Origin of the sequence: Phyllobacterium lublinensis (genome assembly GCF_020164435.1) — a bacterium.
Taxonomy (GTDB): Bacteria; Pseudomonadota; Alphaproteobacteria; order Rhizobiales; family Rhizobiaceae; genus Phyllobacterium; species Phyllobacterium lublinensis.
The window spans coordinates 1-56,431 of record NZ_JAIUDQ010000020.1 but is presented as its reverse complement, the minus strand read 5'-3'; the positions used below and the strand labels follow the sequence as shown (position 1 = coordinate 56,431).

Here is a 56,431-nt window from a genome sequence, read left to right as displayed (position 1 = left end):
ATCGGCTCGGCAAAGGAAGCCGATGTTGTGGGCATCGAGGGCCACCGGGAGTTCCTGCACCGCCTGGGGCTCCTGGATCGCATGACAACGGAGCTGCCGGAAGTGGCTCGTCCGATGGAGCCAAAAGTCTGGAAAAAGGTGCACTCGATCACCATCGCTTTTGGGCACGGAATGGCGACGACGCCGCTTCAGACCGCTGTCGGCGCTGCTGCCCTGATGAATGGCGGCAAGTTGATTGAACCAACCTTCCTGCCGCGTACGATCGAAGAGGCCAACAAGGTGGCAAAGCAGGTTGTGAATGAAAAGACCAGCGAGGACATGCGCTATCTCTATCGCCTGAACGCCGAGAAAGGCTCGGGTGGTTCCGGTAACCGCGCAACCGTTCCCGGCTATCGCGTCGGTGGCAAGACAGGTACCGCGGAAAAGGTCGTCAATGGCCGTTATTCGAGCGATGTGCGGTTCAATGCCTTCGTTGCGTCATTTCCGATCGACAAGCCGGAATATGTTGTCTTGACCATCATCGATGAACCAAAGGCCGAGGAAGGCAAGGTTGGCGCCACGGCCGGGTTCAATGCTGCGCCGATGGTGGCCGATATTATCCGGCGGTCGGCATCTTTCCTCGGCGTGAAGCCTGATTTCGGTGAAGAACAAGAATCTGCTCCAATGATGGTGACCTTTGATGACTAGTTGCCGCAGATTCGACTCAAAACGATGCGCATTGCGAGCTGACTTGATGAGTTCATGAAGAATAATGTTTGAAGAATGGGTTCCAGTCCGGCCATGAAACTGAAAGATCTGAATGGCATTCCTGCCTTGGCGATCTCCGAAATCGGGGAGAATACGATCAATGGTCTGACTTCGGACTCCCGTTTGGTGGAGCGCGGCTTCCTCTTCGCGGCGCTCAAGGGATCCAAGTCCGACGGAGCTGCCTACGCGGCCGATGCAGCGGCACGGGGTGCAACAGTCATCGTCACATCCAAAGGTGCGAAGCTCGGCAAGATCGCAGTTCCCATCATCTATGTGGACGATCCGCGCCGCACATTGGCCCTGGCGGCGGCAAGTTTCTATAAGCTTCAGCCTGATGTCATGGTCGCCATCACCGGGACAAGTGGAAAAACCTCAGTGGCGTCGTTTACACGCCAGATCTGGGCCCAGGCTGGCTTCGCTTCTGCCAGCATTGGCACGACGGGCGTCATTTCGCCCAAACGTGACGACTACGGTTCGCTTACCACGCCGGATCCGGTGGAATTGCACAAATTGCTGCAGGAACTGGTCGAAGAGGGCGTGACCCACGCAGCGATGGAAGCTTCGTCCCATGGGCTTGACCAGCGCCGGTTGGACGGCGTTCGGCTTTCCGCAGGAGCCTTTACCAATCTCGGCCGCGACCACATGGATTATCACGCGACCGTCGAAGAATATCACGCAGCCAAATTGCGCCTCTTCACGGAATTGCTGCCGAAGGGCGCTCCAGCCGTGATCTTTGCTGACGATCCCTTTTCCAAGCCGACAATTGCCGCTGCCAGCGAAGCTGGCTGCCAGGTGCTGACAGTTGGCCGCAAGGGCGATTTCATCACGTTGAAGCGCGTCGAGCATGAACGGTTTCGCCAGCACGTTGAAGTGCAGATCAATGGTGAAATTTTTGAGATCACGCTTCCGCTCGCGGGCGATTTCCAAGTCGCCAACGGCTTGGTTGCGGCCGGCCTCGCGATTGCAACCGGTGTTCCCGCCGCTGCCGCCATGCGCGGCCTGGAGCGACTCAAGGGCGCGCCAGGGCGCCTTGACCTCGTCGGCGCAACCGAGGAGGGGGCTCCGGCTTATGTCGACTATGCCCACAAACCTGATGCGCTGGAAAACGTCCTTGCCTCAGTCCGGCCCTTCACGACCGGCCGCGTCATCGTCGTCTTCGGATGCGGCGGTGATCGCGACAAGGGCAAGCGCCCCATGATGGGTGAGATAGCCACGCGGCTTGCAGACGTCGTCATCGTGACCGACGACAATCCGCGTTCCGAAGTGCCTGCCACGATCCGCTCCGAAATCCTGGCCGCAGCGCCGGGAGCTCGCGAAATCCCCGATCGCCGCGAGGCCATTCGCGAAGCAGTGGCCATGATGAAATCGGGAGATACGCTCATTGTTGCCGGCAAGGGCCATGAGGAGGGCCAGACGGTGGGGGATGTGGTTCTACCCTTCTCGGACCATGCCGAAGTCGGCCAGGCACTGAAAGACCGGCTCGCCAGGGAGAATGGCGCATGAGTCTGCTCTGGACGTCGGAGGCAATGATCGAGGCGATGCATGGGAGACCCGTGGGCAAGCTGCCCGAGGGGATCACCGGCATTTCGATCGATACACGCACCTTGCGCAAGGGTGAGGCTTTCTTCGCCATCAAGGGCGATGCGCTCGACGGTCATGACTATGCGACGGCAGCGGTGGCGGCCGGTGCGGCCCTGCTGGTTGTCGCTGAAGCCAAATTGCCTGCGCTTGGAAAGCTCAAGGCACCAATGATCGTGGTCGATGACGTGCTGGCCGCCATGACACGGCTCGGCATTGCCTCGCGGGAACGTTCTCACGCGCAGATTATTGCGGTCACTGGTTCGGTCGGCAAGACGACCACCAAGGAAGCGCTGCGCCATGTCCTTGCCAACGCCGGCAAGGTGCATGCGTCGGTTGCATCATTCAACAATCATTGGGGCGTCCCGCTTACATTGGCCCGTATGCCGGCGGATGCGGATTACGGCGTATTCGAGATCGGCATGAACCATGCCGATGAAATCCGCCCCCTGGTCAAGATGGTTCGCCCGCATGTCGCCCTGATCACGCTGATCGCTCCTGCCCATCTTGGCCATTTCAGGAACCTCCAGGAGATCGCTGCGGCCAAGGCGGAAATCTTTGAGGGGATAGTGCCGGGTGGGTATGCGCTGCTCAACCGCGATGACAAGCATTTCAAGTTGCTGGACACGCTCGCACGAGCTGCCGGCGTCGAGCACATCAAGAGCTTTGGCGAAAACGCAAAAGCCGACTACCGGCTGGTCAAACTGAAGCTTCATGGTGACTGCTCCTGCATGACAGCACGCCTGGCGGGTGAGGAAGTCGTTGCAAAGATTGGCGCGCCGGGGCGTCATATAGTGCAGAATGTCCTGGCAGTGCTGGGAGCCGCGCACCTGACTGGCACTGACATGACCAAGGTGACGCTGGCGCTGGCATCGCTCCGGCCAGAGAGTGGGCGCGGCGCCCGCCATACGCTCGAAGTCGCCAAGGGCACATTCACGCTGATCGACGAGAGCTACAATGCCAACCCGGCATCGATGCGTGCCGCGATTGAACTGCTGGCGGCTGCTACCCCCACGGGAAAAGGCCGGCGCATCGCTGTCCTCGGTGACATGCTGGAACTGGGCAAACAGGCACCCAAGCTGCATGCTGAACTGTCATCGGTCATCGCGGCCAACAATATCAACATGGTTTTTCTGGGCGGACCGGAGATGGCGGCCCTCAAAGCGGCCATGCCGGTTGAATTTCACGCCGAATACAGGCAGAGCGTAGACGAATTGCAACCGCAATTGCTGAACACGATCAGGGCCGGTGACGTGATCATGATCAAGTCGTCGAAGGGGACCGGATTTTCCCAGATCGTCAAAACGCTTTTGCAGAAATACAACACCGTGGAGCCTGTCGGTCCTGCCGAATGAGCCTGCGGCTATGGGGAATAGCTGATGCTTTATTATCTCGCCGGTCTGGCGGAACATATGCAGTTTCTCAACGTGTTCCGCTACATCACGTTCAGGACCGGCGGTGCGCTGATTACATCGGCGCTGATTGTCTTTCTGTTTGGACCCCGCATCATCGATTCGCTGCGGATACGGCAGGGGCGCGGACAACCGATCCGCGCCGACGGCCCACAGACGCATTTCAAGAAGGCCGGCACACCGACGATGGGCGGCCTCATGATCATGACGGGCATCCTTGTCTCGTCACTGCTCTGGGCCAACTGGTCCAATGTCTATGTCTGGATCGTCCTGCTGGTCGCGCTCTGTTTCGGGGCCATTGGCTTTTATGATGACTACCTGAAAGTCAGCAAGCAGACATTCAAGGGCTTTTCGGCGCGTGCGCGCCTCGGAATAGAGTTTCTCATTGCCGGACTGGCTGGTCTTGCCATCATGTGGGCGGGGCAGGAGCCCTTCTCCTCGTCGCTGACCTTTCCATTCGCCAAGCAACTGATCCTCAATCTCGGCATCTTCTTCATTCCGTTTGCCGCCTTCGTCATGGTCGGCGCCGGCAACGCGGTCAATTTCACCGATGGACTGGATGGTCTTGCCACTGTTCCCGTGATGATAGCGGCGGCGTCATTCGGGGTTATCGCCTATCTTTCCGGTAATGCGATCTTTGCTGACTATCTGCAAATACACTTCACGCCAGGCACTGGTGAGCTTGCCGTGGTGCTTGGTTCCGTCATCGGTGCGGGGCTCGGTTTCCTCTGGTTCAATGCGCCACCCGCCGCAATCTTCATGGGTGACACGGGGTCGCTTGCGCTGGGCGGTCTGATTGGTGCCGTCGCGGTCGCCACCAAACACGAAATTGTCCTCGCCATCATCGGCGGAGTGTTCGTCATGGAAGCCATGTCCGTCATCATCCAGGTTGCCTCGTTCAAGATGACCGGCAAGCGCGTGTTCCTCATGGCGCCGATCCATCATCATTTCGAAAAGAAGGGCTGGACCGAGAGCCAGGTGGTGATCCGGTTCTGGATCATCGCCGTGATCCTGGCGCTGATCGGCCTTTCCACGCTTAAACTCAGGTAAGGCCCATTGCATGATCGCTGCCTACTCCATGAAGGACAAAACTGTCGCCCTGTTCGGGCTCGGCGGTTCGGGCATTGCGACCGCACAGGCGGTTGTGGCTGGGGGAGCGAGGGTCGTTGCCTGGGACGACAATCCCGAGAGCGTCTCGCGGGCCCGAAATGCGGGTATCGAAACCGGCGATCTGCGGCAAACGGACTGGAAACAGTTCTCGTCCTTCATCCTGTCGCCTGGAGTGCCGCTCACCCATCCGCGCCCGCATTGGACGGTGGATCTGGCCAAGGCCGCAGGAGTCGAAGTCATCGGAGACGTCGAGCTGTTCACACGCGAGCGAAATCTCGCGCGTACGAATAGCCCGTTCATTGCAATCACCGGCACCAACGGCAAGTCGACGACGACGGCGCTGATCGCGCACATCATCAAGACATCCGGCCGCGACATGCAGCTCGGGGGAAATATCGGCACTGCCGTCATGACTTTGCAGCCGCCGGCCGACGAGCGCTATTATGTTGTCGAGTGCTCCTCGTACCAGATCGATCTGGCGCCCTCGCTCAACCCCACGGCCGGGATATTGTTGAATCTGACGCCGGACCATCTGGATCGCCACGGAACGATGCAGCATTACGCCGAGATCAAGGAGCGTCTTGTTGCAGGAAGCCAGACTGCGATCATCGCCGTCGACGACAGCTTTTGCGCGGCGATAGCCGATCGGCTGGAGCGTACGGGCAAGCCGGTAATCCGCATATCAAAGCGCATGCCCATCCGCGACGGCTACTTTGCCGAGGGCCCGGACCTCTTCCATGCTGCGAACGGGACAATAACAAAGGTCGCATCGCTGGCGTGCATTGGCTCGCTGCGGGGCGAGCACAATGCGCAAAACGCGCTAGCCGCATTTGCAGCCTGCCGTTCAGTCGGATTGTCCAATGAGGATATCAATACAGGATTGAGAACCTTCCCCGGTCTGGCTCATCGCATGGAGCAGGTTGCCAAGCTGGGCAAAACGCTGTTCGTCAACGATTCCAAGGCCACCAATGCCGATGCCGCTGCGCCGGCGCTCTCGTCATTCCCGCGCATTTACTGGATCGCGGGCGGCCTTGCCAAGGAGGGCGGTATCGCATCGCTCTCGGGTTTCTTCCCGCGCATTGCCAAGGCCTATTTGATTGGCGAGGCTGCGCCACAGTTTGCTGCAACCCTCGGCGAAGCTGCCCGGTATGAGATATCCGGCACGATCGATGCGGCGGTCGAGCATGCTGCACGCGACGCGGCAAGTGACGGCGCGGCGGAGCCGGTCGTCTTGCTGTCGCCGGCCTGCGCCAGTTTTGACCAGTTTCAGAATTTCGAGAAGCGTGGCGAGACTTTTCGCTCCGCCGTCCTGGCGCTTGCAGGCGCATCACCAATTGGAGGGCTCTAGATGGTAAGCCGTGTTGACCGTGGTCCCGTAGCCGACTGGTGGTGGACGATCGATCGTTTTCTCCTGGCGGCCTGTCTGGCACTGATGGGACTCGGCATATTGCTGTCCTTCGCGGCAAGCCCTGCTGTCGCCGAACGCATCGGGCTGGACAGCTTCCACTTCGTCAAGCGTCAGGCGCTGTTCATGGTACCTGCAGTGGTCGTGATGTTCGCCGTGTCCTTCATGGCGCCGCGGACAATCCGGCGGTTTGCCATGATCATGCTCGGAATCTCGCTGGTTGCCATGGTGGGTGCCCTCTTCTTCGGCATCGAAGTCAAGGGCGCGCGACGTTGGGTTTCACTCGCCGGCATATCAATCCAGCCATCGGAATTCATGAAACCAGCCTTCGTGATCGTTTGCGCGTGGCTGTTTGCCGAGAATGAAAGGCGCAAGGATATACCGGGCAACTTTTTCTCAATGGTGTTGTTCTGCGTGGTGGCCGCACTGCTGGTTGCGCAGCCCGACCTCGGGCAGACGATTCTGACTGCGATAACCTGGGGTGCTATGTTCTTCATGGCAGGCGTGCCCTGGCTGTGGATCATCGGTCTCGGTATCCTTGCCGTGGGCGGTTTCTTCGGTGCCTACACCGTGTTTCCGCATGTGGCAGGCCGTATCGATCGGTTCCTGACCGGCGAAGGCGATACGTTCCAGGTCGATACCGGACGCGAAGCGATCATTCGTGGCGGCTGGTTCGGGCAGGGGCCGGGCGAGGGCACGATCAAGCGCATCATCCCCGATAGCCACACCGATTTCATCTTCTCGGTCACTGCGGAGGAGTATGGCATCGCGCTCTGCCTGTTGATCGTCGTCATTTTCGCGTTCATCGTCATTCGTGGCCTGTCGATTGCCCTGAAGGAACGGGATGACTTTACGCGGCTCTCGGTTTCCGGCTTGGTGATCCTGTTCGGGTTCCAGTCGATCATCAACATGTCGGTCAATCTGCATCTGATGCCGGCAAAGGGCATGACACTTCCATTCATCTCCTACGGCGGTTCGTCGCTGATCGCTGTTGCGATCTCCACCGGGCTCTTGCTTGCACTGACGCGGCGCCGGCCCGAGGCACGGCGCTCCGCCACCCTGGTCGACGCGAAGATGCGCACATTCGCAGGTAGCATCTGAACGATGACGAAGGGGGTTATCTTTCTTGCCGCCGGCGGGACCGGCGGCCATCTTTTCCCGGCCGAGGCCTTGGCGCATGAGCTCATTGCGCGCGGCTGGGAGATCCACCTCGCCACCGATGATCGAGCCACGCGCTTTACCGGCGCGTTTCCAGCAAAGATCCATGTTGTACGATCAGCCACCATTGCGGGGCGTAATCCAATATCGCTGGCGAAGACATTCTGGACGCTGTGGCAGGGAAATCTCGATTCCCGCAAACTCTTTCGAGCGGTGAAACCCAGGCTTGTCGCCGGCTTTGGCGGCTACCCAACCTTGCCGCCGCTTTATGCGGCGAGCGGGATGAAAATTCCGACACTCGTCCACGAACAGAATGCGGTGATGGGGCGCGCCAACAGGGCGCTTGGCGCCCGTGTCGATGCTATTGCCGGAGGATTCCTTCCTGACAATGGCGGTGCCTTTGCCAACAAGACAATCGTGACCGGCAATCCTGTTCGCCCGGCGGTCCTGTCAGAAGTCGGCAAGCCGTATGTTGCCTCGCAGGCGGATCAGCCGTTCCACTTGCTCGTATTTGGCGGCAGTCAGGGCGCCCAATACTTTTCAACCGCTGTGCCGGCGGCCATCGGGTTGCTTGCACCGGCTGATCGAGCGCGTCTTGTATTGACGCAGCAGGCACGGCCCGAGGACGAGGGACAGGTGCGCGCTGCGTATCAGGCATTGGGTGTCAAGGCCGACATCGCCTCGTTCTTCAAGGATATGCCCCGCCGCATAGCCGATGCGCAATTGGTTTTTGCCCGGTCCGGCGCGTCGACTGTGTCCGAGATCGCCGCCATCGGTCGCCCCGCCATACTCGTCCCCTTTCCCCATGCACTGGATCACGATCAGGCGGCCAATGCGGCCGCGTTGCAGGCGGCAGGTGGTGCAGATGTCATCAACCAGTCGGAACTCTCGCCTGAGCGCATCGCCGCTATCCTTACGAGTGCGATGAACGAGCCGTCGCGTCTGGCCTTTGTTGCGGAAAAAGCTCGCAGCACCGGCAAGCCGTACGCTGCAAGGTTGCTTGCGGACCTCGCAGAGGCTATTGCGTCCGGCCAGCATATTGAAGAATTCAAAAAAGGAGTGCGTCCATGAAGATGCCGCTCAACATCGGCCTTGTTCATTTCATCGGTATTGGCGGTATCGGCATGAGCGGCATTGCCGAAGTCCTGCACAATCTCGGCTACAAGGTCCAGGGGTCCGATCAGGCAGACAGCGCCAATGTGCAGCGTCTGCGCGAAAAGGGCATCGAGACATTCGTTGGCCATAAGGCCGAGAACATAGGCGATGCTGAAGTCGTGGTGGTCTCGACGGCCATCAAGAAATCCAATCCGGAGCTGATCGCTGCGCGCGAAAGGCTGCTGCCGGTGGTTCGCCGCGCGGAAATGCTGGCCGAGCTGATGCGTTTTCGCAAGGCCGTGGCTATCGGCGGCACGCATGGCAAGACGACAACGACTTCCATGGTCGCGACGCTGCTCGATGCCGGTAATCTTGATCCGACCGTCATCAATGGCGGCATCATCAATGCCTATGGCACCAATGCGCGCATGGGTGAGGGCGACTGGATGGTCGTGGAAGCGGACGAGAGCGACGGCACATTCCTGAAACTTCCGGCTGACGTTGCTGTCGTCACCAACATCGATCCGGAACATCTTGATCATTATGGAACATTCGATCGGGTGCGCGAAGCGTTCCGGCAATTTGTCGAAAATGTTCCGTTCTACGGATTTGGCGTCATGTGCCTCGACCATCCGGAAGTGCAGTCGCTGGTGTCCCGCATCGAGGATCGCCGGGTCATTACCTATGGCGAGAATCCGCAGGCGGATGTGCGTTTTGTCAATTTGGTCGTCGACGGCGCCAGCTCGCGCTTTGATGTCCAGATCGCCAAGCGCAAGACCGGCGAAACAATCGAGATCAATGGTCTTCGTCTCCCCATGCCTGGCCGCCACAACGTCTCCAATGCAACCGCAGCGATCGCAGTGGCGCATGAGCTTGGTATTTCTGCTGACGACATCAAAAAAGGATTATCCTCGTTCGGTGGTGTCAAACGCCGGTTTACCCATACGGGAACATGGAACGGTGTCGAGATATTCGACGATTACGGTCATCATCCGGTCGAGATAAAGGCCGTGCTGAAGGCAGCGCGCGATTCCGCCAAGGGCCGCGTGATCGCCGTGGTCCAGCCGCATCGCTTCACCCGACTCGCCAGCCTGTTTGATGAATTTGCCGCCTGCTTCAATGATGCCGATACTGTGATCGTTGCTCCGGTCTATACGGCCGGCGAGGATCCGATCGAGGGCATTACGTCCGAAGCGCTGGTCTCGCGCATCAGAACTGCAGCACATCGCGACGCGCGGTACATAAGCGGTCCGCAAGACGTCGCGCCGTTGATCGCAGAGATCGCGAAACCCGATGATTTTGTCATCTTTCTCGGTGCCGGCAACATCACGCAATGGGCCTATGCCTTGCCAAAGGAACTTGCGGCGCTCTAGATTTGGCGGTTGCCGTTTGGGGCGGAGGCTGCTGGAAGGAAATTATGTATTCATTGGTTGATGGCGAAGCCCTGTTGAAAAAGCTGGGCGATCGGTTCTCGGGATTGCGCGGGCGTCTGACGCCGAACCTGGGCATGGAAAAAGTAACATGGTTCCGTGCGGGTGGCCCGGCTGAGGTCATGTTCCAGCCGGCCGATGAGGAAGATCTTTCTGAGTTCCTGAAAGCTGTTCCCGAGGAGTATCCGATCCTGACCGTCGGTATCGGCTCCAATCTCCTGGTGCGCGACGGAGGCATACGCGGATTCGTCGTTCGCCTGTCGGCGAAGGGCTTTGGCGAGGTCGAACGCATAGGCGAAACGCAACTGAGGGCGGGTGCGGCCACACCGGACAAGCGTGTTGCGGCAGTGGCTTTGGAGGCAGGCATTGCGGGCTTCCATTTTTATCATGGGATACCGGGCGGTATTGGCGGTGCATTACGCATGAATGCGGGCGCCAATGGCGTCGAGACCCGCGAGCGGGTGGTGGAGGTGCGGGCTCTTGATCGCAAGGGTGAGGTGCATATCCTTTCCAATGCAGACATGGGCTACGCATACCGTCATTCCGGCGCAGCAAACGATCTGATATTCACCTCTGCACTGTTCGAAGGGTCGCCAGGCGACAGGAGTGACATTCAGGCGGCCATGGATGCGGTTCAGCAACATCGCGAAACGGTCCAGCCCATCCGCGAGAAAACCGGGGGGTCGACGTTCAAGAATCCTGAAGGTTCCTCGGCCTGGAAAGAAATCGACAAGGCGGGCGGACGCGGTCTGATGATCGGTGGTGCGCAAATGTCTCCCATGCATTGCAACTTCATGATCAACACCGGCACGGCAACTGGCCATGATCTTGAAACGCTGGGTGAAACAATTCGATCGCGCGTTCTGCAAAGATCTGGAATCCGCCTTCATTGGGAGATCAAGCGCCTCGGGCTTTTCCGGCCGGGCCATGAGGTTGACGAGTTCATGGGGCAGCTGCTTTAGACTGACGCCCGTATCGGACAGATATCCTATTCCAGCCGGAAAACACTTTTTTTTACGCCAAAATTCATTGTTGAATCATTGGGGACTTGTCAGCGAATCAACTCTCTGATTCTTTAGGGACAAGCGTTAACTGATTTGAGTCGGCTGGTTTTTATCAGCCTTGGGTGTCTGCGGTCCCGGCCGCCGGATGTGCCCTGACTCATGTCCTTTTTCCGCCTGCGATGGGGATGAATGAGGGGTTGCCTTGATGGCGAAGACGCATGTTGCAGTGCTGATGGGTGGCTTTTCATCGGAGCGTCCGGTAAGCCTCTCCTCGGGCAATGCCTGTGCCGATGCGCTCGAGGCGGAGGGGTATCAGGTCACGCGGGTCGATGTCGATCGCGATATTGCGACTGTTCTGAATGCTCTTAAACCGGATGTGGCGTTCAATGCGTTGCACGGTCCCTTTGGCGAAGACGGCACCGTTCAGGGCATCCTCGAATATCTCCAAATTCCCTATACCCATTCGGGCGTGCTTGCTTCCGCTCTGGCCATGAACAAGGAGCAGGCGAAGATCGTCGCCAAGGCGGCAGGCGTGCCCGTGGCTGAAGCCAAGGTCATGGATCGTCGCGCTTTTACGTCGACGCACCCGATGAAGCCGCCTTACGTGGTCAAGCCGGTCAGTGAGGGGTCCAGTTTCGGCGTCGTCATCGTCAAGGAAGATCAGTCCCATCCGCCGCAGGTCATCACTTCAAACGACTGGAAATATGGCGATACGGTCATGGTCGAACGTTACATCCATGGGCGGGAATTGACCTGTGCCGTCATGGGCGATGTCGCCATTGGCGTGTGCGAAATCATCCCGGTCGGGCACCAGTTCTATGATTATGATTCAAAATATGTTGCAGGCGGATCAAATCATGTGGTTCCCGCTAAAATTTCACTAAAAATTTACCAAAAAATACAAACACTGGCACTCAAGGCGCATCAGGCAATTGGATGTAAAGGGATCAGCCGGTCGGACTTCCGTTACGACGACCGGTTTTCCGAAGATGGCGAGCTTATCTGGCTGGAAGTTAATACCCAGCCCGGCATGACTCCCACCTCACTCGTGCCTGATATCGCCAAAGCTGCGGGGCATACCTTCGGTGAATTGTTGAGTTGGATGGTGGAGGACGCATCGTGTTTGCGTTGAAGGGCAAAAATGTGCACCCGCGTGGTGTTGCGCCAGTGTCTTCGGGCAGGTTGGCGACTTTTGGCCGTTTCCGCATCGTCCTGCCGAAGTTTCTGCGCAAGCCCGTGCGCGTCTTCGCTCGCATGATCGAAGGTGAAGTCTCCATACCGAATCATGTCGGAACGTTCGGTGCGGTGGCATTCCTGGCATTGACGGGGGCCTATGGTGCCATCCTTGGTGGTCATGCGCCGGAAGTCGTGAAGGTTACGACTTCGACTTTCGGATTTGCCATCGAGGACGTGAAGGTTGTGGGTAACAAGGAGACGTCTGAGATAGACGTGCTTGGCGCTCTTGGCCTCGATGGTGAGACGTCGCTGGTGGGATTGAGCGCCGCAGATGCACAGAAGGCGGTCGCCGGCTTGCCCTGGGTTGAATCCGTCGATGTATTCAAGGTCTATCCGAATACAATTCAGATTTCGATCCATGAGCGGACGGCCCTGGCCGTCTGGCAGAACGGGAGCGAACTCTCTGTCATCGATGCGGACGGGCGCGTGATTGTTCCATTCACCGGAGGACGCAGCGCATCACTGCCGTTGGTCATCGGCGCCGGCGCGGACAAGCAGGCGAAGTTGCTGATGGCGCAAATGGCTGGCTTCCCGCAGATCGCCGGTGAGGTGAAGGCCTATGCGCGGGTCGGCGACCGGCGCTGGGATCTCGTCATGAAGAATGGCGTGACACTGATGCTGCCGGAATACCGGATCGATGAGGCGCTTGCCGGCATCGTTGATATGGATCGCAAATCCGGACTTCTGTCTCGGGATATCGCATCGGTCGACATGCGCCTGACAGACCGGGTCGTCGTCCGGTTGACGCCGGACGCGATGGTACAGCGGGTTGAGTATTTGAAGGCGCGAGACAAAGCGTCCAAGCGTTCGGAGAAGCGTGTATGAGTATTCTGAACGGAAAAACATCCTCGGCTGGAGCGGCATCCGCAAAGCGGACCCGCTCCTTGACGGTTCTTGACATCGGTTCCAGCAAGGTGTGCTGCATCATTGCGCGACTTCGGCCGCGTGAGGAAAGCGCGCATCTGCCCGGCCGTACGCATCGCATCGAGGTGCTTGGTATCGGCCACCAGAAATCGCGCGGTATCAAATCCGGCGTGATCGTCAATCTTGATGCCGCAGAGCAGGCGATCCGCCTTGCCGTGGACGCTGCCGAGCGCATGGCCGGTCTGACCGTCGACTCGATGATCGTCAATATTTCCGCTGGACGCCTCAAGAGCGAGAGCTTTTCTGCGAGCATCAATCTCGGCGGCCATGAAGTTGACCAGGCCGACATCCGCCGTGTCCTTGCGGCGGGCGCAAAACAGGCGCTCGCGACCGAGCGTCATCTTGTTCATTCCCTGCCCATTGCCTACGGGCTTGATGGTGAGCGCGGTATTCGCGATCCGCTCGGAATGATCGGCGATACGCTGGGTGTAGAGATGCACGTGCTCACCGCCGATGCGGCGCCTTTGCGCAACCTTGAGCTATGTGTCAACCGTTGTCATCTGTCCGTAGAGGCGATGATCGCAACGCCCTATGCCAGCGGTCTTTCCGCGCTTGTCGACGACGAAGCCGAGATGGGCGCAGCATGCATCGATATGGGTGGCGGCACGACGACGATATCTGTCTTTTCCGAAGGGAAGTTCATTCACGCCGACGCCATCGCCATCGGTGGCAATCACGTGACCATGGATGTTGCGCGCGGCCTATCGGCTCACATGGACGATGCGGAGCGGCTGAAGGTCATGCACGGCTCGGCATTGCCCAGCGCTGCCGATGACCGCGATCTGATCAGCGTCTCGCCGCTCGGCAATGATGGACGCGATGTTCCCAACCAGTATCCCCGTGCGGTTCTGACGCGCATTATCCGCGCCCGCGTCGAGGAGACGCTGGAACTGGCGCGCGACCGGCTCAACCAATCGGGCTACGGCCAGATTGTCGGCAAGCGCGTGGTCCTGACGGGCGGAGCCAGTCAACTGGCCGGGCTGCCCGAAGTGGCCCGCCGTATCCTGGCTCGCAATGTGCGAATTGGCCGCCCTCTCGGCGTGACGGGGCTTCCCGAAGCAGCCAAGGGGCCGGCCTTCTCTGCGGCGGTTGGGCTTCTGATCTACCCGCAGGTGGCAGGAATTGAAGAGCGTTCTGTAAAGGCCGGATCATCATCGCTGATGACAGGTACGGGTGGGCGTTTTCAGCGTATCGGCCAGTGGCTGAGAGAGAGTTTTTGATCAATCGGGGAAACCCAAAAAAATACCGCAGCGGCGAGGCGGTAAAGACGAAAAGGAACGAGACAAATGAGTATCAATCTGCAAAAGCCGGATATTACCGAGCTTAAGCCCCGCATCACCGTCTTCGGTGTCGGCGGTGGCGGTGGCAATGCGGTCAATAACATGATCAATGCCGGCTTGCGCGGTGTTGAATTCGTTGTGGCCAACACTGATGCGCAGGCACTTTCACAGTCCAAGGCTGAGCGCCTCATTCAGCTCGGCGCTGCCGTGACCGAGGGTCTCGGGGCAGGGTCGCAGCCCGAAGTCGGCCGCGCAGCTGCAGAAGAGTGCATCGATGAGATCAACGACCATCTGTCGGGGACGCACATGTGCTTCGTCACCGCCGGCATGGGTGGCGGCACCGGAACCGGCGCTGCTCCCGTCGTTGCCCGCGCCGCGCGCGAAAAAGGCATTCTGACGGTAGGCGTTGTGACCAAGCCTTTCCATTTCGAGGGTCAGCGCCGCATGCGCACCGCCGACATGGGCATCGAGGACCTGCAGAAGAATGTCGATACGCTTATCGTCATCCCGAACCAGAACCTCTTCCGCATTGCCAATGACAAGACGACGTTTGCCGACGCGTTCGCGATGGCCGACCAGGTTCTGTACTCCGGCGTAGCCTGCATCACCGACCTGATGGTCAAGGAAGGCCTGATCAATCTCGACTTCGCGGACGTACGTTCAGTCATGCGCGAGATGGGCAAGGCGATGATGGGTACCGGCGAAGCCTCAGGCGATGGCCGTGCCATGGCGGCCGCTGAAGCTGCCATCGCAAATCCGCTGCTCGATGAAACCTCCATGCGTGGCGCCAAGGGTCTGCTGATTTCGATCACCGGTGGCCGCGACATGACGCTGTTTGAAGTTGACGAGGCTGCAACACGTATCCGTGAGGAAGTTGACCAGGATGCCAATATCATCCTCGGCGCGACCTTTGACGAAAGCCTCGAAGGCATCATCCGCGTTTCTGTCGTGGCAACGGGCATCGACAAGCAGATTGGAGAGTCGGCGCCTGCGCCGATCGAATTTCGCCAGCCTCTGAAGCCCATTGCCAAGCCTGTGCAGCATGCGGCCGCAAGAGTTGAGACAGTTGCACGTCCGGTTGTTCAGCAGCCGGCCGCCCGCGTCGCAGATCCGGTAGCGGCGGCACCTCGCCCTGCCGAGCACGATCTTCCGCGTGCACCACAGCCAGCCGAGCAGGAATTCCGCCCGCAGAGCCGTATTTTCCAGGCACCCGCTCCGGAAGTCTTCGATGCCCCGGTCGCTGCGGCTCCCCAGCCGCCAGTGCATCAGCCGGCTCCTCAACCTCAGGTGCAGGCTGCTCCAGTACCGCAGCCGGCACCAGCGCCACGCATGCCCAATGTTGCTGATTTCCCGCCGGTCGTTCAGGCGGAACTCAATGCCCGCGACATGGGCGCCCGCGATCAGGGACGGGATCAGACCTCACATGAGGCCCAGGAAGATCGCGGTCCTATGGGGCTGTTGAAGCGGCTCACCGCCGGATTGACCCGTCGCGACGACGATACCGCCCGCTTGGAACCCGCGCAGCCGCGCGAGCCCGCCATGCGTCCGGCCGAACCACGCCGTCCGCTTTCGCAAGACGCATCGATCTATGCGCCGCGCCGCGGACAGCTTGACGAGCAGGGTAGGGTGCAGCCGCAATCGCGTCAGCCCTCCGAGGATGATCAGCTTGAAATTCCGGCATTCCTCCGCCGCCAAGCCAACTGATCTGTTCACGGAATGTTAAAAATCATGAATTCCGCCATTGTCGCAATGGCGGAATTTTTCATTCAACTTATTGAAAAAGCTTCGATCCTGTTAATTGGCGGGCGCGGGAATTGCGTTACAAACGTCGCAAAACCGTGATTTTGCTTCAGGAGGCACCGACTGTATCTTGCGCCGCAACATGGTAGCGGCTGCGCTGATTCCGAACGTGCAGCATACCAAGGTCAGAACGCCGGGCATGTTTGTCTGGCGGCGGGTTCACCGGCACGAGGTTTCTATTGCGCGATTTCCAGACGACGATTGCAGAGCGTGTATCGCTTTCAGGTGCAGGTGTGCACAGCGGTGCGCCGGTTACGATATCGTTTGTCCCCGCCGATCCCGATACCGGCATTGTTTTCCACAGGATCGATGGCAGCGGCGCCAGCCACGAAATAAGGGCACTGGTGTCTGAAGTCGGTACGACCGATCTGTCTACGACGCTTGCGAACCGTGCAGGTGTCACGATCAGCACCGTCGAGCACGTCATGGCGGCGATCGTGGGAGCCGGCATTGACAACATGGTTATTGAGATCGACGGACCGGAGGTGCCTATCCTGGATGGAACGTCAGCTGCGTTCCTCGATGCATTCGAGCAGGCCGGGTTCGTCCGTCAGGCGGCGAAACGACGTTTCATTCGCATCCTCAAGACATCGCGTATCGAGGCCGGCGCCTCGTGGGCGGAGTTCCGCCCCTATGACGGCACGCGATACGAGGTCGAGATCGATTTCGAGACCCCGGTGATCGGCCGCCAGAAATTCGCGGGCGATATGGATGAGGCGCTCTTCCGCAAGGAGATTTCTCGCGCACGCACATTCGGTTTCATGCGTGACGTCGAAAAGCTCTGGGCTGCCGGCCTGGCGCTCGGCTCGTCGCTCGACAACTCCCTGGTCATCGGCGACGACCATTCGGTCATCAATCCGGGTGGTCTGCGCTTCAAGGACGAGTTTGTCCGCCACAAGACGCTGGATGCCATTGGCGATCTCGCATTGGCGGGAGCGCCGTTCATCGGTTGTTTCCGCTCCTATCGCGGTGGCCACCGGCTGAATGCGGCCGTATTGCGCGCACTCCTTTCGGATCATACCGCATTCGAGATTGTCGAGATGGCGGGCAAGCGCGGGCAAACCCGCGGTGCGTCACTCGTCGCGGTGAATGCCCCTGTCTTTGCGCCGTGGGCGATCTGATTGGACCGGGAGGGGTCTAGAATCCAGGTATCGCGTTGTGGACGGCCTGCAGCATGATGGCCGCCAAGCGTGCCGTTGCCGGGTCAGGTTGAGCTTCCGAGCGGTGCAGGGCCAGCCCGAGCCTAGGCAGCTTCGGCAATCCGCTCTTTTCAGGTACCAACGGCTGGACACTGGCAGGAAGTCCGATTGGGGTGCGGATCGTCACACCGAGGCCTGCAGCAGTGGCAGCCCACAATCCGGCCAGGCTCGGACTGATAAATGCCAAGCGCCACGGAATCCCGGCGCGGTCGAGCGCATTGATGGCAGCAGTTCGCAGCAAGCATGGCGCTTCCAGCGATGCCAATGGCAGCGGCTCTTCGGCCGAACCCGTCCAGGTCTTCGGTTCTCCGCCCGGTCCAACCCAGCACATCGGAACATCCATGACGTGCTGGCAATGGGGTGTGACGGCGTCATCGCTCCATGCCAGGGCGAGATCAAGTCTGCCTGACGTTACTCGCTCAATCAGCTCGGCATTGCGTGCCACCCGGGCCTCGATCCTCACCTTCGGGTGGGCACGTGCGAACTGGCCCAGCACTTCCGGGAGGATGGTCTCGCCGAAATCTTCCTGCAATCCAAGTCTTACCCATCCCTGAAGTTCGGTACCATGGATGGCGGTTGCCGCTTCGTCGTTGAGTTCAAGCAAGCGGCGCGCATAGGCAAGCATGGTCTCGCCGGCGTCAGTAAGTGCAAGGCCGCGGCCCGCCTTGACGAAGATCGGCGTCTCGGCCTGCTGTTCCAGCTTCTTCAATTGCGCACTTACGGCGGAAGTGGACCGTCCCAGACGATCAGCCGCCTTCGCAAAGCTGCCCAGCTCCATTCCGGTGGAGAATGCCCGCAAAACATCCAGATCAAACGTAATCCGCCGCATTTTAATTATCCATTTTTTCAGGACTATTTGTTCATATTTTTCTGATTTTCAGGATTAATATGCGCGTCTATAAATTCGAGGTCAAGTTTATTGGCCACCGACCTCAAGGAGAGTTCCGATGCCATTTACCCGTATCTCGCTGCTTGAAGGCAAATCGCCCGAATACCTTAGAGCCGTTTCCGACAGCCTGCATCAAGCAATGGTAGAAGCGTTCAACGTGCCGGCGGACGACCGGTTTCAGGCCATTCATCAGCACCGCCCCAACGAATTGATCTTCGACCGCAATTATTTTGGCGGGCCGCGTTCCGACGATTTCATCCTGTTCGCAATTACGACGGGCAAGCCGCGGGATACAGCGACGAAAAAGGCATTTTACAAGCGGCTGGTAGCATTGCTTGGCAAGGCACCAGGGATAAGGCCGGAAGATATAATGATCATCGTCAGCACCTCGAGCAGGGACGAATGGTCGTTTGGCAACGGGGATACCCAGATGCTGGAATCAGTTTGAAGTCATTGCTTTATGGGAGCACCTGCCATGATTGCCATGCAATACAGTTTTCCATTGCCCGCAGACTACGACATGACGATCATCGACCGCCGCATAGCTGAGAAGGGCCATCTGCTCGACAATTTCCCCAATCTGAAACTCAAGGCTTACCTGACGGCGCGGAGCGGCGATGGAACCCAAAGCCGCGAGAACCTCTATGCTCCATTCTATCTCTGGAACCATGAGGACGGCTTGAATGATTTCCTGACTGGCGAGGGCTTTGCTGCACTCACGCGCTCATTTGGCTGGCCCGTGGTCAGGACCTGGTTCATCTGGAAGGCTCATTTGTCTCCCGACGTTGCGCAGGCAACGTTTGTGACGCGCGAAATGCGGGTCACGGCAGCGCATTCAGCGCTTGGCGAATTGCGACAACGTGAAAGCGAGGAAGTCTTCGACGACGTGCAGAACGGTAGGGCGCTTGCCTCCATTTCGGCCTTTGAGCCGGCGAGTTGGACGCGCGTTCGCTTGCAACTTTGGGGCGAGCCGCGCCCATTGATGCCGGGCCCCGGTGTTCAGGCCTACCGGGTCGGCCACATATCATTACCGAAACAAGATTGAATTCATTTCAGGTTCGCCACAAAATTGGACGATTACACGGCAATAAGATTGCTGATTCTGTCGGCTTGTGGTTTATGAGCGCCCAACCGACGGTAAGATTAGGTATGCCTAGAGCGTGAGCCGCAAACGTGATATCGGGTTTGCGATCAATGCTCTTAAACTATTATGTGGGGCCGGAGACAGCATGGCGAATTGCAGAATGTCGATGAATACGGGGTGGGGCCACAGGGCCCGCATGGCCCTTCTTCTTGTTCCAATTGCCAGCGCTATCGCCATTTCTGGTTGTGCATCCAAAGATGATGATATCGATCTGAACGCCTATGTCGACACAATCGAACCTGCGGACGTCCTGTACAACCAGGCACTTGCCAATCTGAATTCCGGCCGCCTTGCCGAGGCTGCCAAGAAATTCGATGCCGTCGATCGTCAGCATCCCTATTCGGAATTCGCCCGTAAATCTCTGGTCATGGGTGCGTTCGCGAACTATCGCGCCGGCAAGTATGATGATGCGCTTGCCATGACCAAGCGTTATATCGCGCTTTATCCGACGCAGCCGGAGGCGGCCTACGCTTATTACATCACCGGCCTTTGCTACTATCGCCAGATACCGGATGTGACGCGCGAGCAGAGCATGTCGCGCCGTTCGATAGCCGCTTTCAGCGAAGTGGTCGAGCGGTTCCCCGATTCCGAATATGTCGAGGATTCCAAGGCCAAGATCCGTTTTGGCCGTGACCAGCTTGCCGGCAAGGAAATGCAGGTGGGCCGCTACTATCTCGAGCGCAAGGAATATCTGGCAGCGATCAAGCGCTTCCGCGTTGTCGTCGAGCAATACTCCAATACGCGTCACGTCGAAGAAGCACTGGCGCGACTGGTTGAGGCAAACTACGCACTCGGCCTGACGAATGAAGCCCAGGCGGCGGCTGCTGTACTTGGCCAGAACTATCCGGATAGTGAATGGTACAAGGATAGTTACAAGCTCTTGCAAAGTGGTGGCCTTGAGCCACGTGAAAGCACGGGTTCATGGTTGTCAAAGGCCGCGGCGGCAATCACTGGCGGCAAAGACGGCGTCTAATCCGGGCAATCCATGCTTTCGCATCTGTCGATCCGCGATATTGTTCTAATTGAACGGCTCGACATCGAGTTTCGCGAAGGCTTGTCTGTTCTCACTGGTGAGACCGGCGCCGGCAAATCGATCCTCCTTGACGCCCTGTCGCTCGCCCTCGGCGCGCGTGGCGACGCTTCGCTCGTCCGGCACGGGGCGGAGCAGGGGCAGGTGACGGCCGTGTTCGATGTCATGGGCGGCCATCCAGCACGATCGCTGCTGCGCGAAAATGATATCGATGACGATGGCGACATCATCCTGCGCCGGGTGCAAACGGCTGACGGACGCAGCCGCGTCTTCATCAATGATCAGGCCGCAAGTGTCACCTTGCTCAAGGAGCTTGGCCGCAAGCTGGTCGAGATCCATGGCCAACACGATGATCGCGCCCTGATCGACATCGACATTCACCGCACGCTGCTTGATGCGTTCGGAGCGCTTGAAACGAAGGCTGCTCTGGTGCGCACGGCCCACAAGACATGGCGCGATGCCGAGAACACGCTGGTTCGCCACCGGGCCAGGGTGGAAGCTGCGACACGCGAGGCCGATTATCTGCGGGCTTCAGTCGAAGAGCTTGCCAAGCTTGATCCGGAACCCCAGGAAGAAGAGATGCTGGCGATCAAGCGCACCGACATGATGCGCTCGGAAAAGATTGCCGGCGATGTCAATGATGCCAATGAGGTTCTCTCTGGCGGCGCGTCACCCGTTCCATCGCTCGCCAGCCTCGTGCGGCGGCTTGAGCGCAAGGTGCCGGAAGCACCGCAATTGCTCGAACCGGTGGTCAAGGCGATCGATGAAGCGTTGAATGCGCTGGCCGAGGCCCAGAATGGCATCGAGCAAGCCATCCGCGCCATCGACTTCGATCCACGTGTTCTCGAACAAACGGAAGAGCGCCTTTTCGCGCTTCGCGCTGCGGCCCGCAAATATTCGGTTCCGGTGGATGACCTCGCTGCCCTGCGGGACAAGATGGATGCAGACCTCGCCGATATCGACGCCGGTGCCGAACGGCTTGCTGCGTTGGAAAAGGAAGCGATGGCCGCTCGTGAGGCCTATGACCAGGCCGCACTGGCGCTTTCGAAAGACCGGCGCGAGACTTCAGATCATTTGAAACAGGCGGTGATGGCCGAACTTCCGGCACTGAAACTTGAGCGGGCCGAATTCATTGTCGAGATGACGACGGATGCGGAGAACCGGGCAGCCGAAGGCATCGACACGGTCGAATATTGGGTTCGGACCAACCCCGGCACGCGTCCGGGTCCAATGATGAAAGTCGCATCCGGCGGCGAGCTTTCGCGTTTCCTGCTGGCTCTGAAGGTGGCGCTTGCCGACCGTGGCTCGGCACCGACACTGGTGTTTGACGAGATTGATACGGGTGTTGGTGGCGCCGTTGCTGACGCCATTGGCCAACGTCTGCGGCGTCTTGCCGGACAAGTCCAGGTGCTGTCGGTGACCCATGCGCCGCAGGTGGCGGCGCGGGCGCAGACCCATTTCCTCATCGCCAAGGCGGCGAGCGGAAACGATCGCGTGGCCACCTCAATCCGCGCCATGGAAACGGACGACCGGCAGGAAGAAATCGCCCGGATGCTCGCTGGTGCCAGCGTGACAGAGGAAGCACGTGCCGCAGCGGTTCGCCTGCTGAGAGAGAATGCAGCTTGATCGGATGGCTGCAATCCGGCTTGTCGAACCACGCATAACTGTCTTACCAGCCTAACTTTGCACGATGCATTTTCGCATGCCATAGGCTAATCTCCCGTCGAATCCAGTATCGAGCGTATCATGGCAGCAGACATTTCCGTCGAAAAACTCACCGAGGCGGAAGCCGCCGAGGAACTTGGCCGTCTGGCAGCAGAAATTGCAGGCCACGACTACCGGTACAATACCGAAGACGCGCCGACGATTTCGGATGCAGAATATGATGCGCTGCGGCGGCGAAACCTTGCCATCGAGCAGAGGTTTCCGCACCTGAAACGCGAGGATTCGCCGTCCAACAAGGTGGGCGCGAGCGTTTCGGAGAAATTCGGCAAGGTGACGCACGCCATTCCGATGCTGTCGCTGGACAATGCCTTTCACGACAGCGATGTCGAGGATTTTGTCGGCCGCGTGCGACGGTTTCTGAAGCTTGGCGCTGGCGCCCCCATCGGCATTACTGCCGAACCCAAGATCGATGGCCTGTCGCTGTCCTTGCGCTATGAGTCGGGGCGTCTGGTGACTGCGGCCACCCGCGGAGACGGTGCGACCGGCGAAAATGTCACCCTCAATGCGCGCACCGTGGCCAGTATCCCCAACGTATTGAATGGCAAGCCCCCAGCCGTCCTTGAGGTTCGGGGCGAGGTCTATATGAGTCACGCGGATTTCGCGGCGCTCAACGAGCGGCAGGCGAAGGAAGGCAAGCAAATCTTCGCCAATCCCCGCAATGCTGCGGCGGGCTCCCTTCGCCAACTCGATGCAACGATCACGGCCTCGCGGCCTCTGCAGTTTTTTGCCTATGCCTGGGGCGAGGTCAGCGATATGCCGGCGGCGACGCAGATGGGAATGGTCGAAGCGTTCAAGTCCTACGGTTTTCGTGTCAATCCGTTGATGCAGCGGTTCGAGACAGTGGAAGGACTGGTGAAACATTACCACCAGATCGAGGAACAGCGCGCCTTGCTCGGCTATGATATCGACGGTGTCGTCTACAAGGTGGATGACCTTGCCCTGCAGCAAAGGCTGGGTTTTGTCTCCCGCAGTCCGCGCTGGGCGATCGCCCATAAATTCCCGGCTGAACGCGCGATGACGATCCTCAGAGGTATCGACATTCAGGTTGGCCGCACCGGTGCGCTGACACCCGTCGCGCGGCTTGAGCCGGTCACGGTGGGCGGCGTCGTCGTGACGAATGTGACGCTGCACAACGAGGATTATATTAAAGGCATTGGCCAGAATGGTCAGCCGATCCGCGAGGGCAGGGACCTGCGGGTCGGTGATACGGTCGTCGTTCAGCGCGCCGGCGATGTCATACCCCAGATCGTCGACATCGTTGCCGACAAGCCGCGCGGATCATCGCCCTATGTCTTCCCGGATACCTGCCCCGCCTGCGGCTCGCATGCGGTACGTGAAGAGGGCGAGGCGGTACGCCGCTGCACAGGCGGTTTGATCTGCCCGGCCCAGGCGGTGGAGCGCATCCGGCATTTCGTTTCCCGCAACGCCTTCGACATTGAGGGGCTTGGGGAGAAGCAGGTGGAGTTTTTCTTCAAATCGGAGGATCCGGCGCTGCATATCGGCACGCCCGCCGATATTTTCACCCTGAAGAAGCGACAGGCCGGCTCACTGACCAAACTTGAAAATATTGACGGTTTCGGCGTGACATCGGTCAAGAAACTCTATGATGCGATCGATGACCGGCGCCAGGTCACGCTCAGCCGCTTCATTTATGGCCTTGGCATCCGTCATGTCGGCGAGGTCAATGCCAAGCGGCTGGCAAAGGCCTATCGCTCCTATGAAGCATTGGCCAATGCCGCCATCGCCGCCGTGCCGCCCAAGGACAGGGCCGACAAGGGCAATGAGGCATGGCGTGAACTGAACGAGGTGGAAGGCATAGGCAGCATCGTCGCGGAGGCCCTCGTCGATTTCTATGCCGAAGAGCACAACAGGCAAGCCCTTGCGGCACTTCTCGTCGAGGTCACTCCTCTCGATGAAGAAGTCAGGACCGTGGGTGACTCGCCGGTTACAGGGAAGACGATCGTCTTCACCGGATCGTTGGAACGGATGTCGCGCGACGAAGCCAAGGCCATGGCCGAGCGCTATGGCGCAAAGACGGCAGGATCCGTTTCCAAGAAGACCGATCTTGTCGTTGCCGGACCTGGTGCGGGCTCTAAACTGGCTCAGGCACAAAGTCTCGGCATCGAGGTCATTGACGAGGACGCCTGGTTTACCCTGGTGGGCGCATGAGCGAGGTCGTGTTCAAGGGATTTGGCGACAAGGCGTTGCCGTTTCTGAAAGCGCTCGATTTTCATCAGAATCGCGAGTGGTTCCTTGAGAACAAGGATCTGTTTGAAGAACACTTGTACGACCCGCTCGGCGATCTGGTCGAGCATCTCTTGGCGCGTTTTGAAAAGGCCGGACTGCCATTCAGGGGCGACCGCAAGAAGTCGCAATTTCGCATCAAGCGCGACACCCGTTTTTCCAAGGACAAGAGCCCTTACAACCGGCATCTGTCAGCGTTGTTGTCACCCGACGGCAACAAGTGGGCGGAGAGCGGGTGTTTTTATGTGTGCATTGGCCTCGAGGAGTATCGCGGCTGCTATGCTGCCATTGCATGGTGGCAGCCAAAGCCGGAGCTTCTGCTCGCCATGCGCAAGGCCATTGTCGAGAGGCCCGAGAAATATCGGGCGATGGTCAAGGCGCTGGCGAAAAATGGGCTGGTGCTGAATGATACCGACCGCTTGAAACGAACGCCGCGCGGATTTGAAACGGTCACCGAGCCGGATCTGGTCGATGCGCTGCGCAATCGCAATTTCGTCGTGCGGCTTGCGATCGATCCCGCCGGCATCACCTCGCCTAAACTTGCCGATGACCTTTTCGACTTCGCAGTGCGGGCAAAGCCACTCCTCGACTGGGGCAGGGCGATCGAGGGCACGCTCGTCGCCTAGCGTGATTCAAGCCACTCAGTAATGAACACCTCGTTGGCATGGATATCGATTGTCTCCAGGATTCCCGGTCCGAGATTCTCGAATTTGTGCGGTGTATCGGCAGGAGCAACAACGATCTGGCCCTCATGGGCATCAATTATTTCACTACCGACTGTGAAGCGCGCGTGACCTTTGCGGATGATGAACGTCTCGGTGTAGGGATGCTTGTGGAGCCGCGGCCCGCCGCCGATGCGTTGCTGGGAATTGAAGATGATTGACACAGGGGTGCCATAGGGCTTGCCGGTCACTTCCCCGTGCCAGAGGTCCGGACCCTCTGCCCAGACGTCACGATCAATAACATGCGTCATGGCTTTCTCCCTTTCACCAGACCCGGTGGCACCCTAGCCACCAGCAAAGTCCGAGACAAGAAGGAGGGGATGGAGGCTTGCTGCAGCAACATTGATGGTATTGATCAACAAATCTCACGTGACAGCCTGACCATCCTGGCCTAGAGCAGATCGATGGATGAACAAATATATCAACGGGAATCGATTCCGGTGAATGCGGGTACCCGCAGTTCGCAATTCTGGGAAGGCTTTGCCAAAGGTCTGCCTATCATGATTGCGTCGGCACCTTTCGGCCTGCTGTTTGGCGCCCTGGCGGTCGATAACGGCTTCAGCGTTTTTGAAGCTGTCCTTATGAGCGCCGCGATCTTTGGCGGTGCGAGCCAGATGGTTGGCATCGAGCTCTTCGGCCAGCACATCCCGGCTTGGTTGATCGTGTTCTCGATCTTTGCGGTCAATTTTCGCCACGTGCTGTATTCTGCGGCCGTGGGACGGCGTATCGGTCACTTCAAACCGCTGCAGAGCGCTCTGAGCTATTTCCTTTTGACCGACCCGCAATATGCGGAAACCGAAAAGCGTGCCGAATCCGGTAAGGCCGTCACGTTCGTCTGGTATCTCGGCGTTGCCACTCCGATCTATGTCATGTGGGTAACGGAGGCCTGGATTGGCGGGCTCTTCGGCAACCTCATTTCCGATCCGCACGCGCTTGGCATCGACATGTTGCTGCCGATCTATTTCCTTGGTCTCGTCATGGGCTTTCGCAAGCGTGACAACTGGGCAGCCATCGTCATCGCCAGTGCTGTTGTCTCGATCATCGCCTACAAGACGATCGGCTCACCCTGGCATGTCAGCATTGGCGCGCTGGCCGGGATCATCGTGGCGGTGATCGTCGCCAAGCCGGAGCGTGCAAGGGGTAAACGCTGATGTCGTCGATATTCTGGATTATCATAGCCGGGGCAGTGCTGACCTTCCTTACGCGCATCGGTGGCCATCTCGTGTTGTCGCGGTTCGAGCGCATTCATCCCCGTGTCGAAGTGGCGCTCAATGCCGTGCCTGCCGCGGTTCTCACGACACTGGTTGCGCCAGCTGCCGCTACGGCAGACTGGCGTGGCCTCTTGGCATTGGCGTTTGCGGGGCTGGTTGCGCTGCGGTTCAATGCCCTGACCATGTTTATCGCTGGCGCAGCGGCCATCATTCTGATGCGCCAGTTTTCCTAGACCTATCCTTATCTCAACTGTTGTGAGTCAGCGGCTCGGTGGCTTTGACGAGCCATTCGCGAGCTTGTCCATTCGTGTGTGGCAGAAGCGCCTCGCGAACCCGCGCATGATAGGCGTCCAGCCAGACCAGTTCTTCGCGCATGAGTAGGCTCGTATCGATCAGCCGCTTGTCTATCGGGCAGAGCGTGATGGTTTCGAAGCCCATCATGGCGATGTCACCGCCTTGGGGCACCTCAGGCTCGGTTACGATCAGAAGGTTTTCCGTGCGAATGCCATATCCACCGGGACCGGGCTTGTAGTAACCGGGCTCGTTGGAGAGGATCATGCCCGGCAACAGCTCGTGCACACCGCGTTTGGAGATGCTTTGCGGTCCTTCATGCACGGATAGAAACGACCCGACACCGTGGCCGGTCCCATGACCGTAGTCATAGCCGTGCTTCCACAACGCAATGCGCGCAAGAGCATCTATGTCCATGCCGCGCGTGCCTTTGGGGAAGCGCGCGGTGGAAATGGCGATCATGCCCTTCAGTACCAGCGTGAATTTGCGTTTCATGTCCTCGGTCGGCTTGCCGACCGGAAGCGTGCGGGTGATGTCGGTCGTGCCATCGCGGTACTGGCCGCCACTATCAATCAGATAGAGCTCGCGGTCCTGCAATGTGCGGTTTGATGCGGTGCTGACGCGGTAATGCGCAAAAGCGCCATTCGGTCCAGCGCCGGAAATGCTGTCGAATGAGAGATTTTCGAGCGGCATCTGGAAGCCTTCGGCAACAGTGCGGCGGGTTTCCTCGAGCTTCGTCGCTGCAATGATTTCGTCAATCGTGCCGGGAGCCTGTTCGTCAATCCAGGAGAGGAACGACACCATGGCCACGCCGTCGCGTTCATGCGATTTGCGTGCCCCTTCGAGCTCGGTCGAGTTCTTGATGGCGCGAGGCAGCCGTGCCGGATCAAGGCCATCGACGACATTGCCACCGGCCTGTTCGACGATCAGACGCAACTTTTCAGCGGCCAGAGCCGGATCAAGCAGCACCGTCTTCCCCGCAGATGCGAATGTCGCGACGTCGCTATCCAGTGCTGAGGGCGGGCGCAATGTCGAAAGCTGTGTAAGATATGCCTCAGTCTCGATCGGCAGCTTGCGCTTGTCGATGAAGAGCAGAGGCTCCCCCGACGCGGGAAGCAGCGCGAAAGCCAGAGGCAGCGGTGTATTGCTGACGTCATTGCCGCGAATGTTGAATGCCCAGGCAATCGAGGACGGATCTGTCAGGATTGTCGCGTCAGCCTTGGCCTTGCTGACGGCCTCGGCCAGTTCATGCAGCTTTTCGCTGGCAAGCTTGCCTGCAAATTTCTCCGGCTGGATGGTAACAGCCTCAAGCGGTGGTGCCGGCTGATCGTCCCAGATGTTGTCGACCAGGTTGTCCTTGACGGCGACGAGGCTGCCGCCGTTCTTTTCGAGCGCTTCGCGCAGCGACTTGGTTTCGCTGATGGTGTGCAGCCAGGGGTCGAAGCCTATCGTCAGCTGTTTCTCGGTATTGCGCAGCCAGACCGGGGGCGGCGTGTCCACAAGGCTTTCAATGGTGAAGATTTCGGGATCGGTCTGTTCGGCGGCCTGTAGCGTATATCGGCCGTCGACGAACAGGTACGCCTTGGTCTTCATGATCAGCGCAACGCCAGCTGACCCAGTGAAGCCCGTCAGCCAAGCCAGGCGTCGGGCTCTTTCGGGTACGTATTCGCCCTGATGTTCATCGGCGCGCGGAACGAGAAAGCCGTCAAGACCAAGGCTTTCGAGCTCGGCGCGCAGCTTTGCGACCCGGGGGGCCGCGGTTGCCGGATTGCTAACGACCTCAAACGACTGGAACATGATGAATTGGAACCTCTGCTGTTGGAGGCGGAAACCTATCTTCCCGACCTCTCGGGCGCAATGGAGGACGACCAGATTCTGTTGTTGATGTACGAGTCGGTCACTTACCCATTACACAATTATTACATCCGCATATGCGCGATGAACATGGCTGCCATGCCGGATTGGCGCTGGTTCGCGTCCAATCGAATCACCATCTTTGTAACGGGAGGATCAGTTGCCAGCAGTTATCATGGAGATGAGAGATGGCAGACAGGATCCGCGGTTTTTTCAAGACAGCACTCGATAATCTGATTGCCTACCGCGCGGTTCAAATGCGCCGGTATGCGGTCCGGCCCATCGATGGAACGCGCGAGAGAACCAGACACACCAACTATTACGTCTAGAGGCCTTCGTGTAGCCACGAAAGGCTCTAGAGCGCCTTGGGGGCTGCGTTCGCTTTAAGGTGCAGCGTGACCCAGCCCTCACGCCGCAGTGTCTTTTGATGAAACAGTCCCTGCACACGGTAGGCGGCGAGAACCTTGTCGCGCTGGGTTTCCAGTATTCCTGAAAGGATCAGCGAGCCGCCCCAGGCAAGGTGTCTGCGCATTGCGGGCGCTAGCTGCATCAGCGGACGGGCAAGTATGTTGGCGACGATCAAGTCGAACGGTGCGGCGAAGCGCATCGCCGGATGATGAAAGCCTGTCGCAGTCTCCGTCTGTACGCGTGATGCGACGCCGTTCTTCACCACATTCTCCCGTGCTACGGCAACGGCGATCGGGTCAATATCCGTCGCCAGGACAGGAATTGGCGCGAGTTTCGCAATTCCGATGGCGAGCACCGCACTGCCGGTTCCAAGATCCAGTGCGCTGCGCGGGTGTTCGCGCCGGATTACTTCGCCGATCATGTCGAGACAACCGGATGTGGTGCCGTGATGGCCAGTGCCGAATGCCAGCCCCGCGTCGATTTCGATGGCGAGGTCATTGATGCGGCGCTTGTTGCGGTCATGCGAGCCGTGCACAAAGAATCGCCCGGCGCGAACCGGTTTCAACCCTTCGAGAGAATGCGCCACCCAATCGATGTCCGGCACCTGCTCGCGCTTGAGCTCCAGGCCAAACGCATCGCTGCCGAGTATATCCCGGATGCGGCTCTCGATCTCGTCCGGTTCAAACGTATAGACTGAAACCTCGAATATCTCGCGGTCTTCATCGATCTCCGAGGTGGAGATCGGAAGGCCCTCATCCTCGAAGGCTCGTTCAAGCAGAGCGAATACACGCTCGGCTTCGATCTTGCCGGCGGTGAGGAAAAGTCGGGTCTGGGTGGTCATCGGGCAATGGCTTTCGGTATTCGCTAGCTCTCGGAGAGGCGTTTCAATTTCTCGACAGCCGTATCAGGATTTTCGCCGTAGGCAATGGTACCGAAGAAACCGCCCTTGCTGTCCAGCAGAAAAATCGAGGCGGTATGATCCATCGTATAATCCTTGCCCTCGACGGGAACCTTGCGCGCATAGACGCCATAGCCCTTCAGCATCGCTTCCATCTTCCCCGGATCCCCGGTCACACCAATGATGCGGTCGGAGACATTTGAGACGTAAGATTTCATGATGGCAGACGTATCGCGTTCAGGATCCACCGTCACGAAATATGCATTGATGTCCTTGCCGTCCACGCCCAGCTTCTTCAACCAGCCGTCAAGCTCGAACAGCGTCGTCGGGCAAACTTCGGGACAATGGGTAAATCCGAAGAACACCGCTGACGGCTTCTGGCGAAACGCGGCCTCGGTAATCGGCTCGTCATTCATTGTCGTCAACTGGAACGGGGTGCCAAATGGACCCTGGCTGCCGCCATTGGCTGTCTCGCGGGACGACTGAAAAGTGATCCAGCCGGTCCCGGCCGCAAGGAGTGCAATTGCCACAATCAGGAAGGGCAGCAGGCGTTTGTTCATGGATGATGGCCTTGGGTCTGCGCGTCGGCTACATGCACCACGCCAGGCCCGCATTGATAAGTGACAGGAAGATGGAATCGCCGTGGTTGAACCATGCGGCGAACGTCAGCCCGGATGCTGCTGCCGCCCCCAGTGCGAGAGCCGCATACAGCGCCATTCGCGGCGCGCCTATGGACGATGATGTTTTCATGTCCCGAATATAGGTCCTCATTGTTGTTTATGCAAAGCAAAGATCAATACTAATCATATTGGCTGATTCAACAAAAAAGCCTGCTCCTTCCGTATTTTCGGCGTTACCGGCACTGCTAAACATTTCAAGTTCGTCGTGTTATTCTTCAAACAAATAATGTCGTCAAAAACGGGGGAGCAAAATGAGAAACCTTGCCTTGGCGGTTATTACCGCCACAGTTGTCCTTGGCGGTTGCACTTTACCGACGGTCTCGGGGACGCCGATGGTAGCACCGGATTCCATCTTTGAAGCACCGATGGTGAGGCTTACCGAAAAAGGAGTGACTTTGCGGAAGGTCAATCAGCCCGTGTATTGTCGTGGAGAGGTGGCCGGCCTCTATGGAACGCGGCCGCAATACGTGAAGGTTAATCCGCCGGTAAAACAAGCCCATGGCTTGACGACGATCGAAGGGGAAGTCGATCGGGGCAGCGAAGGGATCACGAAGTTCGCATGCCGTTACGATGCCAAAGGCACGTTCATCGGTGTGAAATTACAGGAATGAGTTTTGGACGCCCACGTTCAGGATAGCTAGCGGATATCGCCCTCGCAGCGTGGTGTTGCAACGCCAGTGATTTTTGTGCAAAGCGTTGGCTGAACCTCATTTCGGGCAAACATGATGGCTGACACCGACGATCCCCGCTTCCAGAACGACCAGCCACGCATTCATCCCAGCGCGCAGCTCAAGGGCGTCAAGCTCGGAAAATATGCCGAGGTCGGCGAGCGCGTCATTCTGAGGGATGTCACAGCAGGTGATTTCACCTACTTCGAACGCCACAGCGAGGGGATCTACGCCGATATCGGCCGCTTCTGCTCGATAGCATCCAATGTCCGGATCAATGCCCTTGAACATCCGATGGAGCGGCTGACCACACATAAGATCAGCTATCGGCCGAACGAATACTTCCGCTATCAAGGTGTCGACAGTGCGTTTCGGGCACGCCGGCAGGCCAAGCGGGTCGAGATCGGCCATGATGTCTGGATCGGCCATGGTGCGGTCATCTTGCCTGCCGTCAGGATCGGCCACGGGGCTGTGATCGGCGCAAATGCCTTGGTCACCAAGGATGTCGCGCCCTACACGATCGTCGCCGGCAATCCGGCCAGGCTGATCCGCCTGCGTTTTCCTGAGGACGTTGCCGCCCGCCTGCTGCGGCTCCAATGGTGGAACTGGCCCGCTGCGACAATTTTTGAAGCCATCCCCGACATCCAGGCTCTCAGCATCGAGGATTTTCTGTCCAAATGGGAGCGGGCAGCAGGGTGAAACGCCGCTTGCAATCTTCCCATGCAATATCCAACTGTCTGTGGGACCTGCAACCAATTTTCAGGAGATTTTCGATGAAGCGTATCGTGGCTGTGCTCGCCCTTGTCTGTGCCGCAATCCTGCCCGCACAGGCGGAAGAGGTCGGCAAGGTCGGCGTCGACTGGTTCGGCAATGACATTGTCATCGATGCCGTCAACGACCCGAAAGTGCAGGGCGTCACCTGCCATCTCGCCTCGTTTTCGCGCGGCGTGATCGACCGGTTGCAGAAAGGCAACTGGTTCGAAGATCCGTCCAATGCTTCCATCTCCTGCCAGCAGACCGGCCCGATCGTTATTGCCGATATCGAGCTGGGTGAAGGGGGAGAGCGTGTGTTTTCAGAGCGGACAAGCCTGATCTGGAAGAAACTCATCATCACGCGGATCTATGACAAGGCGAACAATACCCTGATATATCTTGCGCATGCCAGCCAGGTTCAGGACGGGTCGGCGAAGACGTCGATTTCGACGATACCGCTGTTTGCAGGCAATGTGACATGGGCGAAGGGCAAGCCGGAATAGCATTCCGGCACTCTGATTTCGGGAATGCAGTCTGCTACTATTGGCCAATTTCAATGCGGCTTCGTCTGGTTCAGAATAAATCAAACTTTTCAAAGGTTTGATTATGGATTTTCGCATAAAGAATCATAGGCTTCGAGCCGGTACCTCCAATGTGAAGTTCGTCGCATCGCCCAATGTCGGAGGAGAACTAAAGCCGAGATTCCTGGTGATCCATTACACGGCAAGCGGACCCGATGCCGATATTGCCAGGTACTTTGCGCAGGAAAACGCCAATGTTTCGGCGCACCTCGTGATGCGCCGCGATGGATCCCTGACCCAGTGCGTTCCCTTCAATGTCGTTGCCTGGCACGCGGGCAAGAGCCAGTGGATCGGGACAAACGGCACGCGTTATGCAGGATTGAATGATCAAGCAATCGGGATCGAGATCGAGAACTGGGGGGCGCTCAACAAGAGCATCGATGGCTGGATCACATGGACGGGAGCCGTCGTTGACGGATCCAAAGTCATCGAGGCCCGCCACAAATTCGGGACGCCCGCCGGTGGATGGGAGGTGTTCAATCCGGCACAGGTTGAGGCTGCAATAGCCGCGGCACGGGCGATCTGCACCGAATATGCCATCGAGGACATTGTCGGCCATGATGACATCGCGCCGGGCCGCAAATCCGATCCCGGACCCGCATGGGATATGGACGTCTTCAAGGCAAGAGTACGCGGCGAGGCCGATAACGGCAACGCAACGATGGTTGTTCGTACAAGCAGCGGCCTTAACATTCGTTGCGGCCCCGGAGCGACATTCGGGTTGCTCAGGCCGGCACCGCTACCGGATGGTACAAAGGTGGTTGTTCACGAAGCACAGGGCAGGTGGTGCTATGTTTCGGTCCTGGACAAGGCCGAGAACCCGGACTTTTCCGGCTGGGTGCATGGAGACTGGTTGTTCGAGGGGTAAGGCGAGGCAGGAGGGTTCGCTGCTCAAATCCCTTTGACGAAGCTGTCGAGGACCCGCTTCTGGCCAGCCTTGTCGAAATCGATCGTCAGCTTGTTGCCTTCGATGGACGACACGTTGCCATTGCCGAATTTGATGTGGAAGACCCGGTCGCCGACGTCGAAATTCGACGGTGTTTCGCTGACAGATTTCGCCACGAGTTCGCCGTCGATCGTCCGGCCCTTGACGGAGCCGCGTCCGGCACCATGGCCTGAATCCGTTTCGCCATAGCCGATGCGCTCGACGCGGGCACCTGAACGTGAGCCCCAATTATTGCGCGTTGCGTCCGAGCGATGCTGCTGGGCGCGTTGCCAGCCCGGTGTCGAATAGCTGTTTTCGAAGGGATCGGCGCGATCGAACCGGGATTGACCATAACCGCCGCGACCGCCGTACCCGCCATAGGATTCGCCTGTCGACACGACATCGACATGTGCCTCGGGCAGTTCCTCGAGGAAGCGGGAGGGGATGGTGGATTGCCACAGTCCATGAATGCGCCGATTGGAGACGAACCAGATGTGCAGGTTCTTCTTGGCACGGGTCAGGCCGACATAGGCAAGACGCCGTTCTTCCTCAAGACCGGATCGGCCGCCCTCGTCGAGCGAACGCTGGTGCGGGAAAAGCCCTTCCTCCCAGCCGGGAAGAAAGACGGTTTCGAATTCAAGCCCCTTGGCGGAGTGCAGTGTCATGATGTTGACGGCATCGAGGTTTTCATTCTGCTCGGCGTCCATCACCAGCGCCACATGCTCAAGGAACGAGCGTAGCGACTCGTATTCCTCCATGGAGCGGATCAATTCCTTCAGATTTTCCAGCCTCCCCGGCGCTTCCGCCGAACGGTCGGCCTGCCACATTGCCGTATAGCCGGATTCGTCGAGGATTTTCTCGGCGAGTTCCGTATGCGGCGTGGAATCGATCAATGATTGCCAGCGCCGGAAGTTTTCCACCACCTCGCGCAGGGCGGAGCGCGGCTTTGGCTTCAATTCCTCGGTTTCAATCAGGTCCGTCGCCGCATCCAGCATGCTGATGTCGCGTGCACGTGCATAATCATGCACCTGCCGGATTGCCGCTTCGCCAAGGCCACGCTTAGGCGTGTTGATGATGCGTTCCAGTGCCAGATCGTCCGCCCCTTGCGCCACGACGCGGAAATAGGCCAGCGCGTCACGGATTTCGAGCCGTTCGTAAAAGCGCGGACCACCCACAACGCGATAGTTCAGGCCGAGGGTAACGAAGCGATCTTCGAATTCGCGCATCTGGAATGAGGCGCGCACCAGGATCGCCATGTCGTTGAGATTGTGACCCCTGCGCTGGGCTTGTTCGATTTCCTCGCCGACGGCGCGGGCTTCCTCTTCGCTGTCCCACGCGGCATGGACGTTGACCTTGGCGTCCTCGGGATTGGCCGCGTCGGTGAACAGGGTTTTGCCGAGCCGCCCTTCATTGTGGGAAATAAGGAAGGACGCCGTTCCGAGAATATGCGCGGTCGAGCGGTAGTTGCGCTCGAGGCGAATGACGACGGCGCCGGGGAAATCCTTCTCGAAGCGCAGGATGTTGTCGACTTCAGCCCCGCGCCAGCCATAGATCGACTGGTCGTCGTCACCGACGCAGCAGACATTCTTCGAGCCCTGGGCAATCAGGCGCAGCCACATGTACTGTGCCGTATTGGTGTCCTGATACTCGTCGACGAGGATGTAGCGGAACCTGTTGTGGTATTCCTTCAGCACATCCGGGTAGGCGCGAAACATCCGGATGGGATGACAGAGCAGATCGCCGAAATCGCAGGCATTGAGCGTCTTCAGCCGGTTCTGATAGGCGGCGTAGAGTTCCCGGCCCTTGCCGTTGGCAAAAGCGCGCGCGTCGCCTTCGGCTATCTCCGAGGGCCCCAGGCCCTTGTTCTTCCAGCCATCGATCATCAGCGCGAACTGCTTGGCAGGCCACCGCTTGTCGTCGAGGCCCTCGGCCTGGATGATCTGCTTGATCAGGCGGACGACATCGTCGGTGTCAAGAATGGTGAAATCGGACTTCAGGCCGACAAGCTCCGCATGCCGGCGAAGCAGCTTGACGCCGATGGAATGGAACGTGCCGAGCCATGGCATGCCTTCCACGGCGCCGCCGACAAGAACGCCAATGCGCTCTTTCATTTCGCGCGCGGCCTTGTTGGTGAAGGTCACGGCCAGTATCTGGCTGGGATAAGCCTTGCCGAGCGACAGGATATGCGCAATCCGCGATGTCAGGACGCGGGTCTTGCCGGTCCCCGCGCCTGCGAGAACCAGAACGGGACCCTCCGTCGTTTCAACCGCAAGTCGCTGCTCCGGATTGAGCCCTGACAAATAGGGCGGGGAACCACGCGCCTGCATCGCACGCGCCGCTATGCCCGAGGGCTGGCGTGGCACATCAGGTTCGTCAAAAAACGGAATATCGTCGGGCAATCCGGACATTTGTCCCCAATGTAGTGATTCGGTTCCGAAAAACCAGTTTAAAAGCGATACAAAAAGAGAACGGCCAATCTTGGGCGGACATGTGTCCCCCGAAACTTGCAGTTGAAAGTCACCATCCCTTCGGGCGTTCAAAATGTACATCCCGGCGTGAACGGCCGGCTGGGCGGGCAAGTGGCTTTGAGATCGGTTATCTTGAGTGATTTTGTCCAGTTGACGGCCGGTTGAACTGTCATTATCCATGGATGTGGCCGATGCAGCCAGCCGCCCGCGGTCCCGAGGCCAAGGTGAATGCATCAAGCGAATCTACGTTTCATCCTTTGAATGATGAACGAGTCGGCAATGCGGGCACTGACTTTCCTCGTTCATCAGACGCGAAGGAATGACGATGCGTACATTCAATGACGCCAAGGCAATTGCCAAATCACTACGGCAAGCGCTCAAGCGCAAGAATATCGAACTCTCCCACAGTGAAGGTCTGGAGCTTGTTGCGGCCGGTTTTGGCTTCGATGACTGGAATGTGCTTGCGGCCAGGATTGATGCTGCGGCGACCGTTCCCGAGGCCATTTCGTTCGGGCCGGCCAATCCGATCTTGAGAATCTTCGACGTCACGAAGGCTAAGGAGTTCTATCTCGATTTTCTGGGCTTCACACTCGATTGGGAACACCGCTTCGGCGACAATTTCCCGCTTTACTGCCAGGTTTCCCGGTCCGGTCTGACCTTGCACTTGAGCGAACATTCAGGTGACGCAAGTCCGGGTGCGAGGGTGTTCGTGCGCATGAAGGGTATTGATGCGCTGCACAAGGAACTTCACTCGAAGAACTACCGGTTCATGAAGCCTGGCATTGAACAGCAGGACTGGGGGCGGGAACTGACCGTTATTGATCCCTTCAGCAATCGCATCTGTTTTTCGGAATAGGTGACCATGCCAGTGCCGGTTCATTTCGGCACTGGCAGTTTCAGCGGACTGGTCGCCTTGACTGTCCGGATGGCAAAATTGGACCTTATGTCCGAAACGGCAGGAAGCACGAGCAGTTTTTCGGTCAGGAAACGCTCATAGGCACTCAGGTCTTCTACAACAACTTCGGCCAGAAAATCTGCCGTTCCCGAAATCAGAAAAGCAGCGGTAACTTCCGGCATTGCCAGGAGGGCGGCCTGCTGCGCGTCCGAATTCTCCTTGCTGTGCTGACTGACCTTGATCTCGACGAACACGGTCAGGCCAAGGCCAACTTCCTTGCGATCGATGTCTGCCCGGTAGCCTCGGATAACCCCTGATTTCTCAAGGTTGCGAATGCGCCGCAAACAGGGTGATGGCGACAAGTTCACCCGCTCCGCAATCTCGACATTCGTTGCCCTGGCATCTTCCTGAAGCGCTTCGAGTATACCAATATCGAATTTATCCAGTTTTGGCATTTTTCACCCATTAGGGGAGTTATTCTTACTGAAAATTGCTGTAATCGTAATTGCACTGGCATGAACTTGCAAGGACATGCCAGTGTCATCGGGCGTATCATGTCCTCACCCGAAAGCTCGTTCGGGCAGTTTTGGAGGATACTTCGATGGTCGCTCTTGCTCAGGACTACAAGACGTCAAGGTCATTCGGTGTGGGATACGCCGGCGCACTGGTGACTGTTTTCATATGGGCAACATGGATTATCGCCACGCGCCACAGCGGCGGGACACATCTGGGCACCATCGACCTTGGTCTTATCCGCTACGGCGTGCCGGCACTTGTGCTTGCCCCGGTCTGGTTGAGAACCGGCCTGATCCCGCGTGATGTTCCGCTGGTGCTCCTGACGATCATGGTTTGTGGTGCGGGCGCCGTGTTCTTCCAGTTCACGACCTTTGCAATCCATTCGACACCGGCAGCGGCCGTCGGGGTTCTACTCGGCGGATCAATGCCATTGGCAGCCGCACTGATTGGCGTTCTCATGTTTGGGGAACGGCCGGATTTGACGCGCTGCCTCGGCCTTTTTGCGATCGTCGCCGGGCTGGCCATCCTGCTCGTCCTCGCGCTTGGCAGCCACGATATCTCCTGGATCAGCTTTGTCTTCCTGCCTTTGGGCGCACTTCTGTGGGCCGGTTACACCCATGCATTCAAGCGTTCTGGCCTGACCGCCTTGCAAGGTGGCGCGCTCATTGCGGTCTGGTCGTTCATCATCCACGTCGGGCTTGCGCTTGTTTTTGGCACGACGATCTTCGAGGCTGGCCTGCAAGAGATCGGCTTGCAGTTGCTCAGCCAGGGTATTCTGTCGGGCTTGGCAGCCATGCTGGCCTACGGCATTGCGGTCCGTTCCCTTGGCGGCAGCCAGGCCGCCGCGTTCAGCGCCCTGACGCCAGCGCTTGCGGCCTTTGGAGGGGCCATGCTTCTTGACGAGCCGGTCGGGGTCTGGGAAATTGCCGCAGCAGTGATCACCGGACTTGGCGTTGCCCTTTCCACCGGTATCCTTTCGCATCGCCTCAAACGATGACGCGAAACGAGCCAGCGCCTCGTCCCACCCCGTCCTTCGGAGGAGGCAGTTATGAATGAGCCGACAATTACCCCGAAAATCACGCAGGCCATGGTCGACGCATATGACGAATACACGCATCTGACCCTCGACCGCCGTTCCTTCATGGACAAGCTTACCAAGCTGGCCGGTTCGGGCGCCGCCGCTGCCATGATCGCTCCGATGCTTGCTGCCAATTCTGCCCATGCAGCCATCGTCGCTGCGGATGACAGCCGGCTCCGTACAAAAGACTTCGTCCTTCCCGGACCCTCGGGCGAAATCAAGGGATACCGCGCGAGCCCGGCTGACGCTTCCGGCAAGCTTCCGGCCGTGATCGTCATCCATGAGAATCGTGGTCTGAATGATCATATTCGCGACGTCGCCCGGCGCATGGCACTCGAAGGGTTCGTTGTCCTGGCGCCGGATCTGTTGTCTTCGGCGGGTGGAACTCCGCCGGACGAGGAGAAAGCGCGCGAAATGATTGGTGCGCTTGATCCGAAAACGGCGATCGCGGAAGGTGTAGCAACAATCGAATATCTCAAGAATGACAAGTCGACCAACGGCAAAGTCGGAGCTGTCGGCTTCTGCTGGGGTGGTGGCATGGTCAATGACCTGGCCGTCAATTCGCCTGATCTCGGGGCAGGCGTGGCCTATTACGGTCGGCAGGCGAAGGCTGAGGACGTTGCCAAGATCAAGGCCCCGTTGCTTCTGCAATATGGAGGACTGGACACCCGCATCAATGCCGGGATTGACGCGTATAAGAAGGCACTGGAGGAGAACGGCAAGACCTTTGAAATCTACGTTTACGAAGGGGCGAACCATGCATTCAACAATGACACGTCGGAGGCCCGTTACGACAAGAAGGCAGCGGACCTTGCATGGAGCCGCACGGTGGAGTTCTTCAAAAAGAACCTGAGCTAGAGCCTTCATGGTTCCGTGTAGCCATGAATGGCTCTAGCTTGCTCAAAAAACAAACGGGAAACCAATCGCTTGCCGGATCGCTCGGCGGCCACTACCTCTGTGCTGTTAATGCGATAAGGAATGCGCCGATGCGAATCTTTGCCCTCTCACTGAGCCTGCTGGTGTTCATGCTCGCCGGTGTTCAGTACGGACTTGCACAGGATGCGGTGTTCCCGGGTGGATCCAGCGTTGGCCTCGTTCCTCCAGCTGGCTTGGTAACGTCATCCAACTTCAGCGGGTTTGAAGACGCCGCGAAGGGTACGTCAATCGTCGTAACGGAGATGCCCGTCGATGCCTATGCGACGATCGCATCGAAATTCAATCCCGAGGGCCTGCGTGAAACGGGGATCGAGGCTGCGGCACCGGCTGAGAACTGGCCCGTAGAAGGCGCAGTCGTTTCCAAGCTAATTCGAGGCAGTCAGGTCGCGGCAGGGGTCAAGTATCGCAAATGGATTGTTCTCATAGGTGCCAAGTCGACAACTGCCATGATCACCGTACAAATCCCCGACGGCGTGGCTGGGGGATTGTCCGACGCTGACGTCGACACCGCCCTGCGAACGATCGCAATACGCAACCCTCCCAGTCTCGATGAGCAAATCGCGGCGCTGCCCTTCAAGGTTGCCGATCAGGCCGGCTTCCGTCCAGTCCGCGTGATCGCGGGCGCAACCTATCTCCTGACCGAGGGCGCAAACGATATCGCCGCCAACTCAGCCCAGCCCATGATCGTCATTGCTTCGAACCTCAATGCCGCACCGCAACCTTCGACACGAATGGACTTTGCCAAACAGGCATTCGCGTCCCTGACGGGCATCAAGGATGTACGGTCCGACAATGAAACAAGCCTGGAAGCCGACGGAGCCGAGTGGATCGAGATCGATGGCGGTGCCAGGGATGCGGCAAGCGGCGACCAGCTCTATGTCGCTCAGATCGCCCGGTTTGAGACGGACCGCTATGTGCGCGCAATCCTCATTGTGCGCGATACCGAGAAGGACAAATATTCCGAACGTTTCCGGAAGCTAGCCAAGTCCATGACGATCAACTAAAATTGGTTATGGAGAAAAGTTACCGACTCACCAAGGACGAGATCCGGCCACTTATCCGCAACTATGGCGGATGCATCGCAACGGATACGATTACCATCGATGGTTATCCGGTTCGCTTCATGTACCGTGAGGATCCGGACAATCCGCTCGATAGCGGCTGGCGCTTCCTGTCGGGGTTTGAGAGCGACGACTATATGGAAGATCCGGAAAACAGCGGCATCTTCGACGTCAACACCATCGCCAATTACGATCCAAGCATCATACCGCTGCTCGACTCTCCTGTCGGCAGTGTCTTCGAGAAGACAGGCGAACAGGAGCGGTTCGTCGCCGTCACTGATTGGCAGCCCGGCGAGGACGACGAGGACGAGGAATAATCGTCCCGTTTGCTGCCCGGCCTTTGCCGTTGACCATCACACAGAGTTACAACTGGACAAGTCGCGTGCATTCCCCGAAAATGCTGGTGGAAAACGACGATGATGAATCGGAAGGATGGATACTGGAATGGCATTGGCAGACGCAGGAGCATTGCTGCGCAACGAGAATGGGATAGCAACTGTCGTATCCATCCTCAAGAAACGCTTCGGTGACAACGCGCAGACCGGAAAGTCGATCCGCGAGCAGCACGCACATACCACGAGCTATGTTCCCAACCAGGCGCCCGATCTGGTCATTTTTGCCGAATCTGTAGAGGACGTCCAGGAGGTCGTGCGGCTTTGCAGCGAATGGCAGGTGCCGGTTATTCCCTTTGGGACGGGCACCTCGCTCGAGGGTCATGTCAATGCGCCCGCCGGCGGCATCTCTGTCGACCTGTCGCGCATGAACCGCATTCTCAAGGTCTATGGCGAAGACCTGAATGTCGTTATCGAACCGGGCGTGACGCGCAAGGAGCTCAACGAATATCTGCGCGATACAGGCCTGTTCTTCCCCATCGATCCGGGTGCCAATGCCAGTCTCGGCGGCATGGCCGCAACCCGTGCATCCGGAACCAACGCCGTACGCTACGGCACGATGCGGGAAAACGTCCTGGCGCTGAAGGCGGTCATGCCGGACGGCCGGCTGATCACCACATCGAAGCGGGTCAAGAAGACATCGGCAGGATACGACCTGACGCGCCTGCTGGTCGGCTCGGAAGGAACGCTTGGCATCATCACCGAACTGACATTGAAGCTTTATGGCATCCCGCAGGCAATTTCCGGTGGAATCTGTGCCTTCCCGGACCTTGAAAGCGCCTGCAATGCTGTGATCGAAACGATCCAGATGGGCATTCCGGTCGCCCGCATCGAACTGGTCAATCAACTCGAGATGCAGGCGATGATCGCCTATTCCAAGCTCGACTACGAACCGGCGCCCTATCTCTTCGTGGAGTTCCATGGCAGCGAAACCGGCGTGGCGGAACAGGCCGAACTGTTCGGCGAGATCGCGGCCACCAATGGCGGAGGCGAGTTCAAATGGACAGCCAATGCGGAGGATCGCGAGAAACTCTGGTCGGCGCGGCACAATTCCTATTTTGCCTGCATGACCCTCGCGCCGGGCAAGCAGTCGCTTTCCACGGACGTTTGCGTACCGATATCCCGGCTTGCCGAATGCATCGTGGCGACCGAGAAGGACATTGAAAAGAGCGGCCTGATCGCTCCAATCGTCGGTCATGCCGGCGACGGCAATTTTCATGTGCTTGTCCTGTTTGACGAGAAGGATCCAGAGGAGATCCGCAAGGTTGAGGCATTTGTCGAACGCCTCAACCTGCGAGCCATTGCCATGGACGGAACCTGCACCGGCGAACACGGGATTGGTCAGGGCAAGATCAAGTTCCTCCGGGCCGAACTTGGCGGCGCAGTGGACGTCATGGAATCGATCAAGCGGGCGATCGATCCGGGAAATATCATGAATCCGGGCAAGATCTTACGGTTATAGGTTCGCACATTGATTCCGGGCGCTAAACCATTGTCTCAGCGTTGCAAATCAACGAGAAACAAGGTCTTGTCGTCACGTTGCCAAAGACCGGCCGTCATGCCCGGCGCATATTGAATGGAGTACGATACTGGCACGGCTGTTTGTTTTCATCGGTGGTTTGTTGGTGCTGGTGCTCACGGCGGCGCTAGTCGTGCCATATTTTGTCGACTGGGCGGGCTATCGCTCATCCTTCGAACGTGAAGCGTCGGCATTGCTCGGGCGTCCTGTGACGGTCGCGGGCAGTGCCAGCGCGCGGCTCTTGCCATTCCCGTCCGTGACATTTTCCGATGTGAAGGTCGGTGATCCAGGGAGCGAGCCGGTCATGACGATCGACCGTTTTTCCATGGATGCGGAATTGGCGCCGTTCATCCGTGGTCAGATCCTGATCTTCGACATGCGGATCGAGAGGCCGACCGTATCAGTCGCAATAGACAAGGATGGTGTTGTCGACTGGGCAATCCGTCCACATGTTCCTTTCCAGTCGGCGAAGGTCAGGCTTGAAAACATGCGTGTTACCGATGGTTCGGTACTCATCCGCGATGCATCAACCGCCACGACCCGCACGATTACGAATCTGGATGCGACGCTATCGGCGGCTGATCTTTCCGGCCCTTGGAAATTCGATGGTACCTTGCTGTTCAATGGCAACAAAACGTCAATATCGGCTTCCACGGGCGAAGTGAAACCGGACGGGACGATGAAATTGCGGACCCGTATCATTCCGGACGGGATTCCGGGCGCGCTCGAAACCGATGGCGATGTGACACTCAGCGACGGCGCGTTGAAATATGCCGGCAGCATAGCCATTCGTTCTGCCGACGAACTTTCCTCAAGTGGGGCCAATGCCATCGATCAGATGGAGAAGCCCCTGCTTTCAAGTCTCCGCGTTACCGGACGGTTTGAAGCGGATCACGGCAAGATCAGCATTCCCGAATTCCGCATGGAGCAGGGCGCTCTCGACGACCCCTATGTCGTCAACGGGACTGCCATGTTCGATTATGGCAGTGATCCGCGTTTCGAAATCAAGGCCGATGGTCAGCAGGTCACGTTCCGCAATGGCGAGGAACAGGTCAACGGCACCCAGGCGAGGCATGTCGCTGCCGCGGGGCGGTTTGGCGTCTTCCGGCGCATGATGGATCAACTGCCGATACCGACGATACCGGGTACAATCGACCTGAAACTTCCGGCAATCGTTGCCGGCGATACGACAATCCGCTCCGTCACGATTGATGCTGCACCATCCGAAAACGGATGGACGATCAATCAGCTCAAGGCGGAATTGCCTGGGCGGACACAGTTCGAGGCCAATGGCGTGTTGCAGGTTGGCGCGGATTTCGGGTTCGATGGCAAGCTTCTCGTCGCCTCGCGTCAACCCTCTGGCCTCGCCGCATGGCTGACGGATTCAGTCGACGAGGCGATCCGGCGACTGCCCGGGGCGGGCTTCAGCGGCGATGTCAGCCTGCGCGCTGATCTGCAAAAGGTCGACAATCTGGAGCTTGTGCTGGGTGGTGCGTCGCTTAAAGGCTCACTGGTTCGGAGCGCCAAGGGTGAGTCATTGCCGTTGACGCAATTGACGCTCGAGGGCGGCGCCCTGGACGCTGACGCACTCGAGGCATTTGGGGCGATCTTTGGAAATCACACCACTTCCACTGTCGATGGATCCCCGCAATTGCGGGGGCAGGATCTTGACGTACATTTGAAGGCAGGGCCGGTTACCCACGATGGATTGGTTGCCGAGTCGCTGGATACGGCTTTCCGCCTCCGCGATGGGGTTTTCGATATTGACCGGCTGACCATCGGCAATGTGGCTGGCGCGACCATCACTGCGACAGGGAAGCTGGAGCCGTTCAAAGCCGAGCCCACCGGTTCGATTGACTCGACTATCCTGGCCGACGATCTCGCGCCGTTCATCTCGGCTCTTGCCAACCGCATACCCGACTTTCCGTTTATCGGGGCTCTGAACGATAGGGCCGCCAGGTTTCCCGGACTGTTCCAGGAGACGCAGCTGACGATCCTGGCCAACACCATGCATGCCAAGGCTGGGACCGATGAGTTTTCGCTCAGCGCAGCCGGCAAGACCGGTGGGATGGATATAACGCTGTCCGGTACGACGACGAAGAATACGGACGAGTTGCGGACGCTGGAATTGACGATGAACGCGCGCAGCGGTCAGGCCGAGACGCTGATGGCGTTGATCGGCCTGCCATCCCTGCCGCTCGGGCTAGCTGGGGAGCTCGAAGCCGACCTCGCATTGAAGGGAAATGAAAAAGACGGGCTGCAGACCCAGCTGTCCCTCAAGGCTCCGGATGGCCAGGCGCTGATTGATGGGAGTTTCCGCAGTGGGGAAGGTGGCCTGACCGCCGAGGGCCGGGCTTCCATCAAGACCGGCGATCTTGAGGGTTATCTGGCAACGGCCGGCTACTCGTTGCCTGGATTTGGCAATGGAATGCCGGTCGATCTGGCAAGCAGTTTTCAGCTGGCGAAGGGCAAACTCAACCTACCCGATTGGAGTGGACAAGTGAGTGGCACCAAGGTGAGCGGAAGACTGGCCCTGGCGCTCGAAAACGACGTGCCAGACGTTCAGGGTGACGTGAAGCTTGCAGCGCTTGACCTTCCCTCCGTTGCGCAATTCATACTCGGCGCCAGCGCGCTGGATGGGGATGGCCGGACATGGCCCACGCAGGCCTTTGCTGCGGCTCCGATTTTTCCAGTGAGTTTCAATGTCAATGTGAGCGCCGACGAAGCCGACGCCGGTATATTGGGCCCGATCAGCAAATTTCAGACCAAGGCCGCTTTGAAAGAGGGTTCGCTACGTCTTGACGACGCCAAGGGCGATCTGTTTGGCGGCCATTTTGACGGTATGTTCGAATTGCGCAATACCAGTGGCACCGGTTTGGCGACAGGCCAATTCACACTCGATGAGACCAGCCTGGACGCGCTTTACCAACCCGCCGACGGCGAGCCGCCGCTCACAGGAAAAGCAAAGATTACCGCATCGGTCAACGCGACTGGCACGTCGGTTGCAGAAATGATGGAATCGGTCGCTGGTTCCGGCGTAGTCTCCACCAGTGACCTTGCGATCAATGCGATCAATCCCGCAGCTTTGAAGCCGATTTTGGCCAACGCCGATGCAATGGAAGGACCAGTGACTGCGACATTGTTGAACGGGACGATCGAACAATATCTGCATGATGGCAGCTTCAAAGCGGGCGCAGCAGACTTCGCCTTCACCATCGCCGGTGGCATTGCTCGGACATCGACATTTCAGCTCAAGAGTGCCGGTGCAAGCTTGGCTGCCGAACTGAGATTGAATTTCCAGGATATGACTGTTGCATCGCAAGGACGCTTTGCATTCGATCCTGGCACGGCAGTGGTCGCCGGAGCGGATCCCGTCATCGAATTCGGCCTTAACGGCCCATGGCATGGCCCGAAACTGACCTTGAATCGCCAGCCATTGGAGCAGTTCCTGACACAGCGGGCACTGGAGAGAGAGCAGCAACGCGTCGAAACGTTGCAGGCAGCGCTCGTCGAGAAACAACGTTTGCGCCGCGAGACGCAACTCTATCAAGCCCGCGCGGATGAGCGCGTTCGCCTGGCCGAGGAGGCCAGACTTAAGGCGGAGCAGGAAGCACGCGAAGCTGCTGAGCGTGCCGAAGCCGAAAGAAGGGCGGCGGAAGAGCGGGCCGCCGCCGAGAAGAAGGCGGCGGAAGAAGCAGCTGCAAAGGCGCTTGAGCAATCCCAGCCAGCCGCGCCACAGCCAGACCCGGGCGGAACGACAACCGAGCCGCAAGGCACGGGAACCATCAACAAGCAGTCCGTTGACGACTTCCTGAAGACCCTTGAGCCGAAATCACTGGTACCCAATTAGCAGCCTGCCTCGCCAGAGCATGATAACAAGGAACCATGAAGGGCCCTAACCCGGTTTGCGGTGGATAGCGCCGAGTTGGGGGGCGTATTCGAACCACGCACAGCGCCATTGCAACCCAAGTTAGAGCCAGACAGAGCGCGTTCACAATTCGAAGAAAAGTGGTAACGCTGTAGCTTCCCCACATTAAGCAGGCTAGCGCGGCAATCGATCTATTGCCCGTCGTAAGCTTCCTTGAGCTTCTGGATGTCGATTTTGTACATCTTCATCATGGCTGCCATGACACGGTCGGCTTTCGCCTGATCCTTGTCGCGCAGCATTTCAGGTAGAATGGAAGGAACGATTTGCCATGACAGGCCAAATTTGTCCTTCACCCAACTGCAGGGGCGGATTTCACCGCCGCCGGCAGTAAGCTTTTCGGTCAGGCTATCCACTTCTTCTTGGGTACTGCAATCGATGGAGAGCGAAATACCCTCGGTAAACTTGAATTCAGGCCCACCGTTCAAGGCAATATATTCCTGGCCTGCTAGCTGGAAAGTCGCGACGAGCAGCGAACCTTCCTTGGATCCCCCTTCTTTGCCCCAGTTCATCCTATTGAGAATTTTGCTGTCCTTGAAGATGGACATGTAAAAATCCATTGCCTCCTGGGCGTTTCCATCGAACCAAAGGCAGGGTGTAATCTTTTGTTTGGCAGGCATCGATTTTCCCTTTCGATCTGAATGCAACCGCTCCGAGGACGAACGGCGTCGGGCCGAGCCGACACCCGCGCGAAAATTTTTTGCTGCAAATTGACACCGATCGTTCCTGAAGCACTGGACGGAGCAGAATTGCTGAGTCGCCACAGGTGTTTACACGCGATTGTTGCCTGCGTTTCTAACCCAGTCGAGAACATGGAGCCTTAGTGCGGAGGAAAGATTTGAGTCGCGGTCCCGTGTTTCGTCAACCTCCGCGATGAGGGCGGCCAACGTCACATCACGAGCCTTGGCTATGTCCAGAAGGAGATCGTAGAAGGCGTCTTCGAGTGAAAAGCTCGTGCGATGGCCGTGAATGGAAACCGAGCGTTTGCGGACACCGCTCACTTCTTGTCCGTCGGCGCGTCGGACAGATCGGGCTCGTTGGATCTTTCCAGCCGGTTGTCGTCGAGGAAACGCGCGGACTTGCCTGTTGCCTCGCGTTCGAATTGCTTTTCCACCTTCGTGCGGCCAAATCGGACGCGGTTTTCTGCCGCAAGCTTTTCCTTGGCGTCCTTGGTCTTGCGCTTCTTGACCAGACGGAGGTTAACAATCTCGCCCACGACTATTTTTTCTTGCGGAAGGAGTCCAGCGACACGACGGAAGCTGATGACTTTTCACCACTTTCATCAGCCGCCTCAGGCTTTTCGCCGGGCTTGGCGGGCTTTCTTGCAGCCTTGACCGGAGGCTTCGGCTTGGCGCTCGGTGTCGCTACCTTCGGCTTGTCGATCGATTGAGGCGGCGCAATGCTGGTAATTCCCTGGTCGTTGTCGCCGACGGCCTCTTCCACTTCCACATCGAACTCGAGTTCGAAATTCACCGAAGGATCGTAAAAACCGCGAATCGCGGAGAAGGGCACGACAAGGCGCTCCGGCACGTCACCGAAGGAAAGCCCAACCTCGAACAAGGTATCCGTAACCTGGAGATCCCAGAACTGGTGCTGGAGGACGATGGTCATTTGTTCGGGATACTTCTCATGCAGGCGTGTCGAGATGCGGACCCCAGGTGCGCCCGTGAGAAATGTTACGAAGAAATGATGATTGCCCGGCAGACCTGCCTTGGCGACTTCGCCGAGCACTTTGCGGATAACGCCGCGTAGCGCTTCCTGGGCAAGTATATCGTAGCGGATCATATCTTGTGGCATGCGTTCTTATCCCATGGATTCACCCCTCCCTGTCAAGCGGGGATGGCAACCGTCATTCAATCATTATGGCGCATGGCTAACGGAATTGCGACCGATTGTCAGTCGCAGGCTCAAATTAAGTTTTGTCCGTGTGCCGGGGATGTGAGGCGGCGGCGCGCTGGTCCGCTAGTATTGCTGGCTTAAAGATTCGAACTGATGGGCGAGGCTGGCTGCTCGGAACGGAATCAGCCTACGGCTGCGAGCGATGGCGGTTGAACAATGTTCGGGCTGGCCGGCGTTCCATAGGCCCGCAGGAACGTCTGGACCGCATTGCGCCCGGCACTTTCCAGTTCCTCATCGGTTGGGGTTCCGCCGAAAAGACTGATCATCTGCAGGTCGGCATTGACCAGCGCCAGGAACTGGCGGGCGGCGAGGTCGAAGTCGTCAATCTGCAAGACCCCCTTGTGGCACAGCCGGGAAAACAATGCGCCGAGTGCCGAACTGATCTTGCCGGGCCCATGTTGCCGCCATGCCTCAAAAAGGTGCGGATACCGCTCGCCCTCAGACTGCACCAGCTTGCGCAGGAATTTGCCATCCTGGTTACAAAGACAGTTCTTGTTCAGGCGAACCGCGAATGCCGTCAGATCATCCTGAATATTGTCGGATTTGTCCGGGAAAGTCGCCAACATCGAATAGAGCATGGCATTGGACCGGTCCATTACATCCTCGACGACGGCGGTGAAAAGGGTTTCCTTCTCGCGATAGTGATTATATATTGTCTGGCGTGAAACGCAGGCTGCTGCGGCTATTTCATCTATACTCGCCCCAGAAAATCCTTCACGACAAAATACATGCGCTGCGGCGTCAAGTATCGAAAGGCGTTTTGCACACTGGCCACGTTGAGTATGGCCGGTCGCCCTGAGTGCTGGTTCACGATTTTTCATACACCCAAGATAATGCGTGTTGACGTTTTAGACAATGGTGTCTAAATTGACATATGTGTCCAAAATATTTGACACGTTTATTTTGCCGTGAAAGCACAGTCCTCCCAAGCCCGTGTCCTTCACCAACGATCCGGCTTAACCCTCCTGAGAGCAAATGGCGCGCTGAGGCAATCCGGCTTCGCGCAAACAGTTTCTTGAAAGATCTTCATCATGACGACTTCCTTCTTTCGCACTGCGCTCATCCTCGGTCTTCTGACTGCGATCGGACCGTTCGCGATCGACATGTATCTGCCGGCCATGCCGTCAATCGGCAAGGAATTGAGCGCAGAGAATCATGTCGTGCAGTTGAGCCTTCTGGCCTTCTTCATTTCGTTTGCCATCTTCCAGCTGATCTATGGACCCCTGTCCGACATGTGGGGCCGGAAGGCGCCGCTCTATATCGGGATCGGCCTCTTCGCGCTGGCCAGTATCGGTTGCGCGCTGGCCAGCGACATCGAAACCCTGATTGCTTTCCGCTTTCTCCAGGGTATTGGCGGTGCGGCAGGCATGGTCATACCCAGGGCCATCGTACGGGACATGCATACCGGCGTGCAGGCGGCGCGCCTGATGTCGCTGCTGATGCTGGTCTTCAGCATATCGCCAATCCTCGCTCCGCTTACGGGCAGCGCGGTCATCGAATTCTATGGCTGGCGCGGCGTGTTCTGGGCGGTGATGATTGCGGCCTTCATTGGCCTGGTTCTGCTTTCCACCCAGCTCAAGGAGACGCGCCCCCGGGAGGCACGCGCAGAAAGCGGCCTTGGCAGTGCCATGGCTGCCTATCGCCTGCTGCTCGGCGACCGCAACTTCCTGACCCTGACCTTTATCGGTGGCCTCGGAATTTCGAGCTTTCTGGTCTATCTGGCCAATTCTCCCTTCGTGCTCATCGATCACTATGGCCTGACGCCAACGCAATACAGCATCGCCTTCTCGATCAACGCGGTATCATTCTTCGCGGTGTCGCAACTGACCGGCTGGCTCGGTGACCGTTTCGGCCTGATCAGGGTGATGCGCCTTGCCGTGACGGCATTTTCGCTGACGATGGCAGCGATGGTCGTCGTCATGGGGTTGGGCTTCAGCCAGTTGCCGGTGATGGCCGCCTTCCTGTTCGTGGGTTATGGCTTCCTCGGCCTGGTCATTCCCACGTCGGCGGTGCTCGCCCTTGAGGACCACGGCGAAATCGCCGGAACGGCCTCGGCCTTGATGGGCACGCTGCACTTCGTGACCTCGGCCATCGCCATGGTAATCGCCGGGCTGTTCTTCGACGGAACAGCCCTGCCGATGGCAGCAGGCATTGCCCTGTGCGCGGTTGGTGCCTTCGTCCTGACGCAGGCTACGATCGGACGCCGGCGCGTTGTCGAGGTAGAGGCGGCCGCCGAGTGATTTTCTGATCCTCCATCAGATGCCAAGCAAAAGGGCCCGGGACGATGTTCCGGGCCTTTTTAGTTTGTAGTGCTGCCGCTGCAAATCGGTTGAGACATGAATTCTGCCAACACCGTCCGCTCGTTGGCGTGCGCGCGGACAGCATAATGCGACGCATGTTGCGCGGCCAGCAGAGAAGCTGTGGCCAGGATCGTTACGGCCGCTCCGACCCTCAGACATGACTGCGAGCCGGGCCGCCAGGCGAGCAGGGTCCTCGACCCCGTTCGCATGGCTGCGGCGAAGGCGAGGAGCAAAGCTCCAAGCGCGCAACACATCATGCCGCCGCGTGTGCGCCACAGGCGCAGCTGGCATCATGATACCGGCCATTGTTGGCGACGGTACCGCCCTTGCCATACATCGTCCTTGGGCGGGCCCAGTCGACGAGATTATAGTGCGGCCCGGGTTCGTTGCGACCCTTGGGCATGACGTCGAGGTAACCGTAAATCCCGAGGAATTGCTCGCCACCCCGGCTGAATGCCGAATAGGTGTGGAATATCTGGCCATCCTCGTCCTTGTAGAAGACGCTGTCGCCAGAAAGGTCTTCGAGGCCGCTATCCATGTACTCGTAGTTGTAGAAGGCGCGCTCGTCCGCCATCTCCTTCGGCGTGAAAGATACGTTGAAGTCGTAGTTGAAATCGCTGCGGAAGGACGAGACCCAGGGAAACTGCCAGCCCATGGCTTGGCGCAACGCTTCGATCTCGCCGATCGGTGCCCGGGCGATCGCCACATAGGTCACATCGTTGTTTTGCAGGTGGGCAAGGAGACCCTCGATGTGGTCGACCTCGAGCGAGCAGCCAACACATTGCTGCTTCTGATCCGGCCCCATCATGAAGTGCTTGACGAAGAGCTGGCTGCGACCGTCGAACAGTTCGGCCAGCGTCACCGGTCCCGAGCGGCTGTCGAACACGTATTCCTTGTCGATCTTGACCCAAGGCAGGGCCCGGCGCTGCGCGCTTATTTCCTCCTGGGCCCTGGTGAAGGCCTTCTCCTTGGCCAGAAGCGCGGTCCGCGCCCTCAACCATTCGTCCCTTGATGCGATTTCATGCTGCATGGCTTCCTCCTGTTGCGAAATGCTTGATGGGAATGCCGGAACGCCTCGAGCCTAGTCCTGTTCAAGCAGCTCCTGAAGGCGATCGAAGGCGCTGTTCCAGCCCTGAACGTGGCTGCTGCAATTCTCAGGCGTATCGAAGATGCTCTGACGGAATGTCATGAGGGTCTTGTCGTTCTGGGCCTCAAAGGTGATGTCGACCAGGGTTTCAAGACCGACGGTAATGCCGCTTTCCTGATCCCAGGCAAATGTGAAGGCCAGGTGCCTGCCAGGCACGATTTTCTGGTAGACGCCGCCATGCCAGAGTTTTTCGCCGCTGGCCGCAGAATCAAGGCACGCACGCCAGCTGCCGCCAACACGCAGGTCGGACTCCACGTAGCTCGCCGGGTAGTCGCGCGGTCCCATCCACTGCAGCATGCGCTTTGGGTCGGTGAATGCGTCGAACACCAACGCGGGCGGCGCGTTGAACAGACGCCTTATCGTCAGGACACGGCCGGCGGTTTCATTTGTCACGTGAGCTGTCTCGGACATCTTTTCCTCCATTGGTTTGCACCTCCTGCAGATACTCCTCCAGGCGATCGAAACTGCCTTCCCAAAAGCGCCGGTATTGTTCGAGCCAGTCCGTCGCATCCTTGAGCGGTGCCGCATCGAGGCTGCATGGCCGCCATTGGGCTTCCCTGCCGCGAATGATCAAACCGGCCCTTTCGAGCACTTTGAGGTGTTTGGTCACCGCGGGACCCGACATCCGGAACGGTTCGGCCAGTTCGGTTACTGACGTTGTGCCCAGCGCCAGGCGCGCCAGGATCGCCCTGCGGGTCGGATCGGCAAGAGCGGAAAAAATGTGGTCGAGTCGATCGGGTGTCATCAGCAATTAACCATTCGGTTATTTAACTAATTAGTTAGATACGCCATATGTTTGCCCGCGTCAAGCGAATCGTTTGGAAGCGCGCGGCAGCAATCCGGACAGACCTGGATCCGGAGATAGACAAGAAGGGAAAGGGAAGTGGAGGCTTCTGTTGCCAGGTGCCTCCGAACCCCGCCTAGAAGTGCGAACCCCTAGGACTTGATTTGAAGCTATCGCACCGCATTAAGCGGCGAGACGTGCTTCCGCATAGTTGTCGTTTGCAACTACTGAGTTAGCCCGATAACGGTGGTACAATGCCGGGCAAAAGAGCGATCTTTACACCCTTGTCGATCCTGTTTCGCCCCCGCCACAAGGCAGCGTTTGCTGCTGCATTGTGGTGGAGGCGCCGGGTACTGCCCCCGGGTCCAATGGGCTTATTGCATCGTCTGTTTATCACCATAGCTGGCCGAAGCCAGCAGCACTTATATAGGGCCTGTTTTGTCGAATTGAAAGAGTGGATTGACTTGCAACGGATGCTGGGGAATGTTTCGAGGTGTCTAATGAGTCATCGCCTCATGCATCGGCCAGTTTGTGCGATGTCTTAATCGTCAGGGAGGCTGCAATGCCGGTCATTGCATCCAGCAATCAGGGGATTTTTCATGAGTGACTATCTAAAAGATGTACGTCATTACGATGCTGCTGCCGATGAGGCGACCGTTGCAAAAATCGTCAAACATCTCGGAATTGCCCTGCGCAACAGGGATTCATCGCTGGTTTCATGCACTGATCCGGACGAATTGAAGCGTGTTCGCACCAATTGGGTCGAAAAGAAGCTCGGCATCACCGATGTCGCCAAGGCCGATGCTGCCATTGAATCGGTATGCTCGGCCATGAAGGCGGACAGCAGCAAGAGCCGCGTCACATTTTACTACCTGACAGCAAAGTCGCTTGGCGCGCTCGGCAGCCTCTGATCGCTTTCATGTCGCCAGATCAATCATCCCCGGCCGAACACCGGGGATTTTTTATGCATGCCCGCCCATTGCCGCTGTGGATCGTCCATAAGCCTTAGTGCTTCGTTAGACTGAATCTGCTAAGAGATGCCATGCGCACATATCTCGATCTCCTCCAGCACGTGCTTGATACGGGTGCCGATCGCGGCGACCGGACAGGCACGGGCACACGCTCCGTTTTCGGCTATCAGATGCGTTTCGATCTGGCAGCGGGATTTCCCATGCTGACAACGAAAAAGCTGCATTTGAAATCCATCATCCACGAGCTCCTGTGGTTCCTGCAGGGCGATACCAATATTGCCTACCTGAAGGAGAACGGCGTTACGATCTGGGACGAGTGGGCCGACGAGAATGGTGACCTTGGACCAGTCTATGGCTACCAGTGGCGCTCATGGCCAGCACCCGATGGCAGGCACATCGACCAGATTGCGAATCTTTTGAATGCGATACGCAAGAACCCTAACTCAAGACGTTTGATTGTTTCGGCATGGAATCCGGCGCTGGTTGATGAAATGGCCCTGCCGCCCTGCCATTGCCTGTTCCAGTTTTATGTGTCGGATGGCAAGCTCTCCTGTCAGCTCTATCAACGGTCTGCGGATATTTTCCTTGGCGTTCCGTTCAACATTGCTTCCTATGCGCTGCTGACGATGATGGTGGCCCAGGTCACAGGATTGCAGCCTGGCGATTTCGTTCACACACTTGGCGACGCACATCTCTACGCGAACCATTTCGAACAGGCGAAGCTGCAGCTGACCAGGCGGCCAGGTCCTCTGCCACAGATGCAGATCAATCCGGATGTGACCGACCTGTTCGCCTTCAAATATGATGATTTCCGTCTTGTCGACTACGTCGCCGAATCCAGTATCAGGGCGCCGATCGCGGTTTGACACCGCTCTCGGGACCTGAAGACGAGTATTCCCTGAAACGGAAGTGCCGGAATGATAAGTTTTGTTGTAGCGATTGCCGAAAATGGCGTGATCGGCCGTGAGAATGGCTTGCCATGGCGCTTGTCCTCGGACCTCAAGCGGTTCAAGGCCACGACGATGGGAAAGCCTATCATCATGGGCCGAAAGACGTGGGATTCGCTCGGGCGCCCACTGCCGGGCCGGACAAATATCGTCATTACCCGCGATCCGGCCTTTGCTGTTGACGGGGTCATTACTGTCCGATCCTTGGATGAAGCTTTGGTTGTGGCGGGAAGCCATGCTGGTGCGGACAAGGTCAACGAGATCTGCATTATAGGTGGCGGCGAGATCTTTCGTCAGACCCTGAACAGAGCCGACAGGCTCTATGTGACTTGGGTATTGGCTGAAGTTGATGGCGATGTGCATTTCCCGCCCATCGACCCACAAATCTGGGATGAGGTTTCCAGCGAAGACTTTCCCGCAGGTGAAAAAGACAATTACGCAACGCGCTTCGTCGTTTACGAACGGCGTTGATGAAATCGGGATTGACCCGGGCGATATGAAAATATCGTGATAAGCGAGCTTAATCCTTTGTCTTTTTACCAAATCCGCTTGAAAAGAGACCACGTGCGTTGAAAGCGTGCCTCGCCATCCCTATAAACGGGGCATCGGGTTAGCGGGAGGACGTCACGCAGTGGCAATTTCCGTTCAAATTAAGAGGTAGGAATGCCCTGGAGTAATCAGAACGGCGGCGGCGGCCCATGGGGTGGCGGCGGTAACAATAGTGGCGGTGGGGGCCCTTGGGGCCAGAAGCCGCAAGGAGGCGGCGGCGGTAATCCGCCTGACCTCGAAGACATTCTCCGCCGCGGTCAGGATCGTTTGCGTCAGGCACTTCCCGGTGGTTCGGGCGGCAGCCCGGCAATTTGGGGGCTGGCCGGACTGGCTCTGGTCGCATTCTGGCTTTTCCAGTCGATTTATACTGTCCAGCCCGATGAGCGCGCTGTCGAGTTGCGCTTCGGCAAGCCCAAGCCGGACATTTCCGAGCCGGGTCTGCATTTCCACTTCTGGCCGATCGAATCCTATGAAAAGATCGAGATCGTTGAAAAGCAGAAGAATATTGGCGGGCAGGGCGCCCGCGGTGCCAAGGAAGGCCTGATGCTCTCCGGCGATCAGAATATCGTCGACGTGCAGTTCTCGGTGCTCTATCGCGTCTCCGATCCGGTTGCCTATCTATTCCATGTCGAGAACCCGGAAAACCTCGTGCAGCAGGTTTCCGAAAGTGCAATGCGCGAGATCGTCGGCCGTAGCCCGGCTCAGGACATCTTCCGTGACAATCGTGCCGGCATCGCCAATGACGTGCGTGGGATCATCCAGAAGACCCTGGATGAGTATGGCGCGGGTGTGCAGATCAATGCGGTTTCAATCGAGGATGCAGCGCCGCCGCGTGAAGTGGCCGATGCCTTCGATGAAGTCCAGCGCGCCGAGCAGGATGAAGACCGCTTTGTCGAGGAATCCAACCAATATTCCAATCAGAAACTCGGCCAGGCACGCGGTGAAGGCGCGCAGATTCGTGAAGATGCGGCCGCCTACAAGAACCGGATCGTGCAGGAAGCAGCCGGTGAGGCGCAGCGCTTCACGTCTGTCTATGACCAGTACGTCAAGGCACCGGAAGTAACACGCAAGCGACTCTTCCTTGAGACCATGGAACGTGTTCTGAAGGACTCCAACAAGGTGATTGTCGACCAGAGCGGTCAGGGCGTCGTTCCTTACCTGCCATTGCAGGAACTCGCAAAGCCGCGCCCGGCCACCGTTGAGGGGACAAAATAATGAACCAGAACCGTCTTCCCCTTTATGCAGGTGTACTCGCGTTCATCGCACTCCTGGTCTATTCGTCGATCTTTGTCGTCAGGGCGGGTCAACAGGCTATCGTTCTGCGCTTTGGTCAGATTGTCGATGTGAAATCGGACCCCGGCATCTATTTCAAGCTGCCCTTCGGGTTCCTCGAGGCCGACAATGTGCAGATGATCGAGGATCGTCTGCTCAGTTTCGAACTCGACAATATCCGCGTTCAGGTTTCGGGCGGCAAGTTCTACGAAGTTGACGCCTTTCTGGTCTACCGGATCACCGATCCGCGCAAGTTCCGTCAAACGGTTTCCGGCGACATAACGCTGGCGGAGGCCCGTTTGCGTACACGTCTTGATGCTTCGTTGCGCGGTGTCTACGGTTTGCGCGGCTTCGAAGCAGATCGGAAGAGC

56 protein-coding genes and 1 other RNA gene (1 of these 57 cut by a window edge) are annotated in these 56,431 nt (G+C 58.2%); 40 read left to right on the top strand and 17 right to left on the bottom strand.

The window, feature by feature from the left end; all coding sequences use genetic code 11:
* From K9U38_RS19995 to lpxC, 14 genes are all read left to right on the top strand, one after another.
* On the top strand, nt 1-687 hold the 3' portion of the coding sequence (locus K9U38_RS19995; RefSeq protein ID WP_224496113.1) for a peptidoglycan D,D-transpeptidase FtsI family protein. It extends 1,053 nt beyond the left edge of the window; the window shows 687 of its 1,740 coding nt (coding positions 1,054-1,740); its start codon lies off the left edge, out of view; its stop codon occupies nt 685-687.
* Nucleotides 688-780: 93 nt separating this feature from the next.
* On the top strand, nt 781-2,250 hold the full coding sequence (locus K9U38_RS19990; protein WP_224496112.1) for a UDP-N-acetylmuramoyl-L-alanyl-D-glutamate--2,6-diaminopimelate ligase: 1,470 nt from the start codon (nt 781-783) through the stop codon (nt 2,248-2,250).
* Nucleotides 2,247-3,680, top strand: coding sequence for a UDP-N-acetylmuramoylalanyl-D-glutamyl-2,6-diaminopimelate--D-alanyl-D-alanine ligase (locus K9U38_RS19985; RefSeq protein WP_224496111.1), 1,434 nt, complete (start codon nt 2,247-2,249; stop codon nt 3,678-3,680). The genes K9U38_RS19990 and K9U38_RS19985 overlap by 4 nt, the downstream gene beginning before the upstream one ends.
* Before the next feature lie 24 nt (nt 3,681-3,704).
* The gene (gene mraY, locus K9U38_RS19980; protein WP_224496110.1) at nt 3,705-4,787 is read left to right on the top strand and encodes a phospho-N-acetylmuramoyl-pentapeptide-transferase; all 1,083 of its coding nucleotides are present in this window, start codon (nt 3,705-3,707) and stop codon (nt 4,785-4,787) included.
* 10 nt (nt 4,788-4,797) lie between these two features.
* Nucleotides 4,798-6,195, top strand: coding sequence for a UDP-N-acetylmuramoyl-L-alanine--D-glutamate ligase (gene murD, locus K9U38_RS19975; RefSeq protein ID WP_224496109.1), 1,398 nt, complete (start codon nt 4,798-4,800; stop codon nt 6,193-6,195).
* Nucleotides 6,196-7,353 (top strand): putative lipid II flippase FtsW, encoded by a 1,158-nt coding sequence (gene ftsW, locus K9U38_RS19970; RefSeq protein WP_224496108.1) that lies wholly within the window; start codon nt 6,196-6,198, stop codon nt 7,351-7,353. It abuts the gene before it with no gap.
* Between the two features lie 3 nt (nt 7,354-7,356).
* Nucleotides 7,357-8,481, top strand: a complete 1,125-nt coding sequence (murG, locus tag K9U38_RS19965) for an undecaprenyldiphospho-muramoylpentapeptide beta-N-acetylglucosaminyltransferase (protein WP_224496107.1) — start codon at nt 7,357-7,359, stop codon at nt 8,479-8,481.
* A complete protein-coding gene (murC, locus tag K9U38_RS19960; protein ID WP_224496106.1) occupies nt 8,478-9,878 on the top strand; it encodes a UDP-N-acetylmuramate--L-alanine ligase in 1,401 nt (466 codons plus the stop codon). Before murG ends, murC begins: the two co-directional genes overlap by 4 nt.
* A gap of 44 nt (nt 9,879-9,922) precedes the next feature.
* Nucleotides 9,923-10,897: a UDP-N-acetylmuramate dehydrogenase gene (murB, locus tag K9U38_RS19955; protein WP_224496105.1), complete on the top strand. Its 975-nt coding sequence runs from the start codon at nt 9,923-9,925 to the stop codon at nt 10,895-10,897.
* Between the two features lie 247 nt (nt 10,898-11,144).
* Complete coding sequence (locus tag K9U38_RS19950; RefSeq protein ID WP_224496104.1) at nt 11,145-12,071, top strand: D-alanine--D-alanine ligase; 927 nt, start codon at nt 11,145-11,147, stop codon at nt 12,069-12,071.
* Nucleotides 12,059-13,000: a cell division protein FtsQ/DivIB gene (locus tag K9U38_RS19945; protein ID WP_224496103.1), complete on the top strand. Its 942-nt coding sequence runs from the start codon at nt 12,059-12,061 to the stop codon at nt 12,998-13,000. Before K9U38_RS19950 ends, K9U38_RS19945 begins: the two co-directional genes overlap by 13 nt.
* Nucleotides 12,997-14,319 (top strand): cell division protein FtsA, encoded by a 1,323-nt coding sequence (gene ftsA / locus K9U38_RS19940; protein ID WP_224496102.1) that lies wholly within the window; start codon nt 12,997-12,999, stop codon nt 14,317-14,319. Before K9U38_RS19945 ends, ftsA begins: the two co-directional genes overlap by 4 nt.
* Nucleotides 14,320-14,385: 66 nt before the next feature.
* Nucleotides 14,386-16,083 (top strand): cell division protein FtsZ, encoded by a 1,698-nt coding sequence (ftsZ, locus tag K9U38_RS19935; protein WP_224496101.1) that lies wholly within the window; start codon nt 14,386-14,388, stop codon nt 16,081-16,083.
* A 275-nt stretch (nt 16,084-16,358) separates the two neighbouring features.
* A complete protein-coding gene (gene lpxC, locus K9U38_RS19930; RefSeq protein WP_224496100.1) occupies nt 16,359-17,300 on the top strand; it encodes a UDP-3-O-acyl-N-acetylglucosamine deacetylase in 942 nt (313 codons plus the stop codon).
* Nucleotides 17,301-17,316: 16 nt separating this feature from the next.
* Here the strand turns inward: lpxC and K9U38_RS19925 are convergent, their stop codons facing one another.
* Nucleotides 17,317-18,207 carry a LysR substrate-binding domain-containing protein gene (locus tag K9U38_RS19925; protein ID WP_224496099.1) on the bottom strand — a complete coding sequence of 297 codons (891 nt, stop codon included), beginning with the start codon at nt 18,205-18,207 and terminating at the stop codon, nt 17,317-17,319.
* Nucleotides 18,208-18,325: 118 nt separating this feature from the next.
* Here K9U38_RS19925 and K9U38_RS19920 point away from each other — a divergent pair, with 118 nt between their 5' ends.
* The 6 genes from K9U38_RS19920 to K9U38_RS19895 all read left to right on the top strand — a co-directional run bounded on the left by K9U38_RS19920 (nt 18,326) and on the right by K9U38_RS19895 (nt 25,036).
* Complete coding sequence (locus K9U38_RS19920; protein WP_224496098.1) at nt 18,326-18,715, top strand: tautomerase family protein; 390 nt, start codon at nt 18,326-18,328, stop codon at nt 18,713-18,715.
* 27 nt (nt 18,716-18,742) lie between these two features.
* Complete coding sequence (locus K9U38_RS19915) at nt 18,743-19,312, top strand: DUF4865 family protein (RefSeq protein ID WP_224496097.1); 570 nt, start codon at nt 18,743-18,745, stop codon at nt 19,310-19,312.
* Nucleotides 19,313-19,517: 205 nt separating this feature from the next.
* On the top strand, nt 19,518-20,384 hold the full coding sequence (locus K9U38_RS19910) for an outer membrane protein assembly factor BamD (RefSeq protein WP_224496140.1): 867 nt from the start codon (nt 19,518-19,520) through the stop codon (nt 20,382-20,384).
* A 12-nt stretch (nt 20,385-20,396) separates the two neighbouring features.
* Nucleotides 20,397-22,067: a DNA repair protein RecN gene (recN, locus tag K9U38_RS19905; RefSeq protein WP_224496096.1), complete on the top strand. Its 1,671-nt coding sequence runs from the start codon at nt 20,397-20,399 to the stop codon at nt 22,065-22,067.
* A gap of 120 nt (nt 22,068-22,187) precedes the next feature.
* The gene (gene ligA / locus K9U38_RS19900; protein ID WP_224496095.1) at nt 22,188-24,335 is read left to right on the top strand and encodes an NAD-dependent DNA ligase LigA; all 2,148 of its coding nucleotides are present in this window, start codon (nt 22,188-22,190) and stop codon (nt 24,333-24,335) included.
* Nucleotides 24,332-25,036, top strand: coding sequence for a DUF2461 domain-containing protein (locus K9U38_RS19895; protein ID WP_224496094.1), 705 nt, complete (start codon nt 24,332-24,334; stop codon nt 25,034-25,036). The genes ligA and K9U38_RS19895 overlap by 4 nt, the downstream gene beginning before the upstream one ends.
* Here K9U38_RS19895 and K9U38_RS19890 read toward each other — a convergent pair.
* Entirely contained in the window at nt 25,033-25,383 is a 351-nt protein-coding gene (locus K9U38_RS19890; protein WP_224496093.1) for a cupin domain-containing protein, read from the bottom strand. The two genes, K9U38_RS19895 and K9U38_RS19890, sit on opposite strands and share 4 nt — an antisense overlap.
* 153 nt (nt 25,384-25,536) lie before the next feature.
* Between K9U38_RS19890 and K9U38_RS19885 the strand changes: the two genes are divergently transcribed.
* Both K9U38_RS19885 and K9U38_RS19880 read left to right on the top strand, forming a co-directional pair.
* Nucleotides 25,537-26,283, top strand: a complete 747-nt coding sequence (locus K9U38_RS19885; protein ID WP_224496092.1) for an AzlC family ABC transporter permease — start codon at nt 25,537-25,539, stop codon at nt 26,281-26,283.
* Nucleotides 26,283-26,576, top strand: a complete 294-nt coding sequence (locus tag K9U38_RS19880) for an AzlD family protein (protein ID WP_224496091.1) — start codon at nt 26,283-26,285, stop codon at nt 26,574-26,576. The genes K9U38_RS19885 and K9U38_RS19880 overlap by 1 nt, the downstream gene beginning before the upstream one ends.
* A 13-nt stretch (nt 26,577-26,589) precedes the next feature.
* Here K9U38_RS19880 and K9U38_RS19875 read toward each other — a convergent pair whose 3' ends face one another.
* Nucleotides 26,590-28,434 (bottom strand): aminopeptidase P family protein, encoded by a 1,845-nt coding sequence (locus K9U38_RS19875; RefSeq protein ID WP_224496139.1) that lies wholly within the window; start codon nt 28,432-28,434, stop codon nt 26,590-26,592.
* A 242-nt stretch (nt 28,435-28,676) separates the two neighbouring features.
* On the opposite strand from K9U38_RS19875, the gene K9U38_RS19870 reads away from it, so the two are divergent.
* Nucleotides 28,677-28,817 carry a hypothetical protein gene (locus K9U38_RS19870; protein WP_224496090.1) on the top strand — a complete coding sequence of 47 codons (141 nt, stop codon included), beginning with the start codon at nt 28,677-28,679 and terminating at the stop codon, nt 28,815-28,817.
* A 26-nt stretch (nt 28,818-28,843) separates the two neighbouring features.
* Here the strand turns inward: K9U38_RS19870 and K9U38_RS19865 are convergent, their stop codons facing one another.
* The 3 genes from K9U38_RS19865 to K9U38_RS19855 are packed head-to-tail and all read right to left on the bottom strand — an operon-like array spanning nt 28,844 to nt 30,544.
* Complete coding sequence (locus K9U38_RS19865; protein ID WP_224496089.1) at nt 28,844-29,737, bottom strand: 50S ribosomal protein L11 methyltransferase; 894 nt, start codon at nt 29,735-29,737, stop codon at nt 28,844-28,846.
* Nucleotides 29,738-29,760: 23 nt separating this feature from the next.
* Nucleotides 29,761-30,354, bottom strand: coding sequence for an SCO family protein (locus K9U38_RS19860; RefSeq protein ID WP_224496088.1), 594 nt, complete (start codon nt 30,352-30,354; stop codon nt 29,761-29,763).
* Nucleotides 30,355-30,382: 28 nt separating this feature from the next.
* Nucleotides 30,383-30,544, bottom strand: a complete 162-nt coding sequence (locus K9U38_RS19855; RefSeq protein ID WP_224496087.1) for a hypothetical protein — start codon at nt 30,542-30,544, stop codon at nt 30,383-30,385.
* A 181-nt stretch (nt 30,545-30,725) separates the two neighbouring features.
* Here K9U38_RS19855 and K9U38_RS19850 point away from each other — a divergent pair, with 181 nt between their 5' ends.
* The 4 genes from K9U38_RS19850 (at nt 30,726) to K9U38_RS19835 (ending at nt 33,344) form a co-directional block, all read left to right on the top strand.
* Nucleotides 30,726-31,085, top strand: coding sequence for a hypothetical protein (locus K9U38_RS19850; protein WP_224496086.1), 360 nt, complete (start codon nt 30,726-30,728; stop codon nt 31,083-31,085).
* 114 nt (nt 31,086-31,199) lie between these two features.
* Nucleotides 31,200-31,841 (top strand): LbetaH domain-containing protein, encoded by a 642-nt coding sequence (locus K9U38_RS19845; RefSeq protein ID WP_224496085.1) that lies wholly within the window; start codon nt 31,200-31,202, stop codon nt 31,839-31,841.
* Nucleotides 31,842-31,915: 74 nt separating this feature from the next.
* On the top strand, nt 31,916-32,398 hold the full coding sequence (locus K9U38_RS19840) for a CreA family protein (RefSeq protein ID WP_224496084.1): 483 nt from the start codon (nt 31,916-31,918) through the stop codon (nt 32,396-32,398).
* 103 nt (nt 32,399-32,501) lie between these two features.
* Nucleotides 32,502-33,344, top strand: a complete 843-nt coding sequence (locus K9U38_RS19835) for an N-acetylmuramoyl-L-alanine amidase (protein ID WP_224496083.1) — start codon at nt 32,502-32,504, stop codon at nt 33,342-33,344.
* Between the two features lie 23 nt (nt 33,345-33,367).
* On the opposite strand, the gene K9U38_RS19830 is transcribed toward K9U38_RS19835, so the two are convergent.
* Nucleotides 33,368-35,809, bottom strand: coding sequence for an ATP-dependent helicase (locus K9U38_RS19830; protein WP_224496082.1), 2,442 nt, complete (start codon nt 35,807-35,809; stop codon nt 33,368-33,370).
* A gap of 385 nt (nt 35,810-36,194) precedes the next feature.
* Between K9U38_RS19830 and K9U38_RS19825 the strand changes: the two genes are divergently transcribed.
* On the top strand, nt 36,195-36,725 hold the full coding sequence (locus K9U38_RS19825) for a glyoxalase superfamily protein (RefSeq protein ID WP_224496081.1): 531 nt from the start codon (nt 36,195-36,197) through the stop codon (nt 36,723-36,725).
* Nucleotides 36,726-36,745: 20 nt separating this feature from the next.
* Here the strand turns inward: K9U38_RS19825 and K9U38_RS19820 are convergent, their stop codons facing one another.
* A complete protein-coding gene (locus tag K9U38_RS19820) occupies nt 36,746-37,219 on the bottom strand; it encodes an Lrp/AsnC family transcriptional regulator (protein ID WP_224496080.1) in 474 nt (157 codons plus the stop codon).
* A gap of 146 nt (nt 37,220-37,365) precedes the next feature.
* Between K9U38_RS19820 and K9U38_RS19815 the strand changes: the two genes are divergently transcribed.
* The 6 genes from K9U38_RS19815 (at nt 37,366) to K9U38_RS19790 (ending at nt 46,116) form a co-directional block, all read left to right on the top strand.
* The gene (locus tag K9U38_RS19815) at nt 37,366-38,277 is read left to right on the top strand and encodes a DMT family transporter (protein WP_224496079.1); all 912 of its coding nucleotides are present in this window, start codon (nt 37,366-37,368) and stop codon (nt 38,275-38,277) included.
* Nucleotides 38,278-38,328: 51 nt separating this feature from the next.
* Nucleotides 38,329-39,216: a dienelactone hydrolase family protein gene (locus K9U38_RS19810; RefSeq protein ID WP_224496078.1), complete on the top strand. Its 888-nt coding sequence runs from the start codon at nt 38,329-38,331 to the stop codon at nt 39,214-39,216.
* Nucleotides 39,217-39,344: 128 nt separating this feature from the next.
* Nucleotides 39,345-40,298, top strand: coding sequence for a hypothetical protein (locus K9U38_RS19805; RefSeq protein ID WP_224496077.1), 954 nt, complete (start codon nt 39,345-39,347; stop codon nt 40,296-40,298).
* Between the two features lie 8 nt (nt 40,299-40,306).
* Nucleotides 40,307-40,672 (top strand): DUF2185 domain-containing protein, encoded by a 366-nt coding sequence (locus tag K9U38_RS19800; RefSeq protein ID WP_224496076.1) that lies wholly within the window; start codon nt 40,307-40,309, stop codon nt 40,670-40,672.
* Between the two features lie 127 nt (nt 40,673-40,799).
* On the top strand, nt 40,800-42,209 hold the full coding sequence (locus K9U38_RS19795) for an FAD-binding oxidoreductase (RefSeq protein WP_224496075.1): 1,410 nt from the start codon (nt 40,800-40,802) through the stop codon (nt 42,207-42,209).
* 109 nt (nt 42,210-42,318) lie between these two features.
* Nucleotides 42,319-46,116 (top strand): AsmA family protein, encoded by a 3,798-nt coding sequence (locus K9U38_RS19790; protein WP_370632022.1) that lies wholly within the window; start codon nt 42,319-42,321, stop codon nt 46,114-46,116.
* 209 nt (nt 46,117-46,325) lie between these two features.
* Here K9U38_RS19790 and K9U38_RS19785 read toward each other — a convergent pair whose 3' ends face one another.
* The 5 genes from K9U38_RS19785 to K9U38_RS19765 form a co-directional block, all read right to left on the bottom strand.
* Nucleotides 46,326-46,811 carry a VOC family protein gene (locus K9U38_RS19785; RefSeq protein WP_224496074.1) on the bottom strand — a complete coding sequence of 162 codons (486 nt, stop codon included), beginning with the start codon at nt 46,809-46,811 and terminating at the stop codon, nt 46,326-46,328.
* Between the two features lie 150 nt (nt 46,812-46,961).
* Complete coding sequence (locus K9U38_RS19780) at nt 46,962-47,192, bottom strand: ribbon-helix-helix domain-containing protein (protein WP_224496073.1); 231 nt, start codon at nt 47,190-47,192, stop codon at nt 46,962-46,964.
* Nucleotides 47,189-47,407 carry a DUF4169 family protein gene (locus K9U38_RS19775; RefSeq protein WP_224496072.1) on the bottom strand — a complete coding sequence of 73 codons (219 nt, stop codon included), beginning with the start codon at nt 47,405-47,407 and terminating at the stop codon, nt 47,189-47,191. The genes K9U38_RS19780 and K9U38_RS19775 overlap by 4 nt, the downstream gene beginning before the upstream one ends.
* A 2-nt stretch (nt 47,408-47,409) precedes the next feature.
* Nucleotides 47,410-47,988 carry an SspB family protein gene (locus K9U38_RS19770; RefSeq protein ID WP_224496071.1) on the bottom strand — a complete coding sequence of 193 codons (579 nt, stop codon included), beginning with the start codon at nt 47,986-47,988 and terminating at the stop codon, nt 47,410-47,412.
* Nucleotides 47,989-48,212: 224 nt separating this feature from the next.
* Complete coding sequence (locus K9U38_RS19765; protein ID WP_224496070.1) at nt 48,213-48,911, bottom strand: TetR/AcrR family transcriptional regulator; 699 nt, start codon at nt 48,909-48,911, stop codon at nt 48,213-48,215.
* Between the two features lie 210 nt (nt 48,912-49,121).
* On the opposite strand from K9U38_RS19765, the gene K9U38_RS19760 reads away from it, so the two are divergent.
* A complete protein-coding gene (locus tag K9U38_RS19760; protein ID WP_224496069.1) occupies nt 49,122-50,330 on the top strand; it encodes a multidrug effflux MFS transporter in 1,209 nt (402 codons plus the stop codon).
* A gap of 313 nt (nt 50,331-50,643) precedes the next feature.
* Here K9U38_RS19760 and K9U38_RS19755 read toward each other — a convergent pair whose 3' ends face one another.
* From K9U38_RS19755 to ssrA, 4 genes are all read right to left on the bottom strand, one after another.
* Nucleotides 50,644-51,420 (bottom strand): DUF899 domain-containing protein, encoded by a 777-nt coding sequence (locus K9U38_RS19755; protein WP_224496068.1) that lies wholly within the window; start codon nt 51,418-51,420, stop codon nt 50,644-50,646.
* Nucleotides 51,421-51,471: 51 nt separating this feature from the next.
* Nucleotides 51,472-51,948: an SRPBCC family protein gene (locus tag K9U38_RS19750; protein ID WP_224496067.1), complete on the bottom strand. Its 477-nt coding sequence runs from the start codon at nt 51,946-51,948 to the stop codon at nt 51,472-51,474.
* Nucleotides 51,920-52,282 carry an ArsR/SmtB family transcription factor gene (locus tag K9U38_RS19745; RefSeq protein WP_224496066.1) on the bottom strand — a complete coding sequence of 121 codons (363 nt, stop codon included), beginning with the start codon at nt 52,280-52,282 and terminating at the stop codon, nt 51,920-51,922. The genes K9U38_RS19750 and K9U38_RS19745 overlap by 29 nt, the downstream gene beginning before the upstream one ends.
* Nucleotides 52,283-52,419: 137 nt before the next feature.
* Nucleotides 52,420-52,777: a transfer-messenger RNA gene (gene ssrA / locus K9U38_RS19740) on the bottom strand.
* 143 nt (nt 52,778-52,920) lie between these two features.
* On the opposite strand from ssrA, the gene K9U38_RS19735 reads away from it, so the two are divergent.
* From K9U38_RS19735 to K9U38_RS19715, 5 genes are all read left to right on the top strand, one after another.
* A complete protein-coding gene (locus tag K9U38_RS19735; RefSeq protein ID WP_224496065.1) occupies nt 52,921-53,232 on the top strand; it encodes a DUF2853 family protein in 312 nt (103 codons plus the stop codon).
* 131 nt (nt 53,233-53,363) lie between these two features.
* Nucleotides 53,364-54,158: a thymidylate synthase gene (locus tag K9U38_RS19730; protein WP_224496064.1), complete on the top strand. Its 795-nt coding sequence runs from the start codon at nt 53,364-53,366 to the stop codon at nt 54,156-54,158.
* A 51-nt stretch (nt 54,159-54,209) separates the two neighbouring features.
* Nucleotides 54,210-54,710 (top strand): dihydrofolate reductase, encoded by a 501-nt coding sequence (locus tag K9U38_RS19725; RefSeq protein ID WP_224496063.1) that lies wholly within the window; start codon nt 54,210-54,212, stop codon nt 54,708-54,710.
* Nucleotides 54,711-54,902: 192 nt separating this feature from the next.
* Nucleotides 54,903-56,003, top strand: coding sequence for an FtsH protease activity modulator HflK (gene hflK, locus K9U38_RS19720; RefSeq protein WP_224496062.1), 1,101 nt, complete (start codon nt 54,903-54,905; stop codon nt 56,001-56,003).
* A partial coding sequence (locus K9U38_RS19715) for an SPFH domain-containing protein (protein ID WP_255607453.1) occupies nt 56,003-56,431 on the top strand: 429 nt, incomplete at its 3' end. The genes hflK and K9U38_RS19715, both read left to right, overlap by 1 nt.

Excerpts from the sequence above, each read along its gene's own strand:
- K9U38_RS19880 (WP_224496091.1), top strand. The coding sequence starts at position 26,283 with ATGTCGTCGATATTCTGGATTATCATAGCCGGGGCAGTGCTGACCTTC.
- K9U38_RS19800 (WP_224496076.1), top strand. The coding sequence starts at position 40,307 with ATGGAGAAAAGTTACCGACTCACCAAGGACGAGATCCGGCCACTTATC.
- ftsA (WP_224496102.1), top strand. The coding sequence starts at position 12,997 with ATGAGTATTCTGAACGGAAAAACATCCTCGGCTGGAGCGGCATCCGCA.
- K9U38_RS19725 (WP_224496063.1), top strand. The coding sequence starts at position 54,210 with ATGATAAGTTTTGTTGTAGCGATTGCCGAAAATGGCGTGATCGGCCGT.
- K9U38_RS19760 (WP_224496069.1), top strand. The coding sequence starts at position 49,122 with ATGACGACTTCCTTCTTTCGCACTGCGCTCATCCTCGGTCTTCTGACT.
- K9U38_RS19795 (WP_224496075.1), top strand. The coding sequence starts at position 40,800 with ATGGCATTGGCAGACGCAGGAGCATTGCTGCGCAACGAGAATGGGATA.
- murG (WP_224496107.1), top strand. The coding sequence starts at position 7,357 with ATGACGAAGGGGGTTATCTTTCTTGCCGCCGGCGGGACCGGCGGCCAT.
- ligA (WP_224496095.1), top strand. The coding sequence starts at position 22,188 with ATGGCAGCAGACATTTCCGTCGAAAAACTCACCGAGGCGGAAGCCGCC.
- K9U38_RS19750 (WP_224496067.1), bottom strand. The coding sequence starts at position 51,948 with ATGTCCGAGACAGCTCACGTGACAAATGAAACCGCCGGCCGTGTCCTG.
- K9U38_RS19825 (WP_224496081.1), top strand. The coding sequence starts at position 36,195 with ATGCGTACATTCAATGACGCCAAGGCAATTGCCAAATCACTACGGCAA.
- K9U38_RS19895 (WP_224496094.1), top strand. The coding sequence starts at position 24,332 with ATGAGCGAGGTCGTGTTCAAGGGATTTGGCGACAAGGCGTTGCCGTTT.
- K9U38_RS19990 (WP_224496112.1), top strand. The coding sequence starts at position 781 with ATGAAACTGAAAGATCTGAATGGCATTCCTGCCTTGGCGATCTCCGAA.
- K9U38_RS19810 (WP_224496078.1), top strand. The coding sequence starts at position 38,329 with ATGAATGAGCCGACAATTACCCCGAAAATCACGCAGGCCATGGTCGAC.
- K9U38_RS19765 (WP_224496070.1), bottom strand. The coding sequence starts at position 48,911 with ATGAAAAATCGTGAACCAGCACTCAGGGCGACCGGCCATACTCAACGT.
- K9U38_RS19815 (WP_224496079.1), top strand. The coding sequence starts at position 37,366 with ATGGTCGCTCTTGCTCAGGACTACAAGACGTCAAGGTCATTCGGTGTG.
- K9U38_RS19730 (WP_224496064.1), top strand. The coding sequence starts at position 53,364 with ATGCGCACATATCTCGATCTCCTCCAGCACGTGCTTGATACGGGTGCC.
- ftsW (WP_224496108.1), top strand. The coding sequence starts at position 6,196 with ATGGTAAGCCGTGTTGACCGTGGTCCCGTAGCCGACTGGTGGTGGACG.
- K9U38_RS19865 (WP_224496089.1), bottom strand. The coding sequence starts at position 29,737 with ATGACCACCCAGACCCGACTTTTCCTCACCGCCGGCAAGATCGAAGCC.
- K9U38_RS19805 (WP_224496077.1), top strand. The coding sequence starts at position 39,345 with ATGCGAATCTTTGCCCTCTCACTGAGCCTGCTGGTGTTCATGCTCGCC.
- K9U38_RS19870 (WP_224496090.1), top strand. The coding sequence starts at position 28,677 with ATGGCAGACAGGATCCGCGGTTTTTTCAAGACAGCACTCGATAATCTG.
- K9U38_RS19770 (WP_224496071.1), bottom strand. The coding sequence starts at position 47,988 with ATGCCACAAGATATGATCCGCTACGATATACTTGCCCAGGAAGCGCTA.
- K9U38_RS19785 (WP_224496074.1), bottom strand. The coding sequence starts at position 46,811 with ATGCCTGCCAAACAAAAGATTACACCCTGCCTTTGGTTCGATGGAAAC.
- K9U38_RS19745 (WP_224496066.1), bottom strand. The coding sequence starts at position 52,282 with ATGACACCCGATCGACTCGACCACATTTTTTCCGCTCTTGCCGATCCG.
- K9U38_RS19835 (WP_224496083.1), top strand. The coding sequence starts at position 32,502 with ATGGATTTTCGCATAAAGAATCATAGGCTTCGAGCCGGTACCTCCAAT.
- murD (WP_224496109.1), top strand. The coding sequence starts at position 4,798 with ATGATCGCTGCCTACTCCATGAAGGACAAAACTGTCGCCCTGTTCGGG.
- K9U38_RS19850 (WP_224496086.1), top strand. The coding sequence starts at position 30,726 with ATGAGAAACCTTGCCTTGGCGGTTATTACCGCCACAGTTGTCCTTGGC.
- K9U38_RS19885 (WP_224496092.1), top strand. The coding sequence starts at position 25,537 with ATGGATGAACAAATATATCAACGGGAATCGATTCCGGTGAATGCGGGT.
- K9U38_RS19920 (WP_224496098.1), top strand. The coding sequence starts at position 18,326 with ATGCCATTTACCCGTATCTCGCTGCTTGAAGGCAAATCGCCCGAATAC.
- K9U38_RS19985 (WP_224496111.1), top strand. The coding sequence starts at position 2,247 with ATGAGTCTGCTCTGGACGTCGGAGGCAATGATCGAGGCGATGCATGGG.
- K9U38_RS19890 (WP_224496093.1), bottom strand. The coding sequence starts at position 25,383 with ATGACGCATGTTATTGATCGTGACGTCTGGGCAGAGGGTCCGGACCTC.
- K9U38_RS19845 (WP_224496085.1), top strand. The coding sequence starts at position 31,200 with ATGGCTGACACCGACGATCCCCGCTTCCAGAACGACCAGCCACGCATT.
- ftsZ (WP_224496101.1), top strand. The coding sequence starts at position 14,386 with ATGAGTATCAATCTGCAAAAGCCGGATATTACCGAGCTTAAGCCCCGC.
- recN (WP_224496096.1), top strand. The coding sequence starts at position 20,397 with ATGCTTTCGCATCTGTCGATCCGCGATATTGTTCTAATTGAACGGCTC.
- K9U38_RS19950 (WP_224496104.1), top strand. The coding sequence starts at position 11,145 with ATGGCGAAGACGCATGTTGCAGTGCTGATGGGTGGCTTTTCATCGGAG.
- K9U38_RS19840 (WP_224496084.1), top strand. The coding sequence starts at position 31,916 with ATGAAGCGTATCGTGGCTGTGCTCGCCCTTGTCTGTGCCGCAATCCTG.
- murC (WP_224496106.1), top strand. The coding sequence starts at position 8,478 with ATGAAGATGCCGCTCAACATCGGCCTTGTTCATTTCATCGGTATTGGC.
- K9U38_RS19735 (WP_224496065.1), top strand. The coding sequence starts at position 52,921 with ATGAGTGACTATCTAAAAGATGTACGTCATTACGATGCTGCTGCCGAT.
- K9U38_RS19915 (WP_224496097.1), top strand. The coding sequence starts at position 18,743 with ATGATTGCCATGCAATACAGTTTTCCATTGCCCGCAGACTACGACATG.
- K9U38_RS19830 (WP_224496082.1), bottom strand. The coding sequence starts at position 35,809 with ATGTCCGGATTGCCCGACGATATTCCGTTTTTTGACGAACCTGATGTG.
- K9U38_RS19860 (WP_224496088.1), bottom strand. The coding sequence starts at position 30,354 with ATGAACAAACGCCTGCTGCCCTTCCTGATTGTGGCAATTGCACTCCTT.
- K9U38_RS19755 (WP_224496068.1), bottom strand. The coding sequence starts at position 51,420 with ATGCAGCATGAAATCGCATCAAGGGACGAATGGTTGAGGGCGCGGACC.
- K9U38_RS19820 (WP_224496080.1), bottom strand. The coding sequence starts at position 37,219 with ATGCCAAAACTGGATAAATTCGATATTGGTATACTCGAAGCGCTTCAG.
- hflK (WP_224496062.1), top strand. The coding sequence starts at position 54,903 with ATGCCCTGGAGTAATCAGAACGGCGGCGGCGGCCCATGGGGTGGCGGC.
- murB (WP_224496105.1), top strand. The coding sequence starts at position 9,923 with ATGTATTCATTGGTTGATGGCGAAGCCCTGTTGAAAAAGCTGGGCGAT.
- K9U38_RS19910 (WP_224496140.1), top strand. The coding sequence starts at position 19,518 with ATGAATACGGGGTGGGGCCACAGGGCCCGCATGGCCCTTCTTCTTGTT.
- K9U38_RS19855 (WP_224496087.1), bottom strand. The coding sequence starts at position 30,544 with ATGAAAACATCATCGTCCATAGGCGCGCCGCGAATGGCGCTGTATGCG.
- mraY (WP_224496110.1), top strand. The coding sequence starts at position 3,705 with ATGCTTTATTATCTCGCCGGTCTGGCGGAACATATGCAGTTTCTCAAC.
- K9U38_RS19925 (WP_224496099.1), bottom strand. The coding sequence starts at position 18,207 with ATGCGGCGGATTACGTTTGATCTGGATGTTTTGCGGGCATTCTCCACC.